This window comes from Sphingomonas sp. IBVSS2, assembly GCF_002127225.1.
Classification (GTDB): Bacteria; Pseudomonadota; Alphaproteobacteria; order Sphingomonadales; family Sphingomonadaceae; genus Sphingomonas.
Window position 1 is genome coordinate 252,501 of sequence record NZ_NFUR01000005.1, and the last position, 54,899, is coordinate 307,399.

General features: G+C 67.4%; 55 protein-coding genes, 1 tRNA gene and 2 rRNA genes (2 of these 58 cut by a window edge). 34 read left to right on the forward strand and 24 right to left on the reverse strand.

All coding sequences use genetic code 11. From position 1 onward, the window contains the following. The 8 genes from CAP40_RS16700 to CAP40_RS16735 form a co-directional block, all read left to right on the forward strand. Positions 1-1,743 (forward strand): 23S ribosomal RNA (locus CAP40_RS16700) (it extends 1,048 nt beyond the left edge of the window). Between the two features lie 101 nt (positions 1,744-1,844). Then, positions 1,845-1,959, forward strand: a 5S ribosomal RNA gene (gene rrf / locus CAP40_RS16705). A gap of 123 nt (positions 1,960-2,082) precedes the next feature. After that, positions 2,083-2,159: transfer RNA gene (locus CAP40_RS16710), tRNA-Met, on the forward strand. A 234-nt stretch (positions 2,160-2,393) separates the two neighbouring features. Beyond that, positions 2,394-2,894 (forward strand): GNAT family N-acetyltransferase, encoded by a 501-nt coding sequence (locus CAP40_RS16715; RefSeq protein WP_218822166.1) that lies wholly within the window; start codon positions 2,394-2,396, stop codon positions 2,892-2,894. A gap of 233 nt (positions 2,895-3,127) precedes the next feature. After that, positions 3,128-3,943, forward strand: a complete 816-nt coding sequence (locus CAP40_RS16720; RefSeq protein ID WP_086130669.1) for a glutaminyl-peptide cyclotransferase — start codon at positions 3,128-3,130, stop codon at positions 3,941-3,943. 147 nt (positions 3,944-4,090) lie between these two features. Then, a complete protein-coding gene (locus CAP40_RS16725) occupies positions 4,091-5,179 on the forward strand; it encodes a sensor histidine kinase (protein ID WP_179188317.1) in 1,089 nt (362 codons plus the stop codon). Then, positions 5,179-5,967 carry a LytTR family DNA-binding domain-containing protein gene (locus CAP40_RS16730; RefSeq protein WP_086130815.1) on the forward strand — a complete coding sequence of 263 codons (789 nt, stop codon included), beginning with the start codon at positions 5,179-5,181 and terminating at the stop codon, positions 5,965-5,967. The genes CAP40_RS16725 and CAP40_RS16730 overlap by 1 nt, the downstream gene beginning before the upstream one ends. Positions 5,968-6,379: 412 nt before the next feature. Further along, positions 6,380-7,192, forward strand: coding sequence for a DUF4440 domain-containing protein (locus CAP40_RS16735; protein ID WP_086130671.1), 813 nt, complete (start codon positions 6,380-6,382; stop codon positions 7,190-7,192). 4 nt (positions 7,193-7,196) lie between these two features. Here CAP40_RS16735 and CAP40_RS16740 read toward each other — a convergent pair whose 3' ends face one another. Beyond that, positions 7,197-7,688, reverse strand: coding sequence for a rhodanese-like domain-containing protein (locus CAP40_RS16740; protein ID WP_086130672.1), 492 nt, complete (start codon positions 7,686-7,688; stop codon positions 7,197-7,199). A 166-nt stretch (positions 7,689-7,854) separates the two neighbouring features. On the opposite strand from CAP40_RS16740, the gene CAP40_RS16745 reads away from it, so the two are divergent. Genes CAP40_RS16745 through CAP40_RS16755 form a run of 3 tightly spaced genes read left to right on the forward strand, consistent with a single transcriptional unit; the run spans position 7,855 to position 10,620 of the window. Continuing rightward, entirely contained in the window at positions 7,855-9,270 is a 1,416-nt protein-coding gene (locus CAP40_RS16745; RefSeq protein WP_086130673.1) for an amino acid permease, read from the forward strand. Positions 9,271-9,273: 3 nt separating this feature from the next. Then, positions 9,274-10,143, forward strand: coding sequence for an S-methyl-5'-thioadenosine phosphorylase (gene mtnP / locus CAP40_RS16750; protein ID WP_086130674.1), 870 nt, complete (start codon positions 9,274-9,276; stop codon positions 10,141-10,143). Between the two features lie 9 nt (positions 10,144-10,152). Continuing rightward, complete coding sequence (locus CAP40_RS16755) at positions 10,153-10,620, forward strand: FKBP-type peptidyl-prolyl cis-trans isomerase (protein WP_086130675.1); 468 nt, start codon at positions 10,153-10,155, stop codon at positions 10,618-10,620. A gap of 98 nt (positions 10,621-10,718) precedes the next feature. Here CAP40_RS16755 and CAP40_RS16760 read toward each other — a convergent pair whose 3' ends face one another. The 3 genes from CAP40_RS16760 to CAP40_RS16770 form a co-directional block, all read right to left on the reverse strand. Then, positions 10,719-13,745 (reverse strand): TonB-dependent siderophore receptor, encoded by a 3,027-nt coding sequence (locus CAP40_RS16760; RefSeq protein ID WP_086130676.1) that lies wholly within the window; start codon positions 13,743-13,745, stop codon positions 10,719-10,721. A 324-nt stretch (positions 13,746-14,069) separates the two neighbouring features. After that, entirely contained in the window at positions 14,070-16,742 is a 2,673-nt protein-coding gene (acnA, locus tag CAP40_RS16765) for an aconitate hydratase AcnA (protein ID WP_086130677.1), read from the reverse strand. 188 nt (positions 16,743-16,930) lie between these two features. Next, the gene (locus CAP40_RS16770; RefSeq protein ID WP_086130678.1) at positions 16,931-17,521 is read right to left on the reverse strand and encodes a DedA family protein; all 591 of its coding nucleotides are present in this window, start codon (positions 17,519-17,521) and stop codon (positions 16,931-16,933) included. 218 nt (positions 17,522-17,739) lie between these two features. Here CAP40_RS16770 and CAP40_RS20235 point away from each other — a divergent pair, with 218 nt between their 5' ends. Both CAP40_RS20235 and CAP40_RS20240 read left to right on the forward strand, forming a co-directional pair. Further along, the gene (locus tag CAP40_RS20235; protein WP_144034403.1) at positions 17,740-18,600 is read left to right on the forward strand and encodes a hypothetical protein; all 861 of its coding nucleotides are present in this window, start codon (positions 17,740-17,742) and stop codon (positions 18,598-18,600) included. Then, on the forward strand, positions 18,593-19,603 hold the full coding sequence (locus CAP40_RS20240) for a hypothetical protein (RefSeq protein WP_144034404.1): 1,011 nt from the start codon (positions 18,593-18,595) through the stop codon (positions 19,601-19,603). The genes CAP40_RS20235 and CAP40_RS20240 overlap by 8 nt, the downstream gene beginning before the upstream one ends. Here CAP40_RS20240 and CAP40_RS16780 read toward each other — a convergent pair. From CAP40_RS16780 to CAP40_RS16795, 4 genes are all read right to left on the reverse strand, one after another. Beyond that, a complete protein-coding gene (locus CAP40_RS16780) occupies positions 19,596-20,162 on the reverse strand; it encodes a GNAT family N-acetyltransferase (protein ID WP_179188319.1) in 567 nt (188 codons plus the stop codon). The two genes, CAP40_RS20240 and CAP40_RS16780, sit on opposite strands and share 8 nt — an antisense overlap. Before the next feature lie 171 nt (positions 20,163-20,333). Then, entirely contained in the window at positions 20,334-21,344 is a 1,011-nt protein-coding gene (locus CAP40_RS16785) for a hypothetical protein (protein WP_086130681.1), read from the reverse strand. Then, positions 21,341-22,447 (reverse strand): hypothetical protein, encoded by a 1,107-nt coding sequence (locus CAP40_RS16790; RefSeq protein WP_086130682.1) that lies wholly within the window; start codon positions 22,445-22,447, stop codon positions 21,341-21,343. The genes CAP40_RS16785 and CAP40_RS16790 overlap by 4 nt, the downstream gene beginning before the upstream one ends. A gap of 311 nt (positions 22,448-22,758) precedes the next feature. Beyond that, entirely contained in the window at positions 22,759-23,637 is an 879-nt protein-coding gene (locus CAP40_RS16795) for a hypothetical protein (RefSeq protein WP_144034405.1), read from the reverse strand. A 257-nt stretch (positions 23,638-23,894) separates the two neighbouring features. Here CAP40_RS16795 and CAP40_RS16800 point away from each other — a divergent pair, with 257 nt between their 5' ends. The 4 genes from CAP40_RS16800 to CAP40_RS16815 all read left to right on the forward strand — a co-directional run bounded on the left by CAP40_RS16800 (position 23,895) and on the right by CAP40_RS16815 (position 26,660). Then, positions 23,895-24,956, forward strand: a complete 1,062-nt coding sequence (locus CAP40_RS16800; protein WP_086130684.1) for a hypothetical protein — start codon at positions 23,895-23,897, stop codon at positions 24,954-24,956. A 65-nt stretch (positions 24,957-25,021) separates the two neighbouring features. Continuing rightward, complete coding sequence (locus CAP40_RS16805; RefSeq protein WP_086130685.1) at positions 25,022-25,546, forward strand: superoxide dismutase family protein; 525 nt, start codon at positions 25,022-25,024, stop codon at positions 25,544-25,546. Positions 25,547-25,571: 25 nt separating this feature from the next. Next, complete coding sequence (locus CAP40_RS16810; RefSeq protein ID WP_256924299.1) at positions 25,572-26,057, forward strand: low molecular weight protein-tyrosine-phosphatase; 486 nt, start codon at positions 25,572-25,574, stop codon at positions 26,055-26,057. A 9-nt stretch (positions 26,058-26,066) separates the two neighbouring features. Beyond that, entirely contained in the window at positions 26,067-26,660 is a 594-nt protein-coding gene (locus CAP40_RS16815) for a hypothetical protein (protein WP_086130687.1), read from the forward strand. Between the two features lie 18 nt (positions 26,661-26,678). Here CAP40_RS16815 and CAP40_RS16820 read toward each other — a convergent pair whose 3' ends face one another. After that, positions 26,679-27,569, reverse strand: a complete 891-nt coding sequence (locus tag CAP40_RS16820) for an alpha/beta fold hydrolase (protein ID WP_179188321.1) — start codon at positions 27,567-27,569, stop codon at positions 26,679-26,681. A gap of 401 nt (positions 27,570-27,970) precedes the next feature. On the opposite strand from CAP40_RS16820, the gene CAP40_RS16825 reads away from it, so the two are divergent. After that, a complete protein-coding gene (locus CAP40_RS16825; RefSeq protein WP_086130689.1) occupies positions 27,971-30,277 on the forward strand; it encodes an ATP-binding protein in 2,307 nt (768 codons plus the stop codon). A 42-nt stretch (positions 30,278-30,319) separates the two neighbouring features. On the opposite strand, the gene thpR is transcribed toward CAP40_RS16825, so the two are convergent. Then, positions 30,320-30,853, reverse strand: coding sequence for an RNA 2',3'-cyclic phosphodiesterase (gene thpR, locus CAP40_RS16830; RefSeq protein ID WP_086130690.1), 534 nt, complete (start codon positions 30,851-30,853; stop codon positions 30,320-30,322). 96 nt (positions 30,854-30,949) lie between these two features. Between thpR and CAP40_RS16835 the strand changes: the two genes are divergently transcribed. Both CAP40_RS16835 and CAP40_RS16840 read left to right on the forward strand, forming a co-directional pair. Next, positions 30,950-31,702 carry a Bax inhibitor-1/YccA family protein gene (locus tag CAP40_RS16835; protein ID WP_086130691.1) on the forward strand — a complete coding sequence of 251 codons (753 nt, stop codon included), beginning with the start codon at positions 30,950-30,952 and terminating at the stop codon, positions 31,700-31,702. Between the two features lie 248 nt (positions 31,703-31,950). Beyond that, the gene (locus CAP40_RS16840; RefSeq protein WP_086130692.1) at positions 31,951-32,298 is read left to right on the forward strand and encodes a hypothetical protein; all 348 of its coding nucleotides are present in this window, start codon (positions 31,951-31,953) and stop codon (positions 32,296-32,298) included. Between the two features lie 147 nt (positions 32,299-32,445). Here CAP40_RS16840 and CAP40_RS16845 read toward each other — a convergent pair whose 3' ends face one another. The 5 genes from CAP40_RS16845 to CAP40_RS16865 form a co-directional block, all read right to left on the reverse strand. Continuing rightward, positions 32,446-33,606, reverse strand: coding sequence for a lipase family protein (locus tag CAP40_RS16845; protein ID WP_086130693.1), 1,161 nt, complete (start codon positions 33,604-33,606; stop codon positions 32,446-32,448). Between the two features lie 48 nt (positions 33,607-33,654). Next, on the reverse strand, positions 33,655-34,569 hold the full coding sequence (locus tag CAP40_RS16850) for a LysR family transcriptional regulator (RefSeq protein ID WP_086130694.1): 915 nt from the start codon (positions 34,567-34,569) through the stop codon (positions 33,655-33,657). A gap of 80 nt (positions 34,570-34,649) precedes the next feature. Then, the gene (locus tag CAP40_RS16855; protein WP_086130695.1) at positions 34,650-35,093 is read right to left on the reverse strand and encodes a GFA family protein; all 444 of its coding nucleotides are present in this window, start codon (positions 35,091-35,093) and stop codon (positions 34,650-34,652) included. 25 nt (positions 35,094-35,118) lie between these two features. Continuing rightward, positions 35,119-35,583 carry an SRPBCC domain-containing protein gene (locus CAP40_RS16860; protein ID WP_086130696.1) on the reverse strand — a complete coding sequence of 155 codons (465 nt, stop codon included), beginning with the start codon at positions 35,581-35,583 and terminating at the stop codon, positions 35,119-35,121. Then, positions 35,580-35,909: a helix-turn-helix transcriptional regulator gene (locus CAP40_RS16865; RefSeq protein WP_086130816.1), complete on the reverse strand. Its 330-nt coding sequence runs from the start codon at positions 35,907-35,909 to the stop codon at positions 35,580-35,582. Before CAP40_RS16865 ends, CAP40_RS16860 begins: the two co-directional genes overlap by 4 nt. A gap of 203 nt (positions 35,910-36,112) precedes the next feature. Between CAP40_RS16865 and CAP40_RS16870 the strand changes: the two genes are divergently transcribed. The 5 genes from CAP40_RS16870 to dmeF all read left to right on the forward strand — a co-directional run bounded on the left by CAP40_RS16870 (position 36,113) and on the right by dmeF (position 38,668). Then, entirely contained in the window at positions 36,113-36,406 is a 294-nt protein-coding gene (locus tag CAP40_RS16870; protein ID WP_086130697.1) for a hypothetical protein, read from the forward strand. Beyond that, complete coding sequence (locus tag CAP40_RS16875) at positions 36,403-36,972, forward strand: hypothetical protein (RefSeq protein ID WP_086130698.1); 570 nt, start codon at positions 36,403-36,405, stop codon at positions 36,970-36,972. Before CAP40_RS16870 ends, CAP40_RS16875 begins: the two co-directional genes overlap by 4 nt. Continuing rightward, the gene (locus tag CAP40_RS16880) at positions 36,969-37,388 is read left to right on the forward strand and encodes a thioesterase family protein (protein ID WP_086130699.1); all 420 of its coding nucleotides are present in this window, start codon (positions 36,969-36,971) and stop codon (positions 37,386-37,388) included. Before CAP40_RS16875 ends, CAP40_RS16880 begins: the two co-directional genes overlap by 4 nt. Before the next feature lie 75 nt (positions 37,389-37,463). Next, a complete protein-coding gene (locus tag CAP40_RS16885) occupies positions 37,464-37,739 on the forward strand; it encodes a metal/formaldehyde-sensitive transcriptional repressor (RefSeq protein WP_086130700.1) in 276 nt (91 codons plus the stop codon). A gap of 8 nt (positions 37,740-37,747) precedes the next feature. Then, positions 37,748-38,668: a CDF family Co(II)/Ni(II) efflux transporter DmeF gene (dmeF, locus tag CAP40_RS16890; RefSeq protein ID WP_086130701.1), complete on the forward strand. Its 921-nt coding sequence runs from the start codon at positions 37,748-37,750 to the stop codon at positions 38,666-38,668. Between the two features lie 14 nt (positions 38,669-38,682). On the opposite strand, the gene arr is transcribed toward dmeF, so the two are convergent. Together arr and CAP40_RS16900 are read right to left on the reverse strand one after the other, a co-directional pair. Continuing rightward, positions 38,683-39,069, reverse strand: a complete 387-nt coding sequence (gene arr, locus CAP40_RS16895; protein ID WP_086130702.1) for an NAD(+)--rifampin ADP-ribosyltransferase — start codon at positions 39,067-39,069, stop codon at positions 38,683-38,685. Positions 39,070-39,351: 282 nt separating this feature from the next. Continuing rightward, positions 39,352-40,659, reverse strand: coding sequence for an amidohydrolase (locus CAP40_RS16900; protein ID WP_086130703.1), 1,308 nt, complete (start codon positions 40,657-40,659; stop codon positions 39,352-39,354). Positions 40,660-40,686: 27 nt separating this feature from the next. Here CAP40_RS16900 and CAP40_RS16905 point away from each other — a divergent pair, with 27 nt between their 5' ends. Continuing rightward, the gene (locus tag CAP40_RS16905; protein ID WP_086130704.1) at positions 40,687-41,283 is read left to right on the forward strand and encodes a hypothetical protein; all 597 of its coding nucleotides are present in this window, start codon (positions 40,687-40,689) and stop codon (positions 41,281-41,283) included. A 58-nt stretch (positions 41,284-41,341) separates the two neighbouring features. Here the strand turns inward: CAP40_RS16905 and CAP40_RS16910 are convergent, their stop codons facing one another. The 3 genes from CAP40_RS16910 to CAP40_RS16920 are packed head-to-tail and all read right to left on the reverse strand — an operon-like array spanning position 41,342 to position 43,916. Beyond that, the gene (locus CAP40_RS16910; protein ID WP_086130705.1) at positions 41,342-41,965 is read right to left on the reverse strand and encodes a DUF4893 domain-containing protein; all 624 of its coding nucleotides are present in this window, start codon (positions 41,963-41,965) and stop codon (positions 41,342-41,344) included. A 16-nt stretch (positions 41,966-41,981) separates the two neighbouring features. Next, positions 41,982-42,767 (reverse strand): 3-hydroxybutyrate dehydrogenase, encoded by a 786-nt coding sequence (locus CAP40_RS16915; protein ID WP_086130706.1) that lies wholly within the window; start codon positions 42,765-42,767, stop codon positions 41,982-41,984. A 9-nt stretch (positions 42,768-42,776) separates the two neighbouring features. Then, positions 42,777-43,916: a patatin-like phospholipase family protein gene (locus CAP40_RS16920; RefSeq protein WP_086130707.1), complete on the reverse strand. Its 1,140-nt coding sequence runs from the start codon at positions 43,914-43,916 to the stop codon at positions 42,777-42,779. Positions 43,917-44,032: 116 nt separating this feature from the next. Here CAP40_RS16920 and CAP40_RS16925 point away from each other — a divergent pair, with 116 nt between their 5' ends. The 8 genes from CAP40_RS16925 to CAP40_RS16960 all read left to right on the forward strand — a co-directional run bounded on the left by CAP40_RS16925 (position 44,033) and on the right by CAP40_RS16960 (position 49,753). After that, positions 44,033-44,941: a neutral zinc metallopeptidase gene (locus CAP40_RS16925; protein ID WP_086130708.1), complete on the forward strand. Its 909-nt coding sequence runs from the start codon at positions 44,033-44,035 to the stop codon at positions 44,939-44,941. Between the two features lie 62 nt (positions 44,942-45,003). Next, on the forward strand, positions 45,004-45,759 hold the full coding sequence (locus CAP40_RS16930) for a S9 family peptidase (protein ID WP_086130709.1): 756 nt from the start codon (positions 45,004-45,006) through the stop codon (positions 45,757-45,759). Further along, positions 45,744-46,520: a tetratricopeptide repeat protein gene (locus CAP40_RS16935; RefSeq protein ID WP_086130710.1), complete on the forward strand. Its 777-nt coding sequence runs from the start codon at positions 45,744-45,746 to the stop codon at positions 46,518-46,520. The genes CAP40_RS16930 and CAP40_RS16935 overlap by 16 nt, the downstream gene beginning before the upstream one ends. A 157-nt stretch (positions 46,521-46,677) precedes the next feature. After that, complete coding sequence (locus tag CAP40_RS16940; protein WP_086130711.1) at positions 46,678-47,133, forward strand: VOC family protein; 456 nt, start codon at positions 46,678-46,680, stop codon at positions 47,131-47,133. Further along, positions 47,127-48,161, forward strand: coding sequence for a nitronate monooxygenase family protein (locus CAP40_RS16945; protein ID WP_256924303.1), 1,035 nt, complete (start codon positions 47,127-47,129; stop codon positions 48,159-48,161). The genes CAP40_RS16940 and CAP40_RS16945 overlap by 7 nt, the downstream gene beginning before the upstream one ends. A 9-nt stretch (positions 48,162-48,170) precedes the next feature. Then, positions 48,171-48,893 (forward strand): hydroxyacylglutathione hydrolase, encoded by a 723-nt coding sequence (gene gloB / locus CAP40_RS16950; protein ID WP_086130712.1) that lies wholly within the window; start codon positions 48,171-48,173, stop codon positions 48,891-48,893. Between the two features lie 48 nt (positions 48,894-48,941). After that, the gene (locus CAP40_RS16955; RefSeq protein ID WP_086130713.1) at positions 48,942-49,340 is read left to right on the forward strand and encodes a hypothetical protein; all 399 of its coding nucleotides are present in this window, start codon (positions 48,942-48,944) and stop codon (positions 49,338-49,340) included. 11 nt (positions 49,341-49,351) lie between these two features. Next, a complete protein-coding gene (locus tag CAP40_RS16960) occupies positions 49,352-49,753 on the forward strand; it encodes a DUF6491 family protein (RefSeq protein WP_256924304.1) in 402 nt (133 codons plus the stop codon). 30 nt (positions 49,754-49,783) lie between these two features. Here the strand turns inward: CAP40_RS16960 and CAP40_RS16965 are convergent, their stop codons facing one another. From CAP40_RS16965 to CAP40_RS16980, 4 genes are all read right to left on the reverse strand, one after another. Continuing rightward, entirely contained in the window at positions 49,784-51,922 is a 2,139-nt protein-coding gene (locus tag CAP40_RS16965; protein WP_179188323.1) for a S9 family peptidase, read from the reverse strand. A gap of 101 nt (positions 51,923-52,023) precedes the next feature. Next, a complete protein-coding gene (gene hslU / locus CAP40_RS16970; RefSeq protein ID WP_086130714.1) occupies positions 52,024-53,316 on the reverse strand; it encodes an ATP-dependent protease ATPase subunit HslU in 1,293 nt (430 codons plus the stop codon). Between the two features lie 61 nt (positions 53,317-53,377). Beyond that, positions 53,378-54,496, reverse strand: a complete 1,119-nt coding sequence (locus tag CAP40_RS16975; RefSeq protein WP_086130715.1) for an FAD-dependent oxidoreductase — start codon at positions 54,494-54,496, stop codon at positions 53,378-53,380. A gap of 229 nt (positions 54,497-54,725) precedes the next feature. Further along, positions 54,726-54,899, reverse strand: partial view of a hypothetical protein gene (locus tag CAP40_RS16980; RefSeq protein WP_144034406.1) — the 3' portion only. 225 nt of this gene lie beyond the right edge of the window; 174 of the gene's 399 nt are visible here — the last part of the coding sequence; the start codon falls outside the window, past its right edge — the gene reads right to left on this strand; the stop codon is at positions 54,726-54,728.

A 54,899-nucleotide genomic window follows, 5' to 3' on the forward strand; every position in this document is an offset into this window, starting at 1 on the left:
AAGTGGGAAAGCATGTGGGAATCCCAAAACAACCAGGAGGTTGGCTTAGAAGCAGCCATCCTTTAAAGAAAGCGTAACAGCTCACTGGTCTAAATAAGGGTTCCTGCGGCGAAGATGTAACGGGGCTCAAGACGTGCACCGAAGCTTAGGGTGTGGATTTATCCACGCGGTAGCGGAGCGTTCCGTAAGCCTGTGAAGCGATCTGGTAATGGGTCGTGGAGGTATCGGAAGTGCGAATGCAGACATGAGTAGCGATAAAAAGGGTGAGATGCCCTTTCGCCGAAAGACCAAGGGTTCCTGCGCAAGGCTAATCCGCGCAGGGTGAGCCGGCCCCTAAGACGAGCCCGAAGGGGGTAGTCGATGGGAACCACGTTAATATTCGTGGGCCTGGTGGTGTGTGACGGATGGCGTGTGTTGTATGCTCTTAACGGATTGAGCATGCTTCGAAGCTGTCCCGGGAAATAGCCCCACCGTATAGACCGTACCCGAAACCGACACAGGTGGTCAGGTAGAGTATACCAAGGCGCTTGAGAGAAGTGTCCTGAAGGAACTCGGCAAATTGCCTCCGTACCTTCGGAAGAAGGAGGCCCTCACATTGCGCAAGCAGTATGAGGGGGCACAGGCCAGGGGGTAGCGACTGTTTAGCAAAAACACAGGGCTCTGCTAAGTCGGCTTCAAGACGACGTATAGGGTCTGACGCCTGCCCGGTGCTGGAAGGTTAAGTGGAGGGGTGCAAGCTCCGAAATGAAGCCCAGGTAAACGGCGGCCGTAACTATAACGGTCCTAAGGTAGCGAAATTCCTTGTCGGGTAAGTTCCGACCTGCACGAATGGCGTAACGACTTCCCCACTGTCTCCAGGACATGCTCAGCGAAATTGAATTCTCCGTGAAGATGCGGAGTACCCGCGGTTAGACGGAAAGACCCCGTGCACCTTTACTGCAGCTTCAGAGTGGCATTAGGAAAGAACTGTGTAGCATAGGTGGGAGGCTTTGAAGCATTGGCGCCAGCCGGTGTGGAGCCATAGGTGAAATACCACCCTGTTGTTTTTTAATGTCTAACCTCGATCCATGAAACTGGATCAGGGACCCTCTGTGGCGGGTAGTTTGACTGGGGCGGTCGCCTCCTAAAGAGTAACGGAGGCGCGCGATGGTAGGCTCAGGACGGTTGGAAACCGTCTGTTAGAGTGCAATGGCATAAGCCTGCCTGACTGCGAGACTGACGAGTCGAGCAGAGACGAAAGTCGGTCATAGTGATCCGGTGGTCCCTCGTGGAAGGGCCATCGCTCAACGGATAAAAGGTACGCCGGGGATAACAGGCTGATGATTCCCAAGAGCTCATATCGACGGAATCGTTTGGCACCTCGATGTCGGCTCATCACATCCTGGGGCTGGAGCAGGTCCCAAGGGTTTGGCTGTTCGCCAATTAAAGTGGTACGTGAGCTGGGTTCAGAACGTCGCGAGACAGTTTGGTCCCTATCTGCCGTGGGCGTCGATACTTGAGAGGAGTTGACCCTAGTACGAGAGGACCGGGTTGAACATACCTCTGGTGTACCTGTCATTCTGCCAAGAGCGCAGCAGGGTAGCTATGTATGGACGGGATAACCGCTGAAAGCATCTAAGCGGGAAGCCTCCCTCGAGATAAGATTTCTTAGGACGGTCGAAGACCACGACCTTGATAGGCCGGATGTGGAAGTGCGGTAACGCATGGAGCTAACCGGTCCTAATTGTCCTATTCGCGCTTGATGAGTCCCACCATCAACGACAGCACTGACTGTCGATGATCGGATGTTCATCTCGACCTTGGTGCACCGATTTGAAAAACCTGCCGCAGCACAAGCTTCATTGCTTGGTGGCTATAGCGTCTGTGACCCACCCGATCCCATCCCGAACTCGGCCGTGAAACCAGACAGCGCCGATGGTACTATCGCTTAAGCGATGGAAGAGTAGGTCGCCGCCAGGCATTGAAGCTTGTGCTTCGCCAGGTAAAACCCATTCACTTGTCTTGTTGGCCTCAGGCGCCGGCAGCCTGCGCCCCAAGCGCATCCGGCTCCCCCGGAACCCCTGATCCCCAACCCATTGGTGGCGCGGGATGGAGCAGCCCGGTAGCTCGTCAGGCTCATAACCTGAAGGTCGTAGGTTCAAATCCTACTCCCGCAACCAACTCAGCACACACCCTCATCCCCGCAAGTCACACGACTTCGCGGGGTTTTCCATTTCCGGCCTCCACCGCACCGGAATCGCTCCGGAAGCATAGCGGAAGCAATCCAGCGGATATCCCGGCGCCCAATCGACCGTCGCTTCTCCGCGCCGACTGCCCCAGAATGACGGGCGCCAGCAATCAACCACCGCCTCTGCCGTCCCGGTCATGCCCAAGGACATCTCATGACTTCTCCTGTGAACCTCGCCCGCGTCGCGCTTGCGGATGCGCCCCTGCTGGACCGGATCTGGCAGTTCTACGAACTGGAATCGTCCCCATGGTCCGGGTGTGACCTCGACGAAACGGGGCGCTTTACGTCTTTGTCCGATTTCCTGACGCGACTGGGAGATCCCGATCCCTTCGACTGGGCATATCTGATTCGTCACCAGGGCCAGCTCGCGGGCCTCTTGCTGGTCGGTCGTCAGAACCTTCGCGGCCGCTCGATCATGGAGTTTGCCGATCTGTACGTACTGCCAAAGTATCGCGGCAGGGGTATCGCGTCCGAGATACTCCGCCGGACGGTGCTGGCCTCGGGCGAGCCCTGGCTGATCTGCGTTTTCCGAAGGGATCGGAAGGCGCTGGCATTTTGGCGCAGAGCGTTCGAGCGCCTGCCATTCTCCTCGGTGCGAGAGGCCCTGCCGTCGGAGGACCCGGAAATGCACGAGTTCATCGTCAACGAGGCGATCGCGCCCGGTTAACCGCCCAGGACATTGCTTGCGGCGCCAGGCTTGCAGGTTCGGATCCTGCCCCGCAACCGACCGCACGCACAATCATGCCCCCGCAAGTCAAACGACTTGGCGGGGCTTTTTTATGCCCGCTCCCGCTCGCCCAGCCTCGCAACCAACCCGCCGCAACGCGAATCCCTGCCTCCCAAAGGCTCTTCCCCGCTTCGCCGTTGACAGCAATGCGCCCACACTGCTTTCTCCCCGCCATGAAGCGCATTCTCCTCGCAGTCGTCGCGTTGGCCCTGATTGCGGCCGCCATCTGGTTCTTCCTCCTGCGCTCGAGCGGGATTCCGGTCTATGCCGTGACGGTCGCCGCGACCCATCCGCACGACCCGACCGCCTTCACCGAAGGGCTCTTCTTCCACGACGGCGCGCTTTACGAAGGCACCGGCGAAGTGGGCAGTTCCTATGTCCGCAAGGTCGATCCCGCGAGCGGCAAGGTGCTCCAGCAGGTCGAACTGCCCGCCCCCTATTTCGGCGAGGGCATCATCGCGTTCGGTGACAAGCTCTACCAAGTCACCTGGCAGGACAAGACCGGCTTCACCTACAACCTCAAGGATTTCGCGCTCGGCGACACCTTCACCTACACCGGCGAGGGCTGGGGAATGACCCAGAACGGCAAGAACATCATCCTGTCGGACGGCACGCCGGTGCTGCGCTTCCTCGATCCCAAGACGATGCAGCCGGTATCGACGCTGAAGGTGACGGCCAATGGCTGCCCGGTCGAGAAGCTCAACGAGCTCGAATGGGTGGATGGCGAGATCTGGGCGAATATCTGGCAGACCAACCTGATCGCGCGCATCGATCCCGCCAGCGGCCATGTGAACAGCTTCCTCGACGTGAGCGCGCTCGGCCCGCGGAACCGCGACGTCGACGACGTGCCGAATGGCATTGCCTATGATGGCGCGACCAAGCGCATCTTCGTCGTCGGCAAGCGCTGGCCGCAGCTCTACGAGATCAAGCAGGGCGCCGCGATGAACAGCAACGAGGAAGCGACCAAGCTGACGCGCTGCGCCGGCTAGGGCCCATGCTCGGTCGCGGCCGTTGCTGGCATCGGATCCGGTCCCCAGGCGGGAGAAGGCTTTGCGACCAACCAGGACATGACGTCGACAGAACCGGACGCCCGCCTTCCTGCATCGTGATATGAAGCGCGGATGGGGCTGAAGGATATGACGGGTCTGCTGCGCAAGCGCGAAGTACGCGCGGCCACGCTTCTGGCGCTGGCCCTCTGGTCCGTGGCGATTGTACTGTGGACGATGCCGGGACTGGCCATGGGCGATCCCATGTCGCCCGGCCTGATATTGCTACTTGCGAAGACCTTCGTCGTCGGCCTCGTCTTCTCCGGTTCGATCGCCGCGGTATTGCTGCGGGTCGAGCGCTGGGACTCCCGGCCACCGATCCTTGCCGTCGCGACCTTCACCCTGGCGCTTGCCCTGGCGCATGGCTGGCTGGACGCGATCTTCATCAACGATGCGCGCGCCGCCATCGGGCTCAAGGTCGTGCCGCTCTGGCGGCAATTCGTCTTCGGCCTGATGCCGTTCGTTCTGGTCTATGGCCTGTATGCCGCGGGGCTGGGCCTCGTGTTCAGCAGCATGGTCGCGCAGGAGCGCGAGCGCCAGCTGGCCGCGGCGCAGAACGCGGCACAGCAGGCCCAGCTTGCCGCCTTGCGCTTCCAGCTCAATCCCCATTTCCTGTTCAACACCTTGAATGCGGTCTCCTCGCTGATCGTCACGCGCCGCAACGACGAGGCCGAGGGGATGATCGGCAAGCTGTCCGATTTCCTGCGCGCCAGCCTCGAGGCCGATCCGCAGCGCGAAGTCACGCTCGACGAGGAGTTCGCGATGCTCCAGTCCTATCTGGACATCGAAGCGGTGCGCTTCCGCGATCGGCTCGATGCCGAGTTCGTCTGCCCCGTCGAGCTGCTGGATGCGCTGGTGCCCAGTTTCATCCTCCAGCCGCTGATCGAGAATGCCGTGAAATATGCGGTGGCGCCTTCGCGCCGCTCGGTCCGGATCGTCGTGCGCGCCACCGCTTCGGAAGAGGGCATGCTGCGCCTGTGCGTGGAGGATGATGGGGGGCAGGCGTTCGGCGGTGCTCCCAGAAGCGGCACCGGGCTGGGGCTGGTCAATGTGCGCCGGCGGCTCGAGGCCTTTTACGGCATCGAGGGCGGCCTGGTCGCCACGGCGCGCGAGCGCGGTTTCGTGGCGTTGATGACGCTGCCGCTGCACCGGGCGCACAGAGCGGAGGCTGCGGAATGATGCGGGTGCTGTTGGTCGACGACGAGCCTTTGGCGCTGGACCGGCTGAAGGTGGGCTTCAATGCGATCGAGGATGTCGAGGTGGCCGGCACGGCGAGCGACGGCGTGGAAGCGGTGGAGAAGATCCGCGCGCTGGAACCCGATCTGATCATCCTCGACATCCAGATGCCCGGCCGCAGCGGCATGGAGATCGCGCGCGCGCTCCGCCCCGAAGGACACCGGCCCGAGATCATCTTCGTCACGGCGTTCGACCGCTTCGCCACCGATGCCTTTGAAGTGGAGGCGGCGGATTATCTGCTGAAGCCCGTGGCGTTCGATCGCCTGCGGCTCGGCGTCGAACGCGCGCGGCGCCGACGTGCGCTGCGCGATGCCGAGGGGCAGGTGGCCGAGCTCGGCGCAACGCTGGCGGCGCTGCGCAACGATGCGCGCGCCGCGCCTGCCCCGGTGGTGGAATCGCCTTATGACCAGGGCATCTGGGTGCCGGGACGCCAGGGCGCCGTGCTCGTCCCGGTCTCGATGATCGACTGGATCGAAGCCGCGCGCGACTATGTGCTGCTCAACACGCCGCTCAAGAGCCACATATTGCGTGCGCGCATGAACGATATCGAGCAGCGGCTCGATCCCGCCCTGATGCTGCGCATCCATCGCTCGCATATCGTGCGGATCGGCGCGGTGGTGGGCGTCGAGCGTCCGGGCAAGGGGGCATTGCGGGTCGTGCTGTCGGACGATGCGGTGCTGCAGGTGGGGCCCAATTACCAGGCTACGGTCGAGGCGGTGCTCAAGCTCTAGGCTGGATCGGCATTCGGGTGCGGGAGGGGCCGGTGGCCCGTCGCCCCGGCTTGCAATATAGGATTTCGCCTGCTTGGCTGACTCAGCCGGAACGCCGTCCGACCGCTCTTTGACTCCTGTTGGAAAGATAGGATCGCGCGCGCGCAAGGATGTTGCGGCATGGGCGGCATTCCGGGGAGGATAGGAAGCGTACGTCCCTCGGGAGGACGCGCCAGTGCATGACCTTTGCGACCTTCCATGCGCACGATGCAGGGAATGCGGGCCGATCGCGGCCGATGGGGCAGGTGCGGGACTTCGCCCGCCCGGGGCCCGTCGCGCGCGCGGCGGCTCCCATCGCGAAGGAGAATGATGCGGTGGCGCGCAGGTCTACCAGTCTCGGACGAGACAAGGGAAAACGACTTGGAGGCCGTCCATGCCGAAGCCCAGGATCCGGGCGCTTGCCGTCATCGCGCTGCTTGCCCTGGCCAATGCTCCGGCGGGCGACGATTTCGAGACGCTCGTCGCCGCCGAGCGACGCTTTGCCGCCGACGCCATGACATTGGGAATCACTCCCGCCTTCCGCGCGCATGCCTCGCCCGACGCGCTGCTGATTTCGCCCGCGCCGCGCCCGGCGGCGCCTGAACTCGCCGGGCAGACGGATGCGCCCGGAGCCCGGCTGGAATGGCAGCCCGAGGCCGCGGGCATCGCCCGGTCGGGAGACCTGGGCTTCACCACCGGTCCCTATGTCATGCGGCGCGGCGATCGCGTGTCGCGCGGCCAGTTCTTCACCATCTGGCGCCGGGGCGAGGATGGCGACTGGCGCTGGCTGATCGATTCGGGCTCCCCGCCTCTTGCCGCGGGCGCGGTCGCGATGCCGGCGCGGGTCGCGCGGCTCGGCGATCCGGGGACGCCTGTGTTGAACGACGATCTCGCCGCGGTCGAGCAGCGGCTCGACACCGATATCTCGGCGCTGGCCGGATTCCTGGCGGCCGACGGGCGCGTGCTGCGCGCCGGCACGCCGCCGGCGATCGGGGAAGCGGGTGTCGCGCTGGCCGCGCGCGGGCCGAAGGGGGCCGGCAAGCGCCTTGGCGGCGGGCGGTCCTCCGCGGGCGACCTTGCCTATAGCTATGGCCGGGTCGAGGCGGGCGGCGTGCTCGTCGGGCACTATGTCCGCGTCTGGCATCATGGAGGTGCCGGATGGCGGCTGCTCGTCGACCAGCTCGCGCCGGCGCCACGCCGGCCCTGATGGATCAGGCCGGCGACGCGACCCAGCCGACCTTCGGATCGTCGAAGTTCACGACGTCGCCAAGCTCCCAGACATTCGCATAGCCATAGCCGACAAGGTTGATGAAGGTCTGGATGTTGAGTGCGAGCGGCGCCGCCTTGAGCGGCACCGGCGCGCGATGGTTCGAGAAATTGTTGTTGCAGTAGATCAGGATCGGGCGGTTCCGGTTCGGGCCGATCGCCGCCGCCAGCGATTCCGCGGTGAAATCGGTGAGCGGCAGGTTGACCGCGCCGGCGATGTGGCCGCGCGCGAAAGCGTCCCTCGAGCGGGCGTCGAGCAGCAGTGCGCCCTTTTCCCCCGTCATCGCCTGGAAGCGCGCAAAGGGCAGGAGGCGCTCCGCCCGCAGCGCGCGCACGTCGCGCGTGAGGGTGGCGAAGGCCGCATAGTCGATCTGCGGATTGGCGGGCGGATCCTGCGGCACGGTCAAGGCGAGCGCGAGGGCGGTGAGCAGCAGCACGGGCGTTCTCCCAGGCGAGGTCGGATGCGGAAGGATCGCGCGCCTCGGCTGACGGAAGGCTGAACGGCATTTCTCCCTCTCCCCGGACGAGGAGAGCGTGCGAAACAAAGTTGCGCCGGCCCTCCGCCGCGCTACACCGTTCACCCAAAGAGATAGGGGAGTATCGATGGCCAGCCTGTTCCGGTTGAAGCAGATCGTCGCGGAGGAAGACCGCGCGCCCGAGCACCGGCTCGCGCGCACGCTTTCCTGGCCGCATCTCGTCGCGCTTGGCGTGGGGGCGATCGTGGGGACCGGCATCCTCACCCTGATCGGCGTCGGCGCGGATCGCGCCGGCCCGGCCGTGATCCTTTCCTTCGTCGTCGCGGGCGCGATCTGCGCCTGCGCCGCGCTGGCCTATGCCGAGATGGCGACGATGATCCCCGCTTCGGGCAGCGCCTATACCTATAGCTATGCGTCGCTGGGCGAGATCGTCGCCTGGGTAGTGGGGTGGAGCCTGCTCGCCGAATATACGCTGGTGGTCGCCACCGTCGCGGTCGGCTGGTCGGGCTATGCGACGCCCTTCCTGACCGGATTGGGCGTGCCCGCCGAACTCACCCATGGCCCCCAGATGGCCGGCTGGCAGATCGCGCATTGGGGCGTGAACGTGCCGGCGCTGTTCGTCGTCTGGCTGGTGTCGGGCCTCCTCATCTTCGGCACCCGCGAGAGCGCGACGCTCAATGCGTTCCTGGTCGTGGTCAAGCTGATCGCGCTCGCGGTGTTCGTCGCGGTGGCGCTGCCTTATTTCAATGCCGCCAATTTCGAACCCTTCGCGCCCTTCGGCTTCGCCAAGCACGTCAGCGAGGGCGGCGTCGAACGCGGCGTGATGGCCGCGGCTGCGATCATCTTCTTCGCCTTTTACGGCTTCGACGCGATTTCCACCGCGGCGGAAGAGGCCAAGAATCCCGGGCGCGACCTTGCCATCGGCATCGTGGGCTCGATGGTCGCCTGTGTCGCGATCTACATGATCGTCGCCGTCGCCGCCGTGGGCGCGCTTTCCTATACCCGCTTCGCCGACAGCCCCGAGCCGCTGGCGCTGATCCTGCGCGAGATCGGCCAGCCGGGCGTCGCCAAGTTCCTGGCGCTGAGCGCGATCGTCGCGCTGCCCACCGTCATCCTCGGCTTCCTGTTCGGCCAGAGCCGCATCTTCTTCGTGATGGCGCGCGACGGGATGCTGCCGAAGAGCCTGGCCAAGGTCTCGCGGCGCGGCTCGCCGGTGCGCATCACCATCTTCACCGCCTGTGTGGTGAGCGTGTTCGCCGCCTTCCTGCCGATCGACGAGATCGCCGCCCTGGCCAATGCGGGCACGCTCACCGCCTTTGCCGCGGTCGGTCTCTGTCTGCTCGTCATGCGCCGCCGCGCGCCGGACGCGCCGCGCCCGTTCCGCACGCCCGCGGCCTGGCTGGTCGGCCTGGGGGCGATCTTCGGCTGCCTCTATCTGTTCGCCAGCCTGCCCTCGAAGACGCAGATCTGGTTCGGCGCGTGGAACCTCTTGGGTTTGGTCGTCTACTTCGCCTATGCACGCCGCAACGCAGCAAAGGGGTAGGCGATGGGTGGCTGGACGATCGGGATCATCGGCGGATCGGGGCTCTATGATGTCGAAGGCATCGAGGGCGGCGAATGGATTTCGACCGAGAGCCCCTGGGGCCGCCCTTCGGACGATTGCTTCGTCGGCCGTGTGGGGCATGTCCGCGTGGTTTTCCTGCCGCGCCATGGCCGCGGGCACCGCATCGCGCCGTCGGACCTGAACGTTCGCGCCAATATCGATGTGCTGAAGCGCCTGGGGGTCACCGACGTGCTCGCCATCTCTTCGGTCGGCAGCCTGGCCGAGGAGCGGGCGCCTGGCACCTTCACCATCGCCGACCAGTTCATCGACCGGACCAAGGGCCGGCCCTCGAGCTTCTTCGGCGCGGGGCTCGTCGCGCATGTCTCGATGGCCGATCCGGTCTGCCCGCGCCTTTCCGCGCTGGCGGCGGACGCGGCCAGGGCGGCGGGCGCCACCACCCATGCCGGGGGCACTTATCTGGCGATGGAGGGGCCGCAATTCTCGACCCGCGCCGAGAGCAATCTCTATCGCGGCTGGGGCTGCCACATCATCGGCATGACCGGCATGCCCGAGGCCAAGCTCGCCCGCGAAGCCGAGCTGCCCTATGCGCTGGTCGGCATGGTCACCGACTATGATTGCTGGCGCGAGGGCGAGGAGGCGGTCGACGTCGCCACGGTGATCGCCCAGCTCGGCACGAATGCCGACAAGGCGCGCAAGCTGGTGATGCACCTGCTGCGGAACCTGCCCGAAGCGCGGTCAGCCTCGCCGATCGATACCTGTCTCGACTATGCGCTGATCACCGCGCCGAATGCGCGCGATCCGCATCTGCTGCGCAAGCTCGACGCCGTCGCCGGGCGCGCCCTCTCCAACTAAGGATATCGCATGTCGTTTCTCGCTGCCCTTGCCCTGTTCGGCGCCCAGGAAGCGCCCGCGCCGGATCGCTCGCAGGACATGGCCTGGCAGAGCCAGCAGATGCTGGCGCTGGCCAAGCTCAATGGCGCGGACGGCTGGCACAGCACGCCCGAAGGGCTGCGTTGGCGCCGCGTGAAGGGCGATGGCACGGGCAAGCACCCGACGGTGGCCGATACGGTCACGCTCCATTATGCCGGCACCTTCATCGACGGCACCAAGTTCGACAGCTCCTATGACCGCGGCGAGCCGGCGACTTTCCCGCTCGGCATGCTGATCAAGGGCTGGCAGGTCGCCGTGCCGCTGATGGGCGTGGGCGACACGTTCGAAGTCGCGATCCCCGCCGACCTTGGCTATGGTTTCAAGGGCAAGGGGCCGATCCCCGGCGGCGCCACGCTGCTGTTCAAGATCGAACTGCTCGGCGTCCCCGCGGCCGGCTGAGCCAGGCCATTTTCCGGGGCGGCTGGATCGCCCGGACCGGACACAAAAAAAGGGGCGGTACCCGAAGGTACCGCCCCAAATTTTTGTCGTGCCGGCGATCAGAACTTGAAGTTCGCGCCTGCCCGGAAGGTGCGGCCGATCAGACCGGCCGAGTGCCACGAGGTCAGCGTGTTCACCTGGCTCGGATAGGCGGTGTTCGCGAACAGCGGCGCGCGCGCGTTCGTGACGTTGCCGACCAGGCCGAAGAAGCTGAACTGGTCGTTGACCTTCACCGTCAGATTCACGTCCGTGTAGATGAAGCTCTTGATGTGGCAGAAGTCCGCATTGCCGGTGAGCGGCTTGTAGATGGCGGCGGTAGAGCACGAAATGTCGCCCTTGTCCGAGGTCGCCTGGTCAGCCGCGACGCCTTTCATCGAGCCGATGAAATAGGTCGTCGTGCTGAGCGAGACCTGGTCGAAGGTGAAGGTGTTCTGCCAGTTGCCGCGCCAGCGCGGCGTTCCGCCGCCCGACGACAGACTCTCCGGACCCACGGTGCCGGCATAACGCTGCACCGCGCCGCCGCCCCCGGGATGGAGATCATATTTCAGCGTCTCCTGCACATCGACCCGGCTCTCCCAGCGGAAGTTCTCGGTGAACTTGATGCGCGCATCGGCCGTGAACTCGAGCCCGGCGATGACCATATAGGCCGTGTTCACATAGGGCGCGTTGACCACGAGCAGGCGCGGCAGCGCGTTGGGCGCGAAGGGATCGGCCCCGTCGACCACGTTGCACGAATAGCCGGCACCGATCGCCGCGACCTTGGCGCAGCCCGCAGCGGCGGCAGCCGCGGCGGAAGTGAAGCTCTGGCCCGCAACCGAATAATAGGCGTTGATCGCGTCCGACGACAGCGGGCCGGTGACGATCAGGTTCGACTTCTTCACGTTGAAATAGTCGGCCGTGAAGCTCAGCCAGGGCGTCGGCTCGAAGATCGTGCCCAGGGTGAAGCTGCGCGAGGTCTCCGGCTTGATATCGGGGTTGCCGACATAGCCGCGGCCCAGGCTGTACGGTGCGGTGTACGCCGCGTTGGCCGCGTGCGCAGTGAGGAACGCGCCGGTCGGCGTATAGCCGACAAAGCCCGAATAGGAGCTGCGCGGATTGGATTCCGCGAAGGTCGGCGCGCGGAAGCCCTCCGAATAGGTGCCGCGGATCGCGAGCTGCTTGATCGGCTGGAACTTTGCCGTCGCCTTGGGCGAGAAGCGGCCCTCGCCGGTCGAATAGTGATCGTAGCGGCCGGACAGATCGATGTTGAGCGAATCCAGCACGGGCACGTCGACTTCGAAATAGCCGGCCCACACCGAGCGGTCACCATAGGCCTGCGCGGTCGAGAGACCGGGAATGTCCAGGTTCGGGTTGGCGCTGTTGTTGGTCAGCTTCTCCTTGCGATACTGGCCGCCGACGGCCATCCGCACATCGCCGCCCGGGAGCGTGAAGAGCGTGCGGCTGATCGACGCGTCCACCGTCAGCTCGCTCGAATTCGAGCGGGTGGTGATCGGCGGAGCCACCATGTTGCGGACCGCCGCGGTGTTGAGGCTCGGATTGACGAAATTATACGCGCCGGTGTTGATCGCCCGGACCAGGCCGTTGAGATTGGCCCAGCCATATTGGGTGAGGTTCAGATCGGCGCGCGAGTAACCCGCCTCGACATTCCAGTTCCAGCTGTCACCGAAATTGCCGTGCAGGCCGCCGGTGATCCGGTACACTTCGTTGACGCGGTTGCTGCCCGCGGGGATGTCGCCGAACAGATAGTAGAGGCGCGCGGCGCCGGCGGCCGGATTGTTGGCGTAGGCGGCGGCATAGGGGTTGTTCGGGTTCAACTGGCGATCCGCGGCGGTCGCGCAGTTGACGCCCGACGAGCAGATATAGACCGGCAGCACGATGCCCGGATTGGTCGTCGACGTCGACGGGGACCCACCGAATGCCTGGTTCTGACGGACCGCGCGCGGCGGCGAGATGATGTTGACGCGGCTATGCGCATAGCTGCCCGCGAGATAGCCCTCGACATTGTCGCCGAGACGGAAGCTGGCGCGCGCGACGGCGTCGTAGCGCTCCTGCAGCGGCGTGATCTGGGCATATTCCCGGGTGAGGTCATGCCGGCAGGCCGTGCCGACGCGGGAGTTGGTGTTCTCCGAATAGGTCCCGTAGGCGCAATTCGCGAGCGGCGTCAGCGAAGTGAAGAGTGCCGGCGAACTGGCGTTCGTCACCGAGCCTGCGAGCGGGTTGTTGAGATCGGTCTGGGTCGTGCGCGTGACGACCGCATCGGTCGTCGGCGTGCCCAGCGTATCGTCGGCGCGGTTGTTGTCGTTGCCGCCGATCGAGCGGAGGTCGAGCGTGTTGAAGGGGAAGCCACGCGAGTCGGCCGAAATGCGGCCGCCATATTCATAGTCGCCGCCGACATAGACGTTGAAGCCCTGCGTGTCATAGTCGCCGAAGCCGACGAGCAGCTTCGCGCGATACTTCGCGCCGTCGCCCTTCTGGGTCGCGCCGCCTTCGACACCGGCCTCGAGGCCCTTCATGTGCTTGCGGGTGATGATGTTGACCACGCCGCCGATCGCGTCCGCGCCGTACAGCGACGAGGCGCCGTCCTTGAGGACCTGCACCTGCTGGACGTTGACCATCGGGATGCTGTTGAGGTCGACATAGGAATTGTGGCCGTCGTCGCTCAGCGGGAAGTTGGTCGAGCGGAGGCCGTCGATCAGCACCAGGGTGGACGACACGCCGAGGTTGCGCAGCGACACGGCGGCGCCGCCGGCCGAGAAGCCGCTGGTGAAGCCGTTACCGATCGAGCCGGCGCCGTCGGCCGAGGCCGAGCGGATCGCGTCCGTCACGTTGGTGATGCCGGCGCGCTCCAGATTCTCGGCAGTGATGACCGTCACCGGCAACGCGGTGTGGGTGTCCGACTGGCGGAAGATGGTGCCGGTGACCACGATGTCGCCGTCGCTGGACGGAGCGTCCTGCTGCGGAGCGGTGGCGCCGGTGCTGGCCGGCGCGTCTTGTGCAAGCGCGGGCGCTGCGAAAAGCGAGCCCGCGAGCACAAAGGCGGACAGAGCCGCTCCGGTGCGCAGGCGTACGATCTGAGTCTTCTTCATTATCTTCCTCACTCTCCCTGGTCCTGCCCCAAAGGCAGCCGGTGGAATCCCCCGAATCCTCGCCGCCCCCACCCCTGGGGCCGATTGGCGAAGTTGCGGCGAGGATTAGAGAGTGTCTGATCTGTGTAAAGCACCAGTGATTGTTGCTGCTCTGTTTCTTCATTGTGTGTTTCTGAAATGCAACACATCCGAAATGGGGGTATTGTGCACCGCCGCTTCGGTCCGCCTGGCATGCGCCGGCACCCCGAGCTCCTGAATGCCCAATCCAGGCACGAAAAAGGGGAGGGCGTCGCCGCCCTCCCCCGATATTCCCTGTCGTGCCGATCAGGCGGCGAGCTTGCGCAGCACGTATTGCAGGATGCCGCCGTTGAGGAAATATTCCAGCTCGTTGACGGTATCGATCCGGCAACGGGTGAGGAAGGTTTCCTTCGAGCCGTCCTCGCGGGTGAGCTCGACTTCGACGTCCTGGCGCGGGCGGAGGCCCGCGACGTTCCGAATCGTGAAGGTGTCGCCGCCCTTGAGCTTCAGCGTCTCGCGGGTCACGCCCTCGGCGAACTGAAGCGGCAGGATGCCCATGCCGACCAGGTTCGAGCGGTGGATGCGCTCGAAGCTTTCGGTGATCACGGCGCGGACGCCGAGCAGGTTGGTGCCCTTGGCCGCCCAGTCGCGCGAGGAGCCGGTGCCATATTCCTTGCCCGCGACGATCACGAGCGGCGTGCCGTCGGCCTTGTGGCGCATCGCGGCGTCGTAGATCGGCATTACCTGGCCGCCATAGCGGGTCATGCCGCCCTCGATCCCAGGCACCATCTCGTTCTTGATGCGGATGTTCGCGAACGTACCCCGCACCATGACTTCGTCATTGCCGCGGCGCGCGCCATAGCTGTTGAAGTCCTTCTTCGAAACCTGGTGCTCCTGCAGGAACGTGCCTGCCGGGCTGTCCGCCTTGATCGAGCCGGCCGGAGAGATGTGGTCGGTGGTGATCGAATCGCCGAGGATGGCAAGGGGCTTGGCGTCGAGGATGTCGGTGACCGGCGCGGGGGTCATCGTCATGCCCTCGAAATAGGGCGGGTTGTGGATATAGGTCGAACCGGCGGGCCAGCCATAGGTGTCCGAGCCCTCGACGTTGATCTTCCGCCAGTGATCGTCGCCGGCATAGACATTGGCGTAGCGCGAGCGGAACATCGCATCGTCGATGTTCGCGGTGATCAGCCCCGCAACCTCTTCGTTCGTCGGCCAGATGTCCTTCAGGAACACGTCCGCGCCGTCCGAGCCCTGGCCGATCGGCGTCTCGTACATGTCCTCGGTCACCGTGCCCTTGAGGGCATAGGCCACCACCAGCGGCGGCGAGGCGAGGAAGTTCGCCCGCACGTCCGGCGAGACGCGGCCCTCGAAGTTGCGGTTGCCCGACAGGACCGAGGCGGCGACGATGTCGTTGCCGTTGATCGCCGCCGAGATCGGCTCGGCCAGCGGGCCCGAATTGCCGATGCAGGTGGTGCAGCCATAGCCGACCAGGTTGAAGCCGATCGCGTCGAGATCCTCGCTCAAACCGGTCTTGTTCAGATAATCGGTCACCACCTGCGAGCCCGGCGCGAGCGAGGTCTTGACCCAGGGCTTGCGGGTCAGCCCCTTCTCGCGCGCCTTGCGGGCGACGAGGCCGGCCGCGATCAGGACGGACGGATTGGACGTGTTCGTGCAGGAGGTGATGGCGGCGATCACCACGTCGCCGTCGCCGATGTCATGGTCCTTGCCTTCGACCGGCACGCGCGCGGCATGGTCCTTCTTGTACACCTTGGTCAGGTCGCCGTTGAACACTTCGTCCACGCTGTCGAGGCTGACCCGATCCTGCGGGCGCTTCGGGCCGGCGAGCGACGGGCGCACGCTGCTCATGTCGAGCTCCAGCGTGTCGGTGAAGATCGGCTCGGGGCCGTTCACATCGTGCCACATGCCCTGCGCCTTGGCATAGGCTTCGACCAGGGCGACCGTTTCGTCCGGACGGCCGGTCAGGCGCATGTAGTCGAGGGTCTTGTCGTCGATCGGGAAGAAGCCGCAGGTCGCGCCATATTCGGGCGCCATGTTGGCGATCGTCGCGCGGTCCGCCAGCGTCATCGCGTGCAGGCCGGGGCCGTAGAATTCGACGAAGCGGCCGACGACGCCCTTTGCACGGAGCATCTGGGTGACGGTGAGCACCAGGTCGGTCGCGGTGATGCCTTCGCCGAGCTTACCGGTCAGCTTGAAGCCGACCACTTCGGGGATGAGCATCGACACCGGCTGGCCGAGCATCGCCGCCTCGGCCTCGATGCCGCCCACGCCCCAGCCGAGCACGCCCAGGCCATTGACCATCGTCGTGTGGCTGTCGGTGCCGACCAGCGTGTCCGGATAGGCGATCGTCGCGCCGTCGGCGTTCTTCGACGACCAGATCGACTGGGCGATATATTCGAGGTTCACCTGGTGGCAGATGCCGGTGCCCGGGGGCACCACCGAGAAGTTGTTCAGCGCCTTGGAGCCCCATTTCAGGAACTCGTAGCGCTCGGCGTTGCGCTCATATTCGAGGGCGACATTGTCCGCGAACGCCTTGGGCGTGCCGAACTCGTCGACCATCACCGAGTGATCGATGACGAGATGGACGGGAACCTGCGGATTGATCTTCTGGGCGTCGCCGCCGAGCTTGGTGATCGCGTCGCGCATCGCCGCCAGGTCGACTACGCAGGGCACGCCGGTGAAGTCCTGCATCAGCACGCGGGCCGGGCGATACTGGATCTCTCGGTTCGAGCGCGCGTCCTTCTGCCAGTCGACGATCGCCTGGGCGTCCTCGCGGGTGACGGTGACGCCGTCCTCGAAGCGCAGCATGTTCTCGAGCAGCACCTTCATCGAGAAGGGCAGGCGGCTGATGTCGCCGAGCTTCTTCGCGGCCTTGGGCAGCGAGAAATAGTCGTAGCTGGCGGTGCCGACGCTGAGCGTGTCGCGGGTGCCGAGGGTATCGTTGCCGATCGCGGTCATGAGGCGCGGGGTCCTTTCTTTTGTCCGGCCGGGCGCTCGGGGGACGTGGCTCCCTTATAGGGCCGCGCGGGCGCACCGGCGTGCTGCGAATGCGAAGATTCGCGGGTGCCGCTAGCACGCGGGAGGGGCGGGGGGAAGGGGAGGTTTCCCGCAGTTCGCGCGCGTGCGAACGGCTCCGATCGAACTTCTCAATGCTCGGGCACGGAAACCGGCGGTGAAACCCGGCGCGGGATCGCATGATGCGGGAAGTGGCGCAGCGCGAGCCGGGCGAGCAGCAGGCCGATCACGGCGGCGACCGCGATATGCTCGATCACGCGCAACTGGCCGAAGATCGCGTGAAGGCCGTGGCCAAGCGCATAGCCGACCAGGGTGAAGATCAGGCTCCACAGCAGCGAGGCGAGGGCGCTGAGCCACGTGTAGCGCATCACCGGGATATCGGTCATGCCCAGCGCCGTGGGGCCGATCATCCGCATGCCGAACATGAAGTGGAGCGCGAAGGTTAGGCTTTGCGGGTGATGGGCGATCATCGCTTCGCTGCGGGCAAGGGCGGGGCGGGCCATGGCATGATGCACGAAGCCGATATGCGAAAGATAGCGGCCCATCAGGAAGAAGACCTGCGCCGAAGAGAAGGACACCGCCGCCCCGATCAGCACCACCGCGGGCAGCGACAACATGCCCTGATGCGCGAGCACCCCGCCGGTGGCGACCGCCATCTCGCCCTGGAGCAGCGTGCCGATCAACAGTGCGACGACGCCATATTGTGCGAGCAACTCTTCCATCGGCGGCTCCTGCGGGATCAGGCGGGCGAGCCTATCATATCGCGCGCCGGAGCGGGCGGGGGCGTGTGCGGGCCCGACGAACGCGAAGATTCGTGGTGCCGCCGGCGTGGGGAGAGGCGCGGCGAGGCAATGGAGCAACGGCGCGATCCATGCCGGATCAGCTACGCAACCGAGTTCGATTGAAGTATCACTACGAAATGGAATCGGTGGGGGAATAGATGTTGCCAACTGATCGTCGACACAATCGCCTCAGGCAGCTCAAGGGGCTCGTAACGATAGACGCCTGGCATGAGCGCAAGCGTGGTACCTTGGATGTATCCTTGTTCGCCTATGCGAATTTCGAAGAAGCCCGCCTTGGCGGTGAAGCCGGCGATGAGGTTGCTTTCCGTTTGACGTTAAAAAGAGCGGAATTGCGGTTCATCCAATCCGAGCCGAAGTCTTATGATTTCGATCCTGCAAGAATTTGGCGAGGAGACGATGCCACCGTCGGGACGGTGGTGAAAAAGAATCACGGAATCACGAAAGAAAACAGTAAAGTAGCCGGAAGCTTGTCCCTGAGTGCGAAATCCGGATTTTCGACGAAGATCGAGTGTGAAGCGGGAGGCAATGCCGAAGAAGCTTCCTATTCTGAATTCACGGCTTCTGGCAGCCTAAGGACGGTTGCGGTGTCCTTTCAGCGGAACAGCCCTGGCGAGCCGGTATGGTTGTTCAAGCCGATGGCCGACTCCCCTCAGGTGCACGGCAGTTCGATACTCCAAGGGGCCCCATGGGACGAAGCGGTAAAAATGCTCGCCCGGATGAAGGTGGATGCACGGCATCTCGCGGAGGAGATGGAATCCCAGATACGGCTGGCTATAGTTTGTAAAAGGGAAGATCTCGTTTTCTCGGATATCATGATAAAATTGGCGGATGGCCAGTTCGTCAATATGTCCGAAGGATCACCCAAGAGGCTGATCGTTCAAGAGTATTTGAAGCAGTCATTGGTATCTGCGGATCTTCCCTCGGCCGATATGATGAGCCCATTTGCCGTTATCTGGCTTGGAGAAGCTATTTCTGAACCGAGATCCGATAATGGCTGAGAAATTCTGGAATGACATCGCCATAAATCGTATCATGGAATGCGAAAGCGGTCAAATAAAAGATATAATAGAATATCTCGGATTCTCTCCGAACACCTTCCTGCGACATGCCAATTTTGAAGGGGTCGATATAAGAGGGCAGGATCTATCCGAGATAAACACCGAATTGGCGAATTTCGAAGGGGCTATATCTGATCATACGACTAAGCTATTCGGCGGGATGCGTCCGATAACCGATAGGGATTTCGTACAGGATTATATTACAAGCTATCTATATTCATTCGATTGGGACAAATTGAAGAGTAAGGTGTATAGCGACAAATTTGTTTCGTCTATTAACGGCGCTTCCAGTGGCGTTGTGATGCGCTATAACAGGGAGATGGGGAATATTGGGGTAATAAATAATTACCGTCCATCTCCGGGATCTTCCAAGATGGTTTACGTTGGCCGGGAATATCCCCATCTATCTATCGGAATAGATGATCGTGAATCAAGCTTGGTCAATCGGATCATGCTGGAGATGCAGGGCATGTTCCCCAGCGTATATAAGGATTGGCGTGACGCCGGTGGAATAAATAAACATAGACCAGCCGAGAAAACCTCTAGCTTCTTGAATGAGCTTATGAGGAGGCACTTGATCGGATCAATAATTGTCTTCTTCGACGTCGAGAAAGCGTATATAAATCAAGATGATTTATTGGTTATATCTAATATAAATAATATAAAGTTGGTCCGCGAAATTATTGAGGACCCGATTGGATTTGATATACGAAATTACCTTGACTTTGAAATTGTTTACTATGACAATATCATTGATCCTATAAATACCATGGAAAAAATGTCTAAAAATCATTTGACATTTTCGAACGGTGCTAAGGAATTTATGAAGACAAGTTTTCGAACGTGGGATGAATTGTATTCTGTATTGATAAAAGCGGTAATAGATAAGATTTCTAATAGCAACGCTCTACCAATTTTAATGAAATCGAGTGATTTTAATTAGAATTGTTTGATGGCGCTGGCGCGCTCCCCAACCGATACACCGCCGTATCCCGAACATACCCCGTCCAGGTGGTGAGATCCGCCGTGCGCACCTCGACCAGCGCCGCGCCGAGCTTCTCGACGGCGCGGCGGGAGCCGGTGTTGCGGGTGTCGATGCGGAACTGGATCGCCGCATGGCCCTGTGCGAAGGCGCGCGCGATCATCAGCTGCTTCATCTCCGCGTTGAACGGCCCGCCGCGCACCTCCGGCGCGATATAGGTCGCGCCGATCTCGATCGCGTCGTCCGCCCCCGGCACCGGGATATAGCTGGTCATGCCGACCAGCCGACCGGCGGCGCCTTCCTTTCCATGTCCGTCGAACACCGCGAACATCGTCCAGCCCGGCAGCGCGCGCAGGAAGCGCAGCGACGGATCGAAATGCGCGCCGACCATGCTGACCGGATAGATCTCCCAGATCTCCGGATCCTCGGCACAGGCCGCGCGCAGCGGCTCGACATGCGCATCCTCGAACGGCGCCAGCCTCACGCGCGGTCCCGCCATCGGCATGCCCAGCATGGCCATCCTCTCCTCTCCTCCGCCGCCTTTTGCCGGCGTTCCGGCCCGGGGCGCAGGCTCGGCGCGGATTGCAGCCCAATTGCGGCGTCTTCGCGGGCGGCGCATGGCGGGTGCGTTCGGGCGGCGGTGCTGGCCCGGCATGGGCTATCGAGGCGGAGAAGGCGGCAGCCGCGCGCGCTATCCGATCGCCGCCGCCTGGTCGAGCAGGGCCGGCCAGTCGAGCGCCAGGCACGCGCCGATCGCGCGGCCCAGCGGGTCGTGCGGATGCAGCCGGCCGCGGCCGAGCTCGCTCGCCATCGCCGTGCCGCCGCCATATTCCACCTTGATCATCCGCAGGTCCGCCGCCGTCGCGCCGCCGGCATAGATGGCCGGGTCGAGCCCGAGCAGCCCGGCCGCGAGCGGCTTGACCCCCGGTTTCGCGCCGCGCCAGGCCAGCCGGGCCCTGGACTGGAGGCAGAGCACCCCGCGTGCCGTCTGCCCGTGCGGCAGCTCGCAATTGGCGAAGGACGGGTTCAGCCACAGCTTGAGCCACACGGCCGGCTGGTGCGAGCGGATGCGCGATCCGATGCGTTCGTTGCTGCCGGTATTGGGCTGGATCACGTTGAGCCGGAACGTGATCGCCCCGCGCATGACCGGCTGGGCCCGGGGGCCGAACTCCTTGCCATAGCCCTCGACCAGCAGCTCGGGCTCGATGCTGGTGCCGTGCGGATCGCGGAACGGCGCCGAGGCCATCACGCGCTCGGCGAGGAAGGCCATGCGGCGCTCGAACAGCGCTTCCTCGCCGGGCCGGGCCTGGCTGCGGACGATGTCGGCCCGGTACGGGCCCGGCGCGGCCCAGCCGGGAACCTCCAGCCCGGGATAGGCGGCCATCGCCGATGCCGGCGCGAGATAGGGCGCGCGCCAATAGACGCCGAGATAGGCGGCATAGTCCTTGGTGGTGCCCGCCATCGGGCTGTCCCAGCCGGCATTGGGGAAGAGCGGCGGCCGGAAGCGGCGATGGCCCGGCATGTTGGGTTCGAGCGCGATCGATCCCGGAGGCGGGGCGACGCCGGCGGACAGCGCCACCGCATTGGGCGGGACCGGGGTGCGGACGGGATGCTCGCGCAGCCCCTGGGGCGGTTGTACCGGGGTGAGACCCCCGTCCTGGACGAGGAGCAGCAGGGCGGCGGAAAGGGCGAGGGTTTTCATCGGGCGCGGGGTGCTCCGGGGCTGTTCACACCGTCGACCAGGGCGCGCCAGTCCGGCAGGAAGGCGGCGGCGATCAGCCGGCCATGGATGCTGTCCGGCGCAAGCGAGCCCTGATGGGCGTAGCGGGCGTCGACCGGGTTGCTGGCGCCGGGCTCGACGGTGAGGATCTGGATGTCGGTCTTCGGCCGGGCGGGATCGAAGAAGCGGGGATTTTCCACCTGCTTGCCGCCGCCGCCGCGGAATTCCGAGACATGCGTCGGCCGGTCTCCGGCGACGACGAGCGCCGCGAAATCCGGCAGGAACGCCACTTGCGTGCCATGGTAGCGGCCCCAGGCCGGGCCGCCGCGCAGCGGGATGTTGGAGGTGATGGCGATGCCCGCATTGTGCCCCTGGTCCGGCGTGCGCCAGCGGCCGTCGCTGCCCAGCGTCGCGCCGGGCGCGCCGATGCGGAGCGCGGGTGCGCCGATCACCAGGCGGAAGCTGTAGACCTCGACGCCGGCAATGTCCTTGCGGCGCGTCATCCACACCGATCCGCGCAGCGTCATGCCCTGGGCGCGCTGGAGCGCGGGCATCTTCAGCACGGCCTGGTACAGGGCGTCGGCCTGGGCGAACAGGGTGTCGACCGCCGCCTTGGGCAGGCCCGGGTCCGCGAACACCGAAGTGCGCGCGAGCCGCGGCGCTACGGCACCGGCCGCGGTGCGGGACTCGCCCGGCGCGCCGCGCACCTTGGCCTGCGGCCAGCTGCGCCAGAAATCGATGAGATAGTGATAGGCGAAGCGCAGGTCGGTGCCGGGCAGATAGGGGCTCTTCGGGCCGGCCTGGGCGGGCAGGTTGCTGCCCTTGATGATCGGCAGCAGGCGCGATTCGACCGCGGGCGAATCATAGTCGCCCTTCTCGTAGAAGGGCGTCCCGTCCTCGACGCGCAGCAGCCGCGTGGTCTCGGCCGGCTTGTCCTCCGGCGCGCGGACCTCCCAGCGGCCATAGGGATCATAGGCGGCGCCGGTCTGCGGCCGGTCGGGGATCGTCGCGGGGGCCTGGGCAAGGGCCGGTGACGCCCATCCCCATCCCGTTGCCAATATCGCCGCCGCCACGACAAGACGCATGCATCCCTCCATCGGGCCATGCGCAAAGACCGGAGCGGCCGGGAGGGGCAATCGGGCTGCGACGGACTCCGCGCGCGGCGCGACCGGCCCGTCCGGTTAGGGCGCGGGCCGAAGCCCGCGCCCACCGATGGAGACCGCCGGTGGGCGCCGGCAGCCCGCCAGGCCCCCGTATTGCCACGGGCGCCGTGCGGCGTGGGGGCGGCCGGTGCCGCGGCCGCCCAAGTCCCTTGATCTACTCCCGCCTATTGGCACGCGGGGCGCCGTCCTCAAGCGGGAGATTGCCCATTTTGGCGGAACCGCGCGCGCCGAGTTCAATCGAACGCCACCGGCGCGGGCCGGCCGGCGAGATAGGCGCGGGCGGGATCGTGGAGCGGGAAACCGTTTACACCCAGGCGCGCAAGCAGGAGCCGGACGGTGGAAAAGCTCCTGACGCTGGTCGCGATCGATTCGGGGCGGTTGAGCCAGGCCTCGGAGACGAGCAGCTTCTTGCCCACCCGCTCGACCCGGCCGTCCGCGAGCAGGTGGACGAGGCGGCGGCGCACCGTCGCCTCGGGCAGGCCGAGCGCGCGGGCGACCGCGCTGGTCCGCACCGGCAGGCGCAGCGACGGCGGCGGCTCCCTGCGGCCATCGGCATAATGCCAGGAAAGCTCGCGATCGGCGTTGAGCGGGCGCGAATTGGCGGCATAGATGGTCGAGAACAGCACCAGCTCGAGCCAGTCGCGATGCGTGCGCCGGTTGGTGTCGACCACCGCGAGCATCAGGTCGATCGCGGCCTGGACCCCGGCGGCGTGATGATAGGGGCGCACGGTGCCCACTTCCGGCATCGGCACCCCGGCGCGCGCCATGTCGGCGACGAAACGGACGGCGGCGTCGTGGACCAGCGTGAGGAATTCGGCGAGCGCGGGCGCGCGCAGCTCGGCGTGGCTGGCATGGACGCCGTCGGCCCCGCGCTCGCACCAGCCGGCATCGACCAGCGCGTGCACATGGCGGCGCACCGTCTCGTAGGGGCGCGACAGCGACATGGCGAGCGAGTGGGGGGAGACGGTGGGTGCCAGCCCCTCGCGCGTGCCGAAGGGATAGGTGTCGCGCGTGATCACGGCGAAGATCGTCACCCGGTCGAGATCGCCGTCGAACAGGCGGATCGCGCGCGCCAGCACCGTCGTCTGCAGCTCGGCGAGCAAGCGGGTCATGAGCCGGATCGGCGGGGGATCGGGAGGCAGGCGGATCGACATGCTCTGCGCCGATACTCGCCGCTGCGGGCGCCGGCAGCTAGCCCGGGGACGCGCCATTTCGCCAATTTGAGTAGCAGGAAATGGCGGATTCCCGAGGAAAATCAGCCGAAACCGTCCAATCGGGTAACCATGTTCGGCCCGGCACGGCCCAAGCCGGCCCTTGCCCGCGCGGGCGCGGCGCGGGACAAGCGCGGTAAAGAGACGAGGGGAGTCGCATGAAATCCTGGATCGCCGCGCCGCTGCTGGCGCTCGGCACGGTCGCCGCGCCGGCAGCAGCGCAGACCGTGCCGGTGCCGTCCGTGCCCGCGCCGCCCGTGCCCCCTGCGCCGCCCGAGCGGCCGGCCTGCCGCGAAGTGGGCGACCTGCCCTTCCTCGTCATCGATGCCGGCAGCGCGGCGCGGCTGGGGGCGATCGGGCTCGACCGCGCGGCGATCTTCGCACAGATGCGCGAGACTTCGATCCCCGAGACGATGGGCTGCTGGGCGATGCCGGTGGGCAATTTCGACAGCCAGCTCGTCTCGGTCGGCATGGCGCAGTGGAATTTCGGGACGGGAAGCCTGCAACCCCTGCTCAAGGCGTGGAAACGGGCGCAGCGCGGCAATTTCCGCCGCACGCGCAAGGCGCTGATGCCGGTCCATGGCAAGACGATCTTCTCGCACGCCTGCCTGGCGGTGCCGGTGAAGCCCGGATGCCGCGAGAAGATCCTGGCGGCGCACGGGCCGGACGGGAAGCTCGATCCCGTCCTGTGGGGCGAATTCAATGCGCTGTTCGAGAGCGATGCGATGCTGCAGGTGCAGCTCGACACCTATCTGGTGCTGCTCGAGGCGGTGCGGCAGGACCTGTTGCGGGTGTTCCCCGAAGGGCCGATCACGCTGCGCAAGGTGCGCTGGGCCGTGGATACGAAGGTGCAGCAGGGCGGCTTCCCGCTGGACGAGGACCTGGCGCGGCTGCGGCGCAAGCTCGCGGCGATGCCCGAGGGCGATCGCTGGGACCGGCTCGGCGCGATCTTCGCCTGGTACGGCGCCCTGTCGCGCTCGATCGACCAGGACGGCGTGCAGCGGGACTGGGCCTGGAACCTCGATCGCTGGGGCTGCCTGCTCGATCGGCGGCGGATCGATCCGGAGCAATATGAGATGCTCCACCTCACCTTCCTGCGCAGCCGCACCGCGATCGGCAATTCGGGGCGCTGGCAGGCGCTGACGTTCGAACGGCGCGCCAAGATCATCCTCGGGGTGGGCAGCGTCTCCGGCAAGGCGGACGGAGAATGTTTGCGCTGACCCCTTGGAACCGGCGGCGTGGCCATCCATTACGTGACGGGAACATTTATCCGGAGTGCAGGGCGATGCGTGGTTTGCTGGTGGCGGCGGGGTTGTTGGCGGTGGCGGGCTGCGCGAGCCCGCAAAAGGATGCGCGCTACATGGCCGGCCATGCCCGCGCCCAGGCGGACCTCAAGATGGCCGACGGCACCGATGTCGGCAAGGCGATCGCCGAGGAAGTCGACGGGTCGATCCGCGTGATGGTGGAAGTGCACGGCCTGACCAAGGGCGTGCACGGCACGCACGTCCACACCGTGGGCAAGTGCGAGGGGCCGGACTTCGCCAGCGCCGGCGGCCATTGGAACCCGACCGCGCACCAGCACGGCAAGGACAATCCGATGGGCCCGCATGCCGGCGACATGCCCAATCTCTCGGTGGGCGAGGATGGCCGCGACCGCACGATCTTCGTGCTGCCGGGCGGCACCTATGCGGGGCTGATGGACGCGGACGGCGCCGCGCTCGTCGTCCATGCCAATGCCGACGACTACAAGACCGATCCCTCGGGCAATTCGGGCGGGCGCATCGCCTGCGGCGTCTTCCACGCGATGTGATGCGGCGCGCGCCGGGGGAGGTTTCGTGACGTCGGTGCTGTTCGTGTGCCTGGGCAATATCTGCCGCTCGCCGCTTGCCGAAGGCGCGCTGCGGGCGGCGGCGGAGCGCGCCGGACTCGACATCGTCGTGGATTCGGCGGGGACCGGCGACTGGCATGTCGGCGCGCCCCCCGATCGCCGCGCCCAGGCGGCGGCGCGGCGGCACGGGGTGGACATTTCCGGCCTCAGGGCACGGCAGGTGCGGCCGGAGGATTTCCGCCGCTTCGACCATGTGCTGGCGCTCGACGACCAGAATCTGCGCGACCTCATGGCGATCGCGCCGGCGGACGGCACGGCGGAAGTCCGGCTGCTGATGGACTATGTGCCGGGGCGCGAGGGCAGCTCGGTCGCCGATCCCTATTTCGGGACGGACCGCGACTTCGACACGACCTGGGCCGAGGTGCGCGCGGCGGCGGATGCGCTGGTGGGGCGGCTGGGGCGGCGCTTTCCAAAATCCGCCGGCACCATGTAGCCCTGGTGCATGAAGGAGTTCCGGCTGTTCGCATCCTGCCTGATGCTCGCGAGTTGCGGCAATGAGGCGAAACCGGTGACAATGACGGACCAGCGCCTGATCGCCGGGCTGCGGGCCTGTGGCATCGATCCGGCGGACGCGGTGCAAGTGAACGAGCAGGGGGACGGAAACCCCAGGAACTATCTCGTCTTCAGTCACGTCGCGCCCTATCCGGAGGCGAAGATGCGCTGCTTGGCGCGCACGCTCGAGCAGGCGCAATACGGGATAAGCAAATCGGACCAATCGTTCGAGGATGCGTATCTGCCGGCCTGGAAGGCCGAGTTCGCGCTCTATATGCAGAAGCTTGCGATTTCTTGGCTGCGAGAACATCGGCCAGGGAAAAGCTCTCCGCAGTTCATGCCGGGAAAGCTTTCGCTCGGGGCGTTCGCGCGTTCGCTGGAGGAATTCTGCGGGGCCAGGCCGGGCGCCTTGTCGGTAGAACGGCAATCCGTCCGCATTCCATTTCCGGAAGACGAACCGCAGTCCGAATGCCTGCTTATGGCGGCACTTGCCGCGAATCCGGAGAAACACGGCTTCGCCGTACAGAATTCGAACTACGAGTAACGCGTTGCTCCAGCTGCTCTAGTGAACCGGCTGGCCTCGAACCGCCGCGACGCCCTGCAGGATATTGTCGACCACGAATTGCGGGGCTTCGTGCGGGAGGCCGTGTCCCGCGCGTTCGGCGATGTTCTGATGGGCGTTGGTCGACAGGGTCAGGAATTCACGCTGCATCTTCTGGGTGGCGTCCTCCAATTTGACGGCGATCGGTTCCGGCAATCCGGGGACCATGCGGAAGCGCGGGCTGTGGGTCGCGACGATCACCGGCTTGTTCCCGAGCGAAGTGAGCAGATGCGCCTGTGCGGCGCTGGCGCGCATGTCGAGCCGCTCGTCGTTCCTGGCTGGATCCGCCTGCACGCTCATGAGGAAGGCACGCGCTTCGGTGACGGCCTTTTCCTCGCCCGGCGCCGGTGCGGGCAGCTGCGCGAGCCATTTCGAGAACTGGTCGGGATGGGTTGTCGACACCAGCACCAGCCCCGCCGTGTCGGCCGGATATTGCGCCGCGAACACCTGGGAATGGAGCCCGCCGATCGAATGGCCGACGAGGAGGTACGGCCCCTTCTCGCCCGCGGCCGACAGGGCCGCATGCAAGTCGCGGGCGGCATCCCGGCTGGAGCGCGCCCCGGCCGGTGCCGGATCGCTCCCGCCGAGACCGGCACGATCATAGAGGCAGACCCGGGCAACCGGTGCCACCTGATCCGCTATGCCCCGCCAGCCCGGATCTTCGACCGGCGCCGTCCCCATGCCGGCGTCGATCACCACCGTCGGCCCGCCGCTGCCCTTGCACGACAGGCGGATCGACCGTCCGCCGACATCGAAGCGATCGCCGGCGGGCTTTTCCTGGGCCGCCGCGATCGTGGCGGAAGCGAGGAGGACCGCGCAGGACATGAGCTTGGCGACGAGCATGGTGTGCATAGGGGCCTCCCGGTCTAGGGCGAAGATGTAAGCATGGATCGGGCACCGCTCACAATGCCGGCGGCCCGTGCGCGTTGACCCGGGCGGGGGCATGACCCTACGAACCGCATCCCCGGATGCGGGCGGATGGCGAGAGGCGCGTGATGCAAAGGACTGCGACAGGATTTCCCCTCGGCATCGTGATCGGCGTGATATTCGGCGCGCTGATCGGCAACATGGCGATCGGCATATTGCTCGGTCTCGCCCTGGGCTTCGGGATCGTGAAGCTGCCGGGGAAGCGCGGCGGGCACTAGAGGGAGGACCCGATCGGGGTGCCGGCTTCCTTCGTCGTGGCGGCGTCTTTTCCCGGCGGAACTAGCATGTATAAACCACGGCCGGGGCGGGGCGCATGGGGAGCATGGATGGCTGAAGCCGATGCCGCCTGGCCCAGCCACGGCGGAGAGACAGGGGAAAGGCTGCGGGCGGCCGACTTCGTGGTGCCGGAGCTTGGCCCGGTCGCGGGCTGGCCGCGCGAGCTCAGGCAAGCGATCGACCTGATGCTCGCTTCGCCGCAACGGGCCTTCGTCACCTGGGGGCCGGACTATCTGTTCTTCTACAACGATCGGATCCTCGACGCCTATCGCGACGAGAATGTCCGGATCTTCGGCCGTTCCTATCGCAAGAGCTGGCCGGCCGTCTGGGAGAAGGTGGGCACCTATTTCGAGCGGGCGTTCGCCGGCGAGCCCGTGCTCCGCCCCGGCCTGCACGTGCAGACCACGCGTGGCGGCGGCGAGAAGATCGACATCCATGTCGATCTGTCGATGACGCCGATCCGCGACGCCGCGGGCAAGGTGGTGGGCATCTTCGGCACCAGCGCCGACCGGACCGAGCATTTCCACATGGTGGCGCGCGAGCGCGACGTGCGCGAGGCGCTCGAGGAGAAGTCGCGCACCCTGGAAGTGGTCAACCAGGCGGGCACCGCGATCACCGGCGAGCGCGACAGCGCGCGCGTTGCGCAGACCGCGGTGGATGCGGGGGTGGCGCTGATCGGGGCGAAGTTCGGCGCCTTCTTCTACAACAGCACCGACGAGGCCGAGGGCGAGCGCTACATGCTCTATGCGCTGTCCGGCGCGCCGCGCTCGGTGTTCGACAAGTTCCCGATGCCGCGGATCACCCGATTGTTCGAACCGACCTTCGCCGGCACGGGCATCATCCGCGTCGACGACGTCACTGCGGATCCCCGCTATGGCCGGAACGCGCCGTTCAGGGGCATGCCCGAGGGGCATCTGCCGGTGCGCTCCTATCTGGCCGTGCCGGTGCGCACGCCGGCGGGCGACGTGATCGGCGGCCTGCTCTACGGCCATCCCGAGCCCGGCCGGTTCAGCGCCGCGGCCGAGGCGAGCCTGGTGAGCCTGGCCGGCCAGGCGGCGCTGGCGATGGACAATGCCCGGCTGTTCGAGGCGGTGGAACGCGAGCTGGCGCGCCGCGCCGTCGCCGAGGAAGAGCTGCGCCTGCTCAACGAGCGGCTGGAGACGCGCGTCACCGAAGCGGTGGCCGAGCGCGAGACGGTGTTCGCCGCGCTCCAGCAGGCGCAGAAGATGGAGACGATCGGCAAGCTGACCGGCGGCGTGGCGCATGATTTCAACAACCTGCTCCAGGTGATCTCGGGCAACCTCCAGCTGCTCGCGCGCGACGTGCAGGGCAACGACAAGGCCGAGCGGCGGGTGGCGAATGCGCTGGCGGGGGTGCAGCGCGGATCGAAGCTGGCGAGCCAGCTGCTCGCCTTCGGCCGGCGCCAGCCGCTCGAGCCGCGGGTGCTCAACATCGGCCGGTTCCTGGGCGGCATGGAGGACATGCTGCGCCGCGCGCTGGGCGAGGCGATCGCGATCGAAGTGATCACCTCCGGCGGATTGTGGAACTGCCAGGCCGACCCGACCCAGCTGGAGAATGCGATCCTCAACCTCGCGATCAACGCGCGCGACGCGATGGCGGGCACGGGCAAGCTGACGATCGAGGCGGCCAACGCCTCGCTCGACGATGCCTATACCAGCGGGCTGGATGACGTGCCGCCGGGCCAATATGTGATGCTGGCGGTGACCGATACCGGCACCGGCATCGATCCCGGGCTGATCGAGCAGGTGTTCGAGCCCTTCTTCTCGACCAAGCCCGAGGGGCAGGGATCGGGGCTGGGGCTCTCGATGGTCTATGGCTTCGTCAAGCAGTCGGGCGGCCATGTGAAGATCTATTCCGAGCTCGGCCACGGCACGACGCTGAAGCTCTACCTGCCGCGCGTGCGCGGGCGCGAGGAAATGGTGGCCGCCTCGCCCGAGACCGTGACGATGCGCGGCGGCGACGAGACGATCCTGGTGGCCGAGGACGATCCGGACGTGCAGGCGACGGTGGTCGAGCTGCTGACCGACCTGGGCTATGTCGTGCTGCGGGCCAACGACGCGCAGAGCGCGCTGAGCGTGATCGAGAGCGGGGTGGCGATCGACCTGCTGTTCACCGATGTGGTGATGCCGGGCACGCTGAAGAGCCCCGAGCTGGCGCGGCTGGCGCGCGCGCGGCTGCCCGCGCTCACGGTGCTGTTCACCTCGGGCTATACCGAGAACGCCATCGTGCATGACGGGCGGCTCGACGCGGGCGTGGAGCTGCTCTCCAAGCCCTATACGCGCGAGCAGCTGGCGCGGAAGGTGCGCGCGGTGCTGGAGGCGAGGAAGCGGGGCTAGGTTGGCGATTCATAATTCTCCCCTCCCTGCAAGGGAGGGGAGTCAAGCGAGCGGATAGCGTTCCACTGCCTCATAGCGGGCGCCTTCATGGCCGAGATGGCTCTCGAACAGGTGGAAATGGTCGAGCGTGAAGGGCGGGCTGGCGAGGCCGGCATGCGCCTCGACGAAGCGCGCGGCGGCCTCGGCGGGGGCGTTCATCCGGGCCAGCGTGATGTGGGGGAGATAGGCGCGGCGCTCGGGCGGCTGGCCGGCGCGGACCAGTGCCTGGTCGATCTTGCGGTGGAGCCCGGCGAGCCCCTCGCGCGGGCGGATGCCGGCCCAGACCGCGTTGATCCGGCCGCGGCTGTCAAAGGTGCCGACGCCCTCCAGCGCGACCGCGAGCGGCGGCCAGCGCACGGCCGAGAGCGCCAGCGCGGCATCCTCGGCGGCGCGCTCGTCGACTTCGCCGATGAAGCGCAGGGTGATGTGGAGCTGGCCGTCGTCCTGCCAGCGGGCGCCGGGAATGCCGCCCATCAGCGCGCGCAGCTGGGCGCGGATCGGAGCGGGCGGACGCAGGCCGACGAACAGGCGGATCATGGCCCGGGCACTAGCGCGCCCGGTTTTGCTTGAAAACACCCGGCGCGGGGGCGATATTCACGGACACCGGCAGGTGCCGGGCAAAGGAGTTTTGAAATGGCTGACTGGTCGGATCCCCGGACGGGCGCGCCCTATGTGACCGCCGGCGCGGGCGCTGATGCGCGCGACGCGGGGCTCAGGTCCTATATGCTGTCCGTCTACAACTACATGGCGTCGGGCGTGCTGCTGACGGGCATCGTCGCGTTCGTCTTCGCCAAGAGCGGTGCGATCGACACGCTGTTCGCGGTGCAGGAGAATGGCCGGGTCGCGCCGTCGCTGCTCGGCTGGCTGGTGATGCTGGCGCCGCTCGGCATCGTGCTGGTGATGAGCTTCGCGCAGCGCAGCCTCTCCACCCCGGCGATGCAGGCGCTCTACTGGGTCTATGCGACGACGATGGGCCTGTCGCTGTCGACGATCTTCCTGCGATATACCGACAGCTCGATCGCGCAGGTGTTCTTCGGCACCGCGGCGGGCTTCGCCGGTCTGAGCCTGTGGGGCTACACCACCAAGCGCGATCTTTCGGGCTGGGGCACGTTCCTGATCATGGGCGTCGTCGGCCTGATCGTCGCCTCGATCGTCAACCTGTTCATCGGCTCGGGCCCGCTGAGCCTGGCGATCAGCGTGATCGGCGTGCTGCTGTTCGCCGGCCTCACCGCCTATGACACGCAGAAGATCAAGAGCCTCTATTTCTACGTCCAGGGCACGGACATGATGGGCAAGACGGTGGTGATGGGCGCGCTGACGCTCTACCTCGACTTCATCAACATGTTCCTGTTCCTGCTGCGCCTGTTCGGCAGCCAGCGGAACTGATCCGGCGGCGCCGCGCCTGGCGCGGCACCGAGCCTCGGGAAATGCGGCCCGGCGGGGAAACTCGCCGGGCCGTTTTCTTTTTGGCGGCACTGGGTCGCTTGCCTGCTTCCCATTCCTCCCCCTCCGGGGAAGGCCATTGTCCTGTCGCCTGCCTGCAAGCGATGCGATCGCCTTTCCTTGTGCCCGGCGCGGGGAACGCGAATCGAAGGGCGTTCGTTACAGCCCGGCAACGCTCAGGAGAGTGAGTCATGGACGCGAACCCGATCGACCCGGCGCTGGACCCCCTGTCGGCGGTACCGGGCCCGGATGAGGAAACCAAGCGCACGGCCGCGCAATCGGCCGATGCCGGCACCGACGAATCGATCGCCGAGCGGCTGGCGCGCAACCCCGAAAGCAAGGAGGCCCGGCTCGACCGGGCGCTCGACGAATCGATGGACGCGTCGGACCCGCCCGCCTCGACCCAGCCGGTGCACAGCCATCGCGGCGGCGACCTTCCCGAAAGCTCGGGCTATGATCCCAGAAAGGAAGCCAGGCTGGTGCAGAGCGAGGACAAGGGCGTCATCGGCCGGATCCTGGCGAAGATCGGTCTCGGCTAGGGCCGTATCGGCATCTGAAGTAGCGCGGCCGCAACGGCTCCCTGTGCTTCCGTCGCTTCGGGCCCGTGCCCGGGGCGACGGACATGGGAGTCCGGGGCGCACGCATGCCGGCCTTTCCGGCAGGCGGAGAAACGACCCCCGATAGCCCTAGATCCGCCCGCAATCGCTCGGCGGCCTTTGCCCGGCGAAGCGCGCATCGATCCAGTCGAGCGTGGTCCTGGCGGCGCCGGCATCGCGCGCGGCGGCGGCATGGTCGCCGCCGGGCAGCGAGACGTAGCGGAGCGGCGCCCCGGTGCGGCAGCGCTGGCGGGCAAAGGCCAGCGTCACCGCCGGTGCCACCACGGTGTCGGCGGCGCCCTGCGCGATCAGCAGGGGCCCGGGCACGGCGGCGGGGGCGACGCTGTTGGCATGGGCGATGCCGGCCCAGGGCGGGGTGCTGCCCATGTCCTTGCTGCGCAGCGCGCCCCGGATCGCGGCGATGCCGAGGATCGTGCCGAGCCGCGGCTTCTTGCCGAGCTCGACGCAATTGTTGCGCGCAAGGCGGGTGGCCACTCCGGCATTGGTCTTGTTGAACAGGCTGGAGAGCGGATGGCCGAAATGCTGCGACCAGCTATAGGCCGCATAGGCCGCCAGCATCGCGCGGACATTGGCATCGCTGCCCGAGCGGAGATTGGCGGCGAGATCGGTGGGCGGCGCCGCGGCGGCGGTGCCGAGCAGGCGCAGTTCGGGCGCATAGCGCGCGGCCGCCGCCGCGGTCCACAGCGCCGCATGGCCGCCCTGCGATTCGCCCCAGACCGCGAAATCGGCGCCGGCCCGGGCCTCGCGCAGCGACCGGGCGGCGCGCACCGCGTCGAGCACCGCGCGGGCGGTGTCGATGCCGATCAGATAGGGATGGGCCATGGGCGAGCCGAGCCCCGGATAATCGGGCGCGACCACCAGATAGCCGCGCGCGATCATGTCCGCGAGCGCAGGCGTCGCCTGCCAGAAATCGGGGCTCAGCGACGGCGCGCATCGCTCGACCACGCCCCAGGTGCCGTGCGTCCAGGCGATCACCCGGCGCGGCGCGGGCGACGGCACACGGTCGCGCGGGGCGACGATCATGCCGGTGACTCGGATGGCCCGGCCGCGCGCGTCGCTGGTCCAATAGGCGATGCGCCAGCTGCGCATCGCGTCCGTCCCGCCGGAGACCGGCTCGGCGGAGATCAGCGTGCCGGGGGACTCCGCCGGCCTTTGGCCAGGCCTCTGGGCGAGCGCGGTGGCGGGCAGGGCGATGAGGAGCAGGATGGCGGACAAGAGGGTGCGCAGCATGACGAGCCTCCTTCGATGCGCCGCTTATCCCAGATCGGGCGCCCTACCTCAACCGGCACGGGCCAGGGCGCGGTTCGTGGCGATGCCGGGATCGGGCGCGCATGCCTCCGCCACGACCCATTCCCGGAACGCGATCATCGCCGGGCTGGGCGTGCGCGACTGGAGCCAGGTGAGCCAGTAGCGCCCGGTCGAGACTTCGAGCGCGAAGGGGCGGACGAGCCGGCCTTCGTCCAGATGGCGGGAAAGCATCGCCGGCGGGGCGAGCGCGACGCCCATGCCCAGGATCGCCGCCTCGGCCATTGCCAGCGAACTGTCGAACACCGGGCCGCGCAGGGGCGGCGGGGCGATGCCGGCCTGAGCGAGCCAGCGCGGCCACTCGTCGGCGCGATAGGAGCGCAGCAGCGGCAGGGCGAGTAGATCCGCTGGGGTGGCGAGGCGCGCGGCCAGTTCGGGGGTGCAGAGCGGCGTGAGCGGCGTTTCCACCAGCGGCACCGCTTCGGTGCCGTGCCAGGCGCCGGCACCGAAGCGAATGGCGTAGTCGAGCCCTTCGCCGGCCAGGTCGACACGGTTGTTGTTGGTGAACAGGCGCAGGTCGATGCGCGGATGCTCGGCGTGGAAGGCGGGGAGCCGGGGGAACAGCCAGCCGGTGGCGAAGGTGCCCACCGCGGCCACCGAGAGCAGCTGCGCGGCGGTGCCGCTGGCGATGCTCTCGACCAGCTCGGCGATGCGATCGAAGCTGTCCCCCAGGGCGGGGAGCAGCGCGAGCCCTTCGTCGGTGAGCGCGAGCCCGCGCGGCAGGCGGCGGAAGAGCTGGGTGCCCAGGCGCTGTTCCAGCCCCTTCACCTGATGGCTGATCGCGGCTTGCGTCACGCACAGCTCGATCGCGGCGCGGGTGAAGCTCAGATGCCGTGCCGATGCCTCGAAGGCGCGCAGGGCATTGAGGGGGAGGTGGGGGCGGACCATCGGGCGCCGAGCATAAGTTCAGCTAATGCCGGGCGCCAGTGGGATGGACGGGTTGCGTGCCGGCGGCCCGCATGGCCGCGCTATTCCCAGCCCTGCTCGGTCCGGGCCGTGGCGGGGAGCTTCTCGAAGCGTTGCAGCGCCGGATCGAGATAGTCCCAGGGCTGCGCCGCCACCGTCCACAGCGCGACATTGGGCACGAAGCGCTCGGGCGCGTCGAGCGTGGCCGGGCTGACGATGAACAGCTCGGGAATGTCGGGGAAGGTCATGAAGACCGGGGCGCCGCAGGTGCCGCAAAAGGCCCGGCTCTTGCGCGTGCCCTGCTCGCCCGTCGTTTCCCAGCGGCTCGGCGTGCCGGTGGTGCGGACATCGGCGCCGAAGAAGGTGAGATGCGAGCTGTGGCCGGTGCCGCTGGCGAGCTGGCACTGGCGGCACTGGCAGTGGTTCATGTCGACCGGCGTGCCGGTGACTTCATAGCCGATCGCGCCGCAGGCGCAGCGGCCGGTATAGGGCAGGCTTCCGGGCATCGTCCGCTCCTTGCTGGATCGTGGTTCAGTCGGCCTCGGCCTCGGCCGCGACGGTGCCGACCTGCTTCACCACCTTCTCCCAGCCGCGATGCATATTGGCGAAGGCAGTCTCGTTGCGCGGCAGCTCGAAGCCCGAATGGGTGAGGCGCAGCAGCGTGCCGCCCACCACCGGCGCGAGATCGAAGGTGACCACGGTGTCGAGCCGCGAACCATAGCCCGTGTTCGCGGCGTGGCCGCCGGCCCAGCTATAGGCGAAGCGGGTGTTGGGGACGACGACGAGCACTTCGCACCGGATCGTGCCGTCCCATTCGCCGGCGGGCGTGGTCTGATAGGTGAAGCGGTTGCCCACCACCGGCTCGAAGCCCCTGGGCTCCATCAGCCAGCGCCCCATCAGCGCGCCGCTGGTCAGTGCCTTCCAGATCAGTTCCGGCGCGTGGGGAAGCAGCTCCTCGACGAGGATCTGCCGGGTGACGGTATCGGCTTCGGTCATGGGTCGATTTCCTTGAGCAGGCTGCGGAGGTCGGAGAAGCGATCGCGCCAGAACAGGTCGTAGTGGCGCATCCAGTCGAACAGCGGATCGAGGCCGTCGGGCCGCGCACTGTAGAAGACCTGGCGCCCCTGCGGCCGTTCGGCGACGAGTCCGGCCTGTTTCAGCGATTTCAGATGTTGCGAGATCGCCCCCTGGGTGACGCCGCTGCCGCGCGTGAGCTCGGCGACGCTGATCTGGTCGCTGCGCACGATCCGTTCGAACACCGACCGCCGGGTGGGATCGGCGAGCGCGCGCATCACGGTGTCGAGGGGGGCTGCCTGGAGCATGAGGATCAATTAGTATGAACTAATGCATTAGTCAATACTAATCGATATACCGTCCAAATGGCCGGCCGATTCGGTCCGTGCCATCGCGGCTGGCCTTCCCGACGGGGACCCGCTAGGCTGCGCCCATCGCTGCCAGTTCCGCTCGTAGGCGCCAGCGACTGAGAGACCTCCGTGCTCCCGCTTACGCAAGGGGGAGCAGCGCATTGGATCTCGACACGCCGCCGCAGGATCCGGCAGGAGAAGACGCGGCCAAGCCGGCGCGGAGCAATGGCTTCCGGCGCAAATTCGCCGAAGCGCGGCTTTCGCCCGACGGCGTGGAGCGCCAGGGCCGCGTTGCGCGAATCGCGTTCGAGGCGCTGGGGCGCGACGGCGCCACTGCCTTTCTCAACGGACATGACGACGCGCTGGGCGGGCGTCCGCTCGATCTCGCCATTGCGAGCGCCGAAGGGCTGGCCGCGGTCGAGCAGGCGATCGCCACGCGCCGCGGGGCGCGGTGAGGCACGGCGCGGCGCGCGATGCCGTCACCGTCACCAGCGCCGAACTTATCCGCGCGCATGCGACGCTGCGGCGGGGCTCGCATTTCCTGGGGCTCGGCCTGGGCGGCCCGGGCGCGGCGCCGCGCGCGATCGAGGGGCGCCACCGGGCGAAGGTGATCGGCAACGGACTGCGCGAACTCGACCGTTTCCTCAACCTGCTGGTCGGCGAGGCGGCGCGCTGCCGCGGCATTGCCATGCCCAGGGGCGAGCGCAACACCGCGAACAAGCTCGCCCGGCTGCGCCGCGCGCTCCGCGTGCCCGATCCGGACCATGCGCGACTGATGGCGCTGGGGCGCTCGCGCAATTGCCTGTTCCACTGCGGGGGCACGGTGCGGCGCGGCGACCGCCGCGGCGAAGCCGCGATGACCGCGGGCTGGCACGGCGAGGGCGACGTCCTGCGGCGCGTGCCCGTCGGCGCGGAGCTGGCCGTTTCGCCTGCCGATCTCTCCGAGGTCTGCCTCTTCTATCGCGACATCGCCGACCGCCTGCTCGCCGAGGCGCGCGGCATCTCGAACGGAACTCCATGAACCCGAGCAACCCGCACCATTATGCCATCCGGATCGAAGTGGACGACATCGACGCGCTGGGGCATGTGAACAACGCGATCTACCTGCGCTGGGTGCAGGCGGCGGTGGTCGATCATTGGGAACGGCTGGCTCCGCCCGAAGCGGTGGCGGCGCATCGCTGGGTCGCCGTGCGACACGACATCACCTATCGCAAGCCCGCCTTCCTCGCCGACGCGTTGGTCGCGACGGTGGTGCTCGAAAGCGTGCGGCGCGAAAGCGCGTTCTACGACACGGTGATCCGCCGCGGCACCGGGACGCTGGCCGAAATCAAGTCGCGCTGGTGCTGCGTCGACGCCGCCACTCTCCAGCCGGCACGGCTGCCGGCGAGCACCGTGGCATGTTTCCTGCCGCCGGCCGGGATGGCCGTCGCTTCCTAGTTTGCGGCCCGGCCTTTGCCTTGCCCGCGCAGGGGAGCTTTACTTTCGGCCAATATACCCATAGGGGGTATGGGTATGGCTCACCTCTCCCATGGTAACGACGCGCTGCTGGCGCGGGTCCGCCGGATCGGCGGGCAGGTCGGCGCGGTCGAGCGGGCGATGCAGGGCGATGCGGGCTGCGCCGAGATATTGCAGCTCGTCGCGGCGGTGCGCGGGGCCGTGAACGGACTGCTCGACGAAATCATCGCCGACCATCTCCAGGCGCATGTCGCGCATCCTGGCCTCAGCGATGCGGAGCGCGCGCAGGGGGCCGAAGACCTGCTGGCGGTGATCCGCCGCTACTCCAAATAGGATTCCCGATGGCGACCCTGCCCGAAATCGATGCGCTGGCGCACGATCACGTCTTTCTCGGCGCCGCGCATGACGCGAATGCGCGGCGGACCCTGTGGGTGGTCTGGCTCACCGCGGTGATGATGGTGGGCGAGATCGCCGCGGGCTATTGGACCGGATCGATGGCGCTGCTTGCCGACGGCTTCCACATGGCGACGCATGCCGGCGCGCTGGCCGTCGCGGCGGCCGCCTATGCCTATGCGCGGCGGCATGCGCATAGCGCCGCCTATAGCTTCGGAACGGGCAAGGTGGGCGACCTGGCCGGCTTCGCCTCGGCGATGGTGCTCGGGTTGATCGCGCTGGGGATCGGCGTGGAATCGGTGCTGCGGCTGTTCGAGCCGATCCGGGTGGCGTTCGGCGAAGCGACGATCGTCGCGGTGCTGGGGCTGGCGGTGAACCTGGCCAGCGCGGTGCTGCTCTCGGGCGGGCATCATCACGGGCATGCGCATCATCATGACCACGATCACGACCACGACCATCACCACGGCCACGACAACAATCTGCGCTCGGCCTATATGCACGTCCTCGCCGATGCGCTGACTTCGGTGCTGGCGATCGCGGCGCTGCTGGCCGGGCGCTATCTCGGCTGGGCCTGGATGGATCCGGCGATGGGGATCGTCGGCGCGGTGGTGATCGCGCGCTGGTCGTGGACGCTGATGCGCGACACCGCCGCGGTGCTGCTCGACCGGACCGACGATCCCGTCGCCATGGAAGTGCGCGCGCTGGTCGAGGCGGGGGGCGATGCCCGGATCGTCGACCTGCACGTGTGGCGCGTGGGGCCCGAGGCGCGGGCGGCGATCGTGAGCGTGGTGGGCGTCGATGCGGATGCGATCCGCGCCCGGCTGGCGCCGGTGCACGAACTGGCGCACCTCACCGTGGAGTGCCGCTGACGCCGCGCGGGAGCTCAGTCGATGGCCTCGATACCCAGGGCCGCGAGGCGTTCGATCGCGTCCTTCATGTGCTTCAGCTGCTCCGGGGAATGGCCCTGCCATTCGGCGACCTCGCCGACCACGCGGAGCGGCGCGCGCGAGCGGTAGGAGAGCGTGGGATTGCCGGGGAATTTCTGGTCGGTGAGGTTGGGATCGTCGACGATCCCGCCGGTCGGCTCGACGATGTAGATCCGTTCGCGCCCCGCGCCCCGGGCGAGCTCCGCGCCCCAGATCGCCGCCTCGAGCGTGCCGGTGAGATAGACCCAACCCGCCTGCTTCCGCGCGCCATAGTTGGAGGCATGGCCGGTGGCGATCAGGTCGCCGGGGCGCAGGTCCGCGCGGGTACCGTGATAGTAGATCATGTGCCGTTCCCTCAGTTGCGAATCGAGGGCGGCTTCATGGAACAGGGACCCCGGCTTGCCGCAAGCCCGGTTCCGGGTTAGACAATGATAGTGGGAAGAGGCCGTGGCGAAGCGCCGGCGCTCCCGCGATCCTGAAATCGACGGTCTCGATGCGCCTTGCCCGGCCGAGGAGCAGGTATCTTGCTGATCTATCTCCGTCATCCCCACGAGGGCGGGGATGACGGGAGCGGGGATTGACCGGGGGAAGGAGGGCGCGGCGGGCGGGTTCGGCCCTGGCCCGCCCTATTTCTTCAGGATGTCCAGCGCCGCCGCGGTCATCGCCTCGGTGGCGGTGCCGATCACGGCCTCGGCGTCGGGCGCCCAATAGGGGCTGTGGAGCGAGGGCAGGGGCTTGCTGCCATTGTCGGACGCGGCCCATTTGTCCGCCGGTACGCCGCCCACCCAGAAGATCAGGCTCTGGATCGACTGGTCGGCCAGCCAGTAGCGGCTGAAATCCTCGCCGCCCATCACCGCGCGGGTCTCGGCCACCCGGTCCTTGCCGAAGCGTGCCGTCCACAGCGCCTTCATCCGATCCGAAAGCGGCTGGGTGTTGAAGGTGGCGGGCGTGAAATTGTCGCGGACCTTCACCTCGGGCATGCGATCCTCGGGCACGCCGGCGGCGATCGCCTCGCCCTTTGCGATCCGGGCGATGCCGTCGAGCAGCAGCTTGCGGACCTCGGGCTTGAAGCTGCGCACGGTGAGCAGCATCGTGACGTCGCTGCCGATGATGTTGTGGGTCGAGCCGCCCTTGATCATGCCGACGGTGACGACCGCGGCTTCCTGCGGATCGACTTCGCGGCTGACCAGGGTCTGGAGCGAAGTGACGATACGCGCGGCGAGGACGATCGGGTCGCGGGTGGTCTGCGGATAGGCGCCGTGGCCGCCGACGCCCTTCACCAGCACGTCGACCGAGTCCACGTTCGCCAAGGCATAGCCCGGCGTCACGCCGATCTGGCCGGCGGGCTGGCTGGCGCTGTCATGGAAGGCGAGCGCGAACTGAGGCTTGGGGAAGCGGGTGAACAGCCCGTCGTCGATCATCGCCCGGGCGCCCATGCCGCGCTCCTCGGCCGGCTGGGCGATCATCACGACGGTGCCGTGCCATTTCGCCTTCATCGCGGCGAGGTTGCGCAGCGTGCCGATCCAGCTCGCCATATGGGTGTCGTGGCCGCAGGCGTGCATCACGCCGGTCTCGATCCCCTCGTCATTGGTGGTGCGCACCTTGGAGGCGAAGGGCAGGCCGGTGGTTTCGGTGACGGGCAGGCCGTCCATGTCGGCGCGGATCAGCACGACCGGGCCGGGGCCGTTCTCGAGCACCGCGACCACTCCGGTGCCGCCCACTTTCTCGGTGACCTTGAAACCGGCCTTGCGCGCTTCCTCGGCGAGCTTGGTGGCGGTCTTCACTTCGTGGAGGCTGAGTTCGGGATTGGCGTGGAAGTCGCGATAGAATTCCATGAGCTGGGGCAGCGCGGCCCTGGTCGCGTCGTGCACCGGATCGGCGGCGGAAGGCGTGGAGAAGCTCATCGCTGTTGCGAGAAGAAGATATCGAAGCATAAAGTTCCCCGCTGCATGGAGGCGCGAATGTTGCGTGGGGATGCCGGGCTGTCAAACCTCTCGCGCCGGGCGCTGCTCGCCGGTGCCGCGCTGCTGGCACTGCCGGCCCGGGCCTGGGCGGCCGAGGACTTCGCGATCGACTGGCAGGGCGGCGAGCGGACGCCGGCGATCGCCGCATCGCTCGCCGCGCAGATCGCGCTGGTGAAGGCGCTCCGGGTGTCGGACGCGGCACGGGATTTCTTTGCGGCACAGGGAATCACGGTGGACCTGCAGCCGGGCACCAGGACGCGGGCGGGGCCGCGCGGCGTGTTCTTCGCGCGCGAGACGCAGCCGGCGGAGAATCCGGTGCTGCTCCACGAGCTGATCCATCGCTGGCAGCTGCTCCGGATGCCGGGCGGGCGGGAGAATCCCGACGTGCTGCGCTTCTATGGCGAGGCGAAGGCAAGCGGGCGCTGGCCGGCCCAGTCCTATATGTTGACCAACCCGTTCGAATTCTTCGCGATGACGGCGAGCGTGGTCCTCCACGGCATCGCCGCGCGTCCGCCCTTCCGGCGCGAGAACGTGAAGGCGAAGGCGCCGGAACTCTATGCGTTCATCGTGAAGGAGTTCGGGCTGGTGGTTTAGGGGAAGCGGCGCTTTCTCTGCCCCCCTCTGGCAGGGAGGGGGATTCGAGCGTTTCCAGCTATCCCGCCGGCGTCAGTTCGATCACGTCGAGCTTCGATTCGAACCCCGGATAGGGCAGGACCAGCCGCCAGCGCGCTTCGCCGATGCGCTCGACATAGCCGATCATGTCGCGCGTCTGGTCGACGCCGTAGCGCAGGGGGGCGGTCTCGTCGCCCAGGACCATCACGCCGATGAACATCGGGCGCGCGTCGGTGTTGGTGTAGATCAGCCCATTCGGGCGCTGCTCGCCGTCGACGCGGACGAAATGCGTCTCCTGGCCTTGCACGGTGATCCGGCACCGGCCGGCGGGATAGGCCGCGAAATACGGCGTGAGCGGCTGCTGGGAGCCGAGCTTGAAGGTGCGGCAGCGATATTCGCCCGCGGGCGGCATCCCGGCACTCAGCGCGCGATCGGGGTCGAACAGGTCCGGCTCCGCCGCGATCGCGGCCGGTGCCGCTGCCTTGGCCGGCGCGAGCGCGTCGTCCCAGGCACGGCGCCAGCTGCGGATGCGATCGGCATCGGCCTCGGTCATCACCTTGCGCCAGCTCCAGCCGGCGGGCGGGCGCGTGGCGGTGGCGTCGCGATAGACGCTGCAGCCGGTGAGCCCGAGCGCGAGCAGCGCGGCGGCGGGAATCCCCTTCATTGTTCCAAGCCCCTTCTCAGGCCGCGGTCCAGCCGCCGTCGATCGAATAATTGGCACCGGTGATCTGTGCCGCCTCGTCCCGGCACAGGAAGAGCACCAGCGCGGCGACCTGTTCCGGCTGGACGAACTCCTTGGTCGGCTGTGCGTCGAGCAGAACGTCGTTGATCACCTGCTCGCGCGTGAGCCCGCGCGTCTTCATCGTGTCGGGGATCTGGTTCTCGACCAGCGGGGTCCAGACATAGCCCGGCGAGACGCAGTTCACCGTGATGCCGCTGGTCGCCACTTCGAGGGCGATCGTCTTGGTGAGGCCGGCAATGGCGTGCTTGGCCATCACGTACGCGCTCTTGTTGGGGCTGGCGACCAGGCTGTGGGCCGATGCGGTGGAGATCACGCGGCCCCATTTCTGTGCCTTCATGAACGGCACCGCGGCCCGCGTCATGTGCCAGGCCGAGGACATGTTGATCGCGATGATCGCGTCATATTTGTCGATCGGAAAATCCTCGATCGGCGAGACGTGCTGGATGCCGGCATTGTTGATGATGATGTGCGGCCCGCCGAGTTCGTCATGGCAGCGCTGGACCATCGCCGCGATCTGGTCGGGCCTGGTCATGTCGGCGGCGTCGTAGAGCGCCTTGGCCCCGCTCGTCGCCTCGAGCGCGGCACGCTCCTTCTCGATCGCGGCCGCGTCGCCGAAGCCGTTGATCATCACGCTCGCGCCCTCGGCCGCCAGCGCCTTGGCATAGGCAAGGCCGATGCCCGAGGTGGAGCCGGTGATGATCGCGGACTTGCCCTTGAGGAACATGGAATACTCCTAACGCTGCGTCAGATCGAAGGCGGCGGTGTTGCCGTCGAGGATGTTCTGGGCGACGAGCCGGGCATTGGCCATGGTCTCCGCCACCGCCATGCGCCCGGCCTGCCAATGCTCGTGCATCGAGCGCGCCGAGAATTCGAAGTCGCGCGCGCCGCCTTCCCAGGCGTTGGCGCGGTAGATCAGGTGGACGAGGCTGACCGGATATTCGGTGACCCGGGCGCGGACCGCCTGCACTTCGGGGTCCTCCAGCAGCTCGGGCGGCAGCTTGCCCAGCAGACGGCAGACCATCTGGCGCTCCTGGCGCAGCCGCATCCGCTCGTCCGAGACGGCGCGGGTGCGGCTGGAGAAGCGGATCTCCTTCTCGCGCGCCAGCACGTCGGTGATGGTGCGCGGCAGCTCGTCGGCGGCGGGGAACAGGTCGACCTGGAAGATCAGCGTCTCGGCATCCTGCCGGTCGAGGACATGGGTGAGCGGCGTGTTGGAGACGAGGCCGCCGTCCCAATACCAGCAGCCGTCGATCTCCACCGGCGGCAGGCCCGGCGGCAGCGCGCCCGACGCCATGATGTGGCGCGCGTCGAGCCGTTCGTCGCGCGTGTCGAAATAGCGGAAATTGCCGCTCTTGATGTCGACCGCGCCGACCGAGAGGCGGACGGGGCCCTTGTTGAGCAGTTCCCAGTCGACCAGCCGGTCGAGCGTCTCGCGCAGAGGGGCGGTATCGTAGAAGCTCAGCGCCTCGGGCGTGCCGGGGACGGCGAAGCCGGGCGGCAGCAGGCGCGGGCGGAAGAAGCCGGGCACGCCGCCCAGCATGACCATGCCGGCCGCCCATTCATGGCTCAGCTCGCGCGCGGCGTCGTTCATCGGCAGCGAGAAATCGGGGAGCGCGGCGGTGGCGTCTTCCCAGAAGGTGCGGATCGCGGCGATGCGCTTCTCGGGCGGATTGCCGGCGAACAGCGCGGCGTTGACCGCGCCGATCGAGATGCCGGCGACCCAGTCGACCTCGATGCCGGCGCCCTGCAGTTCGTCGATCACGCCTGCCTGATAGGCACCGAGCGCGCCGCCGCCTTGCAGCACCAGCGCTACCGTGTCCGGCAACGGGAGGCCGGGGGCCTGGCGGCGGGGACGTGACTCGGCGTCTGCCATGCGCCTGCCTTGGCGGAAACCATGCGCCGAGGGAAGTGCCTGTTTCGCGATGGTTGGTGCGTGCAACGCAACGCCGCTTGGGGCATTGTCGCGGCGCGCCAACGAAGAGGGATGCCATGCGGCTCGACGATATCGACCCCACCGACAATGCCCAGGACCTGGGAAGCGGCGGCGGCGGGGGTGGCGGCGGCTTCGGGCTGCTGGGGCTGTTGCCGCTGCTGCTCGGCCGCGGCATGGGCTGCGGCAGCATCGCGATCATCGGCCTGATCGCGATCGCGTGGTTCGCGATGGGCGGCGGTGGCGGGGGCGGTGGCGGGCTGCTCGGCACCTCGGGCGGCAATGGCACTGCCGGCCAGTCGCCGACCGCTGGGCAGAGCGGGCGGCAGGTCTGCCAGGGCGAGCTGCGCCTCGAATCGTGCCGGGTGATGCGGCTCGCCGACGATACCTGGGCGGCGATCTTCCGCGAGGAAGGCAAGCAATACCGGCCGGCGACGATCAAATTCTACCAGGGGCGTGTCGATTCGGGCTGCGGTTCCGCGAGCTCGGCGGTCGGGCCCTTCTATTGCCCGGCGGACCAGGGCGTATATCTCGACACCAGCTTCTTCCAGGAACTGGAGCAGCGCTTCGGCGCCAAGGGCGATTTCGCCCGCGACTATGTGATCGCGCACGAGATGGGGCATCATGTCCAGGACCTGCTGGGCGTCTCGGGCGAAGTCTCGCGGCGCCAGGCGCGGGCGAGCCGGGCCGAGGGCAATGCGCTGTCGGTGCGGCTCGAGCTGCAGGCGGACTGCTATGCCGGCGTCTGGGCGGCGCGCAACAAGGACCGGATCGAGCCGGGCGACGTCGAGGAGGGCATGACCGCCGCCAACGCGATCGGCGACGACACGCTCCAGCGCGAGGCCCAGGGCACCGTGGTGCCGGAGAGCTTCACCCACGGCACTTCGGCCCAGCGCGTGGCCTGGCTGCGCAAGGGGCTGGAGGGCGGCGATCCGGCGCAGTGCGACACGTTTTCGGGGAATATCTAATCTTCGTCATCCCCGCGAAGGCGGGGATGACGGGTTGGGGGGTGACGCGCTAAGCCATCGTCATGACCGAAGAGATCCAAGCCGCCCCGGAAGCGCCGTCCCGCCCCGCACTCGCCTATCATCACACGCCCGGCACCGGGCCTACGGTGCTGTTCCTGTGCGGCTATGCCTCGGACATGCAAGGCACCAAGGCGCTCCATCTCGAGCAATGGGCCAGGGCGAACGGCCGGGCATATCTGCGCTTCGACTATGCCGGCTGCGGCGAGAGCGAAGGCGATTTCGAGGCCGAGACGCTGGCCAGCTGGCGCGACGACGCGATCCGGATGATCGACGAAGTGGCGCGCGGGCCGGTGGTGCTGGTCGGCTCGTCGATGGGCGGCTGGATCATGGCGATGATCGCCAAGGCGCGGCCGGAAATGGTCGCCGGCATGGTCGGCATCGCGGCGGCGCCGGACTTCACCGACTGGGGCTTCACCATGGAGCAGAAGCTGGCGCTGCTCCAGACCGGGCGGATCGAGGCGCCCAACGACTATGGCGACCGGCCGACCGTCACCACCCGCGCCTTCTGGGCATCGGGCGAGGCGAACCGCGTGCTCGTCCAGCCGATCGCCTGGGGCGGGCCGGTGCGGCTGCTGCACGGGCAGAAGGACAAGGAAGTGCCGTGGGAGCACGCGCCGCGGCTGGCGGCGGCGATCCGTTCAGACAGGGTGCAGACTCTGCTGGTCAAGGACGCGGAACATCGATTCTCGCGCGAGCAGGACCTGGCCCTGATCGTGCGCGCGCTCGAGGAAGTGCTCGCCCTATGCTCCCTTTCCTGATCCTCGCCCTGCAGGCCGTGCCCGCTACCGCGCCGGCCAAGCCCGCGCCCGCTCCTGCCGCACCGGAGAAGGAGCCGCCGCGCTTCACCCAGTGCATGGACCTGGCGACCGGCGATCCGGTGAAGGGCCAGATGGATGCGATCCAGTGGCGCACCACCGGCGGCGGCGTGCTGGCGCGCCAGTGCCTCGGCGTCGCCTATGCGAACCAGGGGAAATGGGCGGCGGCGGCCGGCGCGTTCGAGGATGCGGCGCGCGAGGCGGAGACCGGCAAGGATCCGCGCGCGCCCAATTACTGGGCCTCGGCGGGCAATGCCTGGATCGCGGCGGGCGATCCGACCAAGGCGCGCGCGGCGATCGACGCGGCGCTGGCCACGGGCACGCTCGCCGGGCTCGACCTGGGCGAGGCGCATCTCGACCGGGCGCGGGCGATGGTCGCGGCGGGCGACATGGACGCGGCGCGCAGCGACATCGACAAGGCGCTCACCTATGCCGACAAGGATCCGCTGGCCTGGCTGCTCTCCGCGACGCTGGCCCGGCGCGCGGGCGATCTGGGCCGGGCTGCCCGCGACGTCACCGAGGCGCTGCGACGCGCGCCCGACGATCCCTCCGTCCAGCTCGAGGCGGGCAATGTCGCCGCGGCGAGCGGCAACGAGGCCGATGCGCGGACGGCCTGGAACCGGGCGATCGAGCTGGCGCCGGGCACCGGCATCGCCAGCGCGGCCCGCAAGGCGCTGGAGCAGTTCTCGGCGACGGAGAAATGACATCGCTTCCCCTCCCTGGAAGGGAGGGGATCGAGGGGTGGGTAGAGGCCTGGCGGTACGGATGCCGTATCGCCAGGCCTTTCCGTACTCCGAGCACCCGACCCACCCCCAACCCCTCCCTTGCAGGGAGGGGAGTGGAGCGCCTATCTCCCGCCGCATGCGCTACCTCCACACCATGATCCGCGTGACGGATCCCGACGCCACCATCGCCTTTTTCGAGCTGCTGGGCCTCAGGCAGGTGCGGCGGATGGACAGCGAACAGGGGCGCTTCTCGCTGATCTTCCTCGCCGCCGACGAGGATTCGAAGGGCGAGGGCCAGCGCGCCGATGCCGAGGTAGAGCTCACCTGGAACTGGCCGGCCGAGGACGGCAGCCCGGCCGAAATCTATACCGGCGGGCGCAATTTCGGGCACCTCGCCTATCGTGTCGACAATATCTACGAGACCTGCCAGCGGCTGATGGACGGCGGCGTGACGATCAACCGCCCGCCGCGCGACGGCCACATGGCGTTCGTCCGCACGCCCGACAACATCTCGATCGAGCTGCTCCAGGCGGGCGACCGGCTGGCACCGGCCGAGCCCTGGGCCTCGATGCCCAATACGGGGCAGTGGTAGGCTTTCTCGAGACGCTGGGGGCGCGGGCCCCGATCGTGCAGGCGCCGATGGCTGGTGCCGCCGGCGCGGCGCTGGCGATCGCGGCGATGCGGGGCGGTGCGGTGGGATCGCTGCCCTGCGCGATGCTGACGCCCGAGCAGCTGGCCGCGCAGGTCGCCGAAGTGCGCGCGGCCGCGAACGGGCCGCTCAACCTCAATTTCTTCTGCCACCGGCTGCCCGAGCCGGCGCCCGACGAGAATGCCTGGCGGGCGTTGCTCGCGCCCTATTATGCCGAGGAAGGCGTTGCACCCGGTCCGCCGCCGCCGCTTCGCCGGCCCTTTGACGACGCATTGTGCGCGGCGGTCGAGCAGGCGCGGCCGGCGATCGTCAGCTTCCATTTCGGGCTGCCCGAGGCATCGCTGCTGGCGCGGGTGCGCGGCGCGGGCGCGCTGGTGTTCGGCAATGCGACGACAGCCGAGGAAATGCGCTGGCTGGCCGCGCGCGACGTCGATGCGGTGATCGCGCAGGGGGCCGAGGCCGGCGGGCATTCGGGCTGGTTCCTGGGCCCGGCGCATCGGCCGACTCCGCTGGCCGAGCTGCTGGCCGAGAAGATCGCGGTGCCGGTGATCGCTGCGGGCGGGATCGTCGATGGCGCGGACATCGCCCGGGCGCTGTCGGCCGGGGCGAGCGCGGTGCAACTGGGCACCGCCTTCCTCGCGGCGCGGGAGAGCGGCATCGCGGCGCCGTTCCGCGCGCTGCTGGGCACCCGGGTGCCGACCGGATTCACCAACCTGTTCTCGGGCCGCGAGGCGCAGGGCATCGTCAACCGGCTGATGCGCGAACTGGGCCCGATCCGCGACGAAGTGCCTGCCTTCCCCTATGGCTCCAATGCGCTGGCGCCGCTGCGCGCGCATGCCGAGGCGGATGGCCGGGGCGATTATTCGCCGCTCTGGGCCGGGACCGGCGTGGCGCGGGTGCGGGCGATGGGGGCGGAGGAACTGGTCGGCCGGCTCCTCGCGGAACTGGCGCAGGCGCGCGGGCGGGCCTAGACTGCCGCCATGCTCCAGATCGTCCGCATCCCCGCCCTCAGCGACAATTACATCTGGCTGGCCCATGATCCTGCCTCGGGCGAGACGATCGTGGTCGATCCTGCCCAGGCCGAGCCGGTGCTCGCCGAGGCGGACGAGCGCGGCTGGGCGATCACCGCGATCTGGAACACCCATTGGCATCCCGATCACACCGGCGGCAATGCCGGGATCAAGGCGCGCACCGGCGCCGAGGTGATCGCGCCCGCGGCGGAGGCGGCCAAGATCCCGACGGCGGACCGCCTGGTCGGGGAAGGGGATGCGGTGCGTATCGGCGATCATGTCGCGCAGGTGCTGGAAGTGCCGGCGCACACGGCGGGGCACATCGCCTATCATTTCGCCGGGGACGCGGTGGTCTTCGTCGGCGACACGCTGTTCGCCATGGGCTGCGGCCGGCTGTTCGAAGGGACGGCGGAGCAGATGTACGCCAATATGCGGCGCCTGGCGCAGCTGCCGCCCGAGACCCGGGTCTATTGCGCGCACGAATATACCCAGTCGAACGGCCGCTACGCGCTGGTCGTCGAGCCGGACAATGCGGCGATCCGCGCGCGCATGGCCGAAGTGAACGCCGCGCGCGCGGCGGGCGAGGCGACCGTGCCCACGACGATCGGCCAGGAACTCGCCACCAATCCCTTTCTGCGCGCCGCCAGCGCCGCCCAGCTTGCCGAGCGGCGTGCGGCGAAGGATGCATTTTGATCGGCGAAGCGCTATGATGCGATGGTCGGGGGCGACAGGAGAATAGAGATGTTCCGCTTCGCCATTCCCGCGGTCCTCACCTTCGCCGCCGCCTGTGCCGCCAATGCCGCGCTGCCCCAGCGCACCGCCGATCGCGACGAGGCCAAGATCGCCAGGACGCTTGCCGGACTGACGCCGGGCAAGCCGCAGGACTGCATCCCGCGCGAGCGGATGGGCGAGACCCAGGGCTTTCCGAACACGATCCTCTATATCGAGGGCCGCAAGAAGGTGTGGCGCAACGACGTGACCGGCAGCTGCACCGGGCTGGCGAGCGATGACCTGATGGTGGTCGAGAGCACGTCGGGCCAGCTGTGCCGCGGCGACATCGTCCGCACGCGCACGCGACTGGGCGGCGGCATGTTGACCAGCAGCTGCGCGCTCGGCAGCTTCGTACCCTACACCAAATGAGGAGAGCCGGGATGCGCGCGCCCATCATCGCCGCGATGCTCGCGCTGGCCGGCTGTGCCGCCAGCAGCGAGATGCAGGCCTCGCAACAGGCCGAGGCGCGGAACGACCTGGCAGCGGCGCTCGGCGACCGGGTGCCGGGCGCGCCGCGCGACTGCATCAACATCTCCGATTCCGACGGCCCGCAGATCATTGACGATCGCACCATCCTCTACAAGCCGGTGGGGCGGACGCTGTGGCGCAACGACCTGGGGAGCAGCTGCCCGGGCCTGCGGCCCTACACCACGCTGATCGTGGAGGTGCACGGATCGCAGCTCTGCCGGAACGACCGGTTCCGCGTGCTCGATCCGGGTTCGAGCATTCCGGGCGCCTATTGCATGTTCGGCAGGTTCACGCCGTACGAGAAGGCGAAATAGCGCCCTTCTCCCCGCGAAGGGGAGCAGGGCTCACTTCGCCACGCCGAGCCGGTCCATCACGAAGCCGAGATATTCGGCCTGCTGGCGATAGCGTTCGAACCGGCCCGACTTGCCGCCATGCCCGGCCTCCATGTTGACGCGGAAGACGAGCGGGTTGGCATCGGTCTTCTTCGCGCGCAGCCGGGCGACCCATTTGGCCGGCTCGTAATATTGCACCTGGCTGTCCCACAGGCCCGTGGAGACGTACATCGCCGGATAGGCCCGCGCCGCGACATTGTCGTAGGGCGAGTAGCTCAGCATATAATCGTAATAGCGCTTCTCGGCGGGGTTGCCCCATTCGTCGAACTCGCCGGTGGTGAGCGGGATCGACGTGTCGAGCATGGTGGTGACCACGTCGACAAAGGGCACCTGCGCAACGATCACGCGATAGTCCTGCGGCGCCATGTTGGCGATGCCGCCCATCAGCAGCCCGCCGGCGCTGCCGCCCATCGCGGCGACGCGGCCCTTGGCGGCATAGCCCTGGTCGACGAGGAAGCGCGTCACGTCGATGAAATCGGTGAAGCTGTTCTTCTTGTTGAGCACCTTGCCCTGGTCGAACCATTTGCGGCCCATTTCCTGCCCGCCGCGGATATGGGCGATGGCATAGACCATGCCGCGATCGAGCAGGCCGGGGAGCATCGGCGAGAAGGCGGGGTCGGTCGAATAGCCGTAGCTGCCATAGGCATATTGGAAGAGCGCGGCGGTGCCGTCCTTCGCCAGGCCCTTCGCCCGGACCAGGCTGACCGGAACCCTGGTGCCGTCGCGTGCGGTGGCCCAGACGCGTTCGGTGACGTATTTCGCCGGGTCGTAGCCCGGCACCGGTTGGACCTTGAGCACGCGGCGCTCACCGGTCTTGTAGTTCACTTCATAGGTGGTGGTCGGCGTCACCAGCGAATCATAGGTGTAGCGCAGCCATTCGCTGCCCGGCTCCTCGTTGGTGCCGAGCGCCATGGTGTAGGCGGGCTCGTCGGCCGCGACCGGGAAGGGCTTGGCGCCAGGGACGAGGATGCGCAGCTTCTTGTTGCCCTCGGTGCGCTCCTCGATGGCGAGGAAGCCGTCGAAGGGCTTGAAGTCCTCGATGAAGCTGTCGTCGCTGGCGGGAACAAGATCCTTCCACGCCGCGCGGCCATGGGCGAGATGCGCGTCGCCAACCGCCATCAGCCGGTAATTGGGCGCCTGCCAGTTGGTGCGGACGATCCAGCGGTCGCCGAGATGATCGGCCTGATAGAGGAAATCGCGCTCGCGCGGGGCGACCACCGTGAAGCCGGCGGGGTTCGCGGCGGGCGCGCAGCGCTGCTCGTCGCTGACCGTGCTGTGCAGATAGATGCAGAGATACCGGTCGTCGGTCGTGCGGCCGACGCCCATGTAATAGGTGTCGTCCTTTTCCTCATAGACCAGCCGGTCCGCGGAAGCGGGCGTGCCGAGGATGTGCGCCTTCACCCGCTTGGAGAGCAGGGTGACGGGGTCCTTCTCCAGGTAGAGGATCGTCCGGTTGTCGCCGGCCCAGACCACGCCGCCCTCGACATTAGGGATGCTGTCCGCGAAGGTCTCGCCGGTCTCGAGGTTCTTCACCTGGAGCACATATTGGCGGCGGCCGACGGTATCGAGCGTATAGGCGAGCAGCCGGTTGTCCGGGCTCACCGCGCGGCCGGCGATCTGGAAGAAACTGTGGCCCTTCGCCATGGCCGGCTGGTCGAGGATCACTTCCTCGGGCGCTTCCATGCTGCCCTTGCGCCGCGCGACGATCGGATAGTCGGCGCCGGTGGCGAAGCGGGTGTAGTAATAATAGCCGCGCTTCAGATAGGGGACCGAGCTGTCGTCCTGCTTGATGTGCCCGACGATCTCTCCATAGAGCTTGTCCGCCAACGGCCTTTCGGGCGCGAGCACCGCATCGGCGTAGGCGTTCTCGGCCTTGAGATGGGCCAGCATCTCCGGGTTCTTCCGGGTGTCGTCGCGCAGCCAGTAATATTCGTCGTTGCGGGTGGCGCCGAAGGGTGCCTTGACCGCGTGCGGCTTCTGCGCGGCGACGGGCGGCGCGGGCGCGGGCGCGGGCGCGGGCACGGTCTGGGCGAGCGCAGGCAGCGCCGTGCCGGCAGCGAGCAGGGCGGCGGTGGCGAGCAGGCGCTTCATGGCGGTTCCCCTTGCGAAACGAATCGCCGGGGATCGTGGCAAGCCGGCGGGCAACGGGAAAGCCAAATCCTCCCCGGGGACGCGCCCGGGGAGGATTTTCGTTACAGCACGTAGCGGCTCAGGTCGGTGTTCCGCGCCACGGCGGCGAGCTGCCCGTCGACATAGGCGCCGTCGATCACCAGCGTCTCGCCCTTGCGGTCCTCGGCGCCGAAGCTGATGTCCTCGAGCAGCTTCTCCATCACGGTCTGGAGCCGGCGGGCACCGATATTCTCGACTTCGCCATTCACTTCGGCGGCGATGCGCGCGACTGCGCGGATGCCGTCGTCGGTGAAGTCGATCCGCACGCCCTCGGTGCCGAGCAGCGCCGCATATTGCTGGACCAGGCTCGCCTTGGTGTCCGAGAGGATCGCGACGAAATCCTCCTCGGTCAGCCCCTTCAGCTCGACCCGGATCGGCAGGCGGCCCTGCAGCTCGGGCAGCAGGTCGCTCGGCTTGGCGACATGGAACGCGCCGCTGGCGATGAAGAGGATATGGTCGGTCTTCATCGGCCCGTATTTGGTGGCGACGGTGGTGCCTTCGATCAGCGGCAGCAGGTCGCGCTGGACGCCCTCGCGGCTGACCGAGCCGCCGCGCACGTCCGACACGGCGATCTTGTCGATCTCGTCGAGGAAGACGATGCCGTTGGCCTCGGCATCCGCGAGCGCGACGCGGCTCACTTCGTCCTGGTCGAGGCGCTTGTCGGCCTCTTCCTCGACCAGCTTGGTCCAGGCGGCGCGCACGCTCATCTTGCGGCGCTTGAGCGACTGGCCGCCCAGGCCCTTCATCATCTCGCCCAGGTTGATCATCTGCATCGGTGCGCCGGGGATCTCGAAGGGCATGCCGCCGGCCTGCTCGACTTCGATCTCGATCTCCGAATTGTCCAGCGTGCCCTCATGGAAGCGCTGCTTGAACGCCTCGCGCGTGGCCGTGGACGAGTCCTTGCCGGTCAGCGCATCGAGCAGGCGGCCCATCGCCGCTTCCTCGGCCTTGTCCTTCACCGCGGCGCGGCGGCGCTCCTTTTCGAGCCGGATCGCCTCTTCCACCAGGTCGCGGGCGATCTGCTCGACGTCGCGGCCGACATAGCCGACTTCGGTGAACTTGGTGGCTTCCACCTTCACGAAGGGGGCATCGGCGAGCTTGGCCAGACGGCGGCTGATCTCGGTCTTGCCGCAGCCGGTCGGCCCGATCATCAGGATATTCTTGGGCGTGACTTCGTCGCGCAGCTCGGCCGAGAGCTGCTGGCGGCGCCAGCGGTTGCGCAGTGCCACCGATACGGCGCGCTTGGCGTCCTTCTGGCCGATGATGTGCGCATCGAGCGCGGCGACGATCGCCTTGGGCGTGAGATTCTCGTTCATTTGGGGAAATGGGTTCTCTGGTTCGTTGCGGTCCCCGATGTTGGGGGCCGCACGCGCCGCTTCAAGCCGTGCAGCGAAAGCCGGAGAAGAAGGCGCGCTGCTTCTCGAGGATCTTCGCGATCCGCTCGGGCTGGGGCGTGGGGTCCCATTCGCCATGCTCGAAAGTGCCGCCGCAGACGATGCCGTCGTCGCGAGGAAACATATAGCCCATCTGCCCGGCGACGGCATATTGCACCTCGGCCTGGGGCAGGAGCACGGCGAGCTGGCCGCGCACCGGCTCGATCCCGGTATCGCCGAACAGCTTGCCGGCGCCCAGGCCCGTGCAGTTGAACACCAGCGTCTCGGGCAGCGCGAGGATGTCGGCGGGCGTGGCGAAGTCGCGGACCACGAACCGGCCGCCGGCGATCTGGACGTCGCGCATCAGCTGGCGGAGGAGGTGGCCGCTCTCGGCATACATGGTGCTGAAGCGGCGGACGCGCCGGACCGGGAAGGGGTGCTCGCCGGGGCCGAGGATCACGCGGTCGGTTTCATAGGCGCTGGAGAGATCGGGTTCGGCATCGCCCCCGGCCGGATCGTCGGGCATCTGGAGATAGGTCGGCACCCAGCGAATGCCATATTCCGCGCCGACCATGATCTGGAAGCGACGCCAGCTATAGTCCATCGCCGCCTTGAACTGCGCGATCCATTCGGGAGTGACCTGATCGGGATCGTAGAGGCTGGCCGGATGCCATTGCCCGCCGGCGACGTTCGACGTGGTGTGGGGCGGAAGCTGGGCGGCATAGAGCGTGACCTGGCGGCCCGCTTCCTGGAGCAGGCGCGCGGTGGTGAGCCCGACGATGCCGCAGCCGAGCACGGCGGCCGGTCCGCCATGGCCGGGCAGGCCGAGATCGACCGCGAGGCGCGACGTGCCCCAGCCGAGCGTGATGCCGGCGCCGCCATGGCCGTAATTATGGACGAGGCACTTGTCCCCCAGCGGCTCGGCCCGGACGACGAAGCCCTGGGCGCGATAGGGGCGCAGGCCCGCGACGGTGCGGATGACTCGGCCGGGTGCGACATTGACGGCCGGCAGGCATTTCGGGCCGCGCGTGGTGCTGGCCAGCGTCGCCGGGCGCGGGTTCGCCGCGCAGCCGGGAAGGGCGAGTGCGGCGGAGGCGATCAGCGGGCGGCGGGCGATGTACATGGCGCGCAGGGTAGGCGCGGGGCGGGGAGGCTCAACCCCGTTTCGGATAGGGGGAGGCATGAGCTGGGCTCATGCCTGTCTCGCTTCCTCCCCTCCCTGCAAGGGAGGGGTTGGGGGTGGGTGGATGCATGCGATACGGGAACGCGCTGGCATGCCGCTTCCATCCGCCCCGACGCGACCCAACCCTCGATCCCCTCCCTTGCAGGGGGGAGGAAAAAGGAGGGGAAGCCTAGCGAGGCCTGCCTTCCCCCAGCCAGGCCTCGGCCTCCTCCATCGTCATGAAAATCCGCATCCGGGGATGCGTCTGGGTGCGCTCGGCCTGGAGCTTGTTCAGATGGCTGCCCACCACCGAGGCGGCGCGGCCGGAGGTGAGGGTCAGCCCGGCCTCGGCGATGCTGGGGAG

Coding starts and splice junctions, on each gene's coding strand:
- CAP40_RS16825 (WP_086130689.1), top strand. CDS start 27,971: ATGGCTGAAGCCGATGCCGCCTGGCCCAGCCACGGCGGAGAGACAGGG.
- CAP40_RS16925 (WP_086130708.1), top strand. CDS start 44,033: ATGCGGCTCGACGATATCGACCCCACCGACAATGCCCAGGACCTGGGA.
- CAP40_RS16940 (WP_086130711.1), top strand. CDS start 46,678: ATGCGCTACCTCCACACCATGATCCGCGTGACGGATCCCGACGCCACC.
- CAP40_RS16845 (WP_086130693.1), bottom strand. CDS start 33,606: ATGCTGCGCACCCTCTTGTCCGCCATCCTGCTCCTCATCGCCCTGCCC.
- CAP40_RS16920 (WP_086130707.1), bottom strand. CDS start 43,916: ATGGCAGACGCCGAGTCACGTCCCCGCCGCCAGGCCCCCGGCCTCCCG.
- gloB (WP_086130712.1), top strand. CDS start 48,171: ATGCTCCAGATCGTCCGCATCCCCGCCCTCAGCGACAATTACATCTGG.
- CAP40_RS16735 (WP_086130671.1), top strand. CDS start 6,380: ATGCCGAAGCCCAGGATCCGGGCGCTTGCCGTCATCGCGCTGCTTGCC.
- mtnP (WP_086130674.1), top strand. CDS start 9,274: ATGGGTGGCTGGACGATCGGGATCATCGGCGGATCGGGGCTCTATGAT.
- CAP40_RS16805 (WP_086130685.1), top strand. CDS start 25,022: ATGCGTGGTTTGCTGGTGGCGGCGGGGTTGTTGGCGGTGGCGGGCTGC.
- CAP40_RS16790 (WP_086130682.1), bottom strand. CDS start 22,447: ATGCGTCTTGTCGTGGCGGCGGCGATATTGGCAACGGGATGGGGATGG.
- CAP40_RS16855 (WP_086130695.1), bottom strand. CDS start 35,093: ATGCCCGGAAGCCTGCCCTATACCGGCCGCTGCGCCTGCGGCGCGATC.
- CAP40_RS16745 (WP_086130673.1), top strand. CDS start 7,855: ATGGCCAGCCTGTTCCGGTTGAAGCAGATCGTCGCGGAGGAAGACCGC.
- CAP40_RS16755 (WP_086130675.1), top strand. CDS start 10,153: ATGTCGTTTCTCGCTGCCCTTGCCCTGTTCGGCGCCCAGGAAGCGCCC.
- CAP40_RS16880 (WP_086130699.1), top strand. CDS start 36,969: ATGAACCCGAGCAACCCGCACCATTATGCCATCCGGATCGAAGTGGAC.
- CAP40_RS16795 (WP_144034405.1), bottom strand. CDS start 23,637: ATGACCCGCTTGCTCGCCGAGCTGCAGACGACGGTGCTGGCGCGCGCG.
- CAP40_RS16885 (WP_086130700.1), top strand. CDS start 37,464: ATGGCTCACCTCTCCCATGGTAACGACGCGCTGCTGGCGCGGGTCCGC.
- CAP40_RS16780 (WP_179188319.1), bottom strand. CDS start 20,162: ATGGCCATGCTGGGCATGCCGATGGCGGGACCGCGCGTGAGGCTGGCG.
- CAP40_RS16730 (WP_086130815.1), top strand. CDS start 5,179: ATGCGGGTGCTGTTGGTCGACGACGAGCCTTTGGCGCTGGACCGGCTG.
- CAP40_RS16835 (WP_086130691.1), top strand. CDS start 30,950: ATGGCTGACTGGTCGGATCCCCGGACGGGCGCGCCCTATGTGACCGCC.
- CAP40_RS16785 (WP_086130681.1), bottom strand. CDS start 21,344: ATGAAAACCCTCGCCCTTTCCGCCGCCCTGCTGCTCCTCGTCCAGGAC.
- CAP40_RS16725 (WP_179188317.1), top strand. CDS start 4,091: ATGACGGGTCTGCTGCGCAAGCGCGAAGTACGCGCGGCCACGCTTCTG.
- CAP40_RS16960 (WP_256924304.1), top strand. CDS start 49,352: ATGCGCGCGCCCATCATCGCCGCGATGCTCGCGCTGGCCGGCTGTGCC.
- CAP40_RS20235 (WP_144034403.1), top strand. CDS start 17,740: ATGTTGCCAACTGATCGTCGACACAATCGCCTCAGGCAGCTCAAGGGG.
- CAP40_RS16935 (WP_086130710.1), top strand. CDS start 45,744: ATGCTCCCTTTCCTGATCCTCGCCCTGCAGGCCGTGCCCGCTACCGCG.
- CAP40_RS16915 (WP_086130706.1), bottom strand. CDS start 42,767: ATGTTCCTCAAGGGCAAGTCCGCGATCATCACCGGCTCCACCTCGGGC.
- CAP40_RS16800 (WP_086130684.1), top strand. CDS start 23,895: ATGAAATCCTGGATCGCCGCGCCGCTGCTGGCGCTCGGCACGGTCGCC.
- arr (WP_086130702.1), bottom strand. CDS start 39,069: ATGATCTACTATCACGGTACCCGCGCGGACCTGCGCCCCGGCGACCTG.
- CAP40_RS20240 (WP_144034404.1), top strand. CDS start 18,593: ATGGCTGAGAAATTCTGGAATGACATCGCCATAAATCGTATCATGGAA.
- CAP40_RS16865 (WP_086130816.1), bottom strand. CDS start 35,909: ATGCTCCAGGCAGCCCCCCTCGACACCGTGATGCGCGCGCTCGCCGAT.
- thpR (WP_086130690.1), bottom strand. CDS start 30,853: ATGATCCGCCTGTTCGTCGGCCTGCGTCCGCCCGCTCCGATCCGCGCC.
- CAP40_RS16820 (WP_179188321.1), bottom strand. CDS start 27,569: ATGCACACCATGCTCGTCGCCAAGCTCATGTCCTGCGCGGTCCTCCTC.
- CAP40_RS16900 (WP_086130703.1), bottom strand. CDS start 40,659: ATGCTTCGATATCTTCTTCTCGCAACAGCGATGAGCTTCTCCACGCCT.
- hslU (WP_086130714.1), bottom strand. CDS start 53,316: ATGAACGAGAATCTCACGCCCAAGGCGATCGTCGCCGCGCTCGATGCG.
- CAP40_RS16720 (WP_086130669.1), top strand. CDS start 3,128: ATGAAGCGCATTCTCCTCGCAGTCGTCGCGTTGGCCCTGATTGCGGCC.
- CAP40_RS16910 (WP_086130705.1), bottom strand. CDS start 41,965: ATGAAGGGGATTCCCGCCGCCGCGCTGCTCGCGCTCGGGCTCACCGGC.
- CAP40_RS16975 (WP_086130715.1), bottom strand. CDS start 54,496: ATGTACATCGCCCGCCGCCCGCTGATCGCCTCCGCCGCACTCGCCCTT.
- CAP40_RS16955 (WP_086130713.1), top strand. CDS start 48,942: ATGTTCCGCTTCGCCATTCCCGCGGTCCTCACCTTCGCCGCCGCCTGT.
- CAP40_RS16840 (WP_086130692.1), top strand. CDS start 31,951: ATGGACGCGAACCCGATCGACCCGGCGCTGGACCCCCTGTCGGCGGTA.
- dmeF (WP_086130701.1), top strand. CDS start 37,748: ATGGCGACCCTGCCCGAAATCGATGCGCTGGCGCACGATCACGTCTTT.
- CAP40_RS16860 (WP_086130696.1), bottom strand. CDS start 35,583: ATGACCGAAGCCGATACCGTCACCCGGCAGATCCTCGTCGAGGAGCTG.
- CAP40_RS16905 (WP_086130704.1), top strand. CDS start 40,687: ATGTTGCGTGGGGATGCCGGGCTGTCAAACCTCTCGCGCCGGGCGCTG.
- CAP40_RS16930 (WP_086130709.1), top strand. CDS start 45,004: ATGACCGAAGAGATCCAAGCCGCCCCGGAAGCGCCGTCCCGCCCCGCA.
- CAP40_RS16770 (WP_086130678.1), bottom strand. CDS start 17,521: ATGGAAGAGTTGCTCGCACAATATGGCGTCGTCGCACTGTTGATCGGC.
- CAP40_RS16965 (WP_179188323.1), bottom strand. CDS start 51,922: ATGAAGCGCCTGCTCGCCACCGCCGCCCTGCTCGCTGCCGGCACGGCG.
- CAP40_RS16760 (WP_086130676.1), bottom strand. CDS start 13,745: ATGAAGAAGACTCAGATCGTACGCCTGCGCACCGGAGCGGCTCTGTCC.
- acnA (WP_086130677.1), bottom strand. CDS start 16,742: ATGACCGCGATCGGCAACGATACCCTCGGCACCCGCGACACGCTCAGC.
- CAP40_RS16815 (WP_086130687.1), top strand. CDS start 26,067: ATGAAGGAGTTCCGGCTGTTCGCATCCTGCCTGATGCTCGCGAGTTGC.
- CAP40_RS16850 (WP_086130694.1), bottom strand. CDS start 34,569: ATGGTCCGCCCCCACCTCCCCCTCAATGCCCTGCGCGCCTTCGAGGCA.